The organism is uncultured Methylovirgula sp., assembly GCF_947646745.1.
GTDB lineage: Bacteria > Pseudomonadota > Alphaproteobacteria > Rhizobiales > Beijerinckiaceae > Methylovirgula.
In genome coordinates, this window is the sequence record NZ_CANSHK010000002.1 from 1 (window position 1) to 56,376 (window position 56,376).

Sequence of the window (56,376 nt, forward strand, 5' to 3'; positions counted from 1 at the left end):
GCCGCCGGCCGCGGCATCTGCGCCGCCCACTGCGGCGGTGCAAGGCAATATCGTTGCCTTTCCGCAAGCGGCCGAAAAGCCGGCGCGCCGCTTCGCTTCGCCGTTGGCACGGCGGCTCGCTAGCCAGAACAAACTCGATCTCGCGTTGATCGCCGGCAGCGGCCCGCACGGCCGCATTATTGCCGCCGATGTCAATGCGGCGCTGGTCGCCGGCACGGCGAAAGTGGCAACCGCTGCCGCCGTTGCGCCCTTGCCGAAGCCGACGCTCTCCGACGCGATCATCAAGCAATATTTCGCCCCGGACTCCTTTGACGAAGTGCCGCATGAGGCGATGCGCAAGGCGATCGCGCGGCGGCTTGTCGAGGCGAAAACGACGATCCCGCACTTTTATCTCACGATCGAATGCGAGATCGATGCGCTCTTGAAATTGCGCGGCGAACTCAACAATGCCGCGCCCAAGGCCAAGGACGGCACGCCGGCCTACAAGCTGTCGGTCAACGACATGATCGTCAAGGCGCTGGCTTTGGCGCTGGTCGACGTGCCCGATGCCAATGTCACCTTCCTCGAAAATGCCATGCTCAAGCATCGCCATGCCGATGTCGCGGTGGCTGTGGCGATCCCGGACGGACTCATTACGCCGGTTCTGAAACAGGCGGACCTCATGCCGCTTTCGGCGATCTCCAATACGATGAAAGATTACGCAGTGCGGGCGAAACAGCGGCGGCTGAAGCCGCAGGAATATGAAGGCGGTGTCAGCGCCGTTTCCAACCTCGGCATGTTCGGCATCAAGGAATTCTCAGCCATCATCAACCCGCCGCAATCCTCGATCCTGGCGGTTGGGGCGGGCGAAGCGCGGCCCATCGTGCGCGGCGGCGAGATCGTTGCGGCGACGCTGCTCGGCGCGACGCTCTCTTGCGATCATCGCGCCGTCGACGGCGCGACGGGGGCGCAATTGCTCGCCGCGTTCAAGCACCATATCGAAACCCCGCTGACGCTGCTGGGCATCTAGGATGGCCGGTGCATACGATGTCATCGTCATCGGCGGCGGCCCGGGCGGCTATGTCGCGGCGATCCGCGCGGCGCAGCTTGGCCTGAAGACCGCGGTCGTCGAGCGCGAGCATCTGGGCGGCATCTGTCTCAACTGGGGCTGTATCCCGACCAAAGCGCTGTTGCGCTCGGCCGAGATTTTTCATTATGCGCAGCACGCCAAGGATTACGGCCTCAGAATCGAGGGCAAGATCGGCTATGACATCGAGGCGGTGAAAGACCGCTCGCGCAAAATCTCGGCGCAACTCAACGCCGGCGTCGGCTTTCTGCTCAAGAAGAACAAGGTCGATGTCATTTGGGGCGAAGCGCAACTGACGAAGCCCGGCGAAGTCACTGTCGCCAAGGCGTCGAGACCCGCGCATCAGCCGCAGGCGGCCCTGCCGAAAGGTCTGCTGGGCGAGGGCACGTATCAGACCAAGCATGTCATTGTCGCGACCGGCGCGCGGCCGCGCGTGTTGCCGGGGCTTGAGCCGGACGGCAAGCTGATCTGGACCTATTTCGAAGCGATGATGCCGGATGCAATGCCGAAGAGCCTGATCGTTGTCGGCTCGGGCGCAATCGGCGTCGAATTCGCCTCATTCTATCGCGACTTCGGTACCGATGTGACGTTGATCGAAGTGCTGCCGCGCATCCTGCCGGCCGAAGATGCGGAGATTGCCGGCCTCGCGCATAAGCGCTTCGAGAAGCGCGGCATCAAAATCCTCACCGGTACCAAAATCGTGAAGGCCGAGAAGAGCGCCGACGGCGTCATCGCCACCGCGCAGGACGCGAACGGCAAGACGCAGACCTTGAAGGCCGAGCGGCTGATCTCCGCCGTCGGCGTCATAGGCAATATCGAGAACCTCGGCCTCGAAAATCTCGGCGTGAAGACCGAGCGCGGCATCATCCTCGCGGATGGCCTGGGCCGCACCAATGTGCCGGGCATTTATGCGATCGGCGATGTCGCCGGACCGCCCATGCTGGCGCATAAGGCGGAGCACGAGGGCGTCATTTGTGTCGAGGCCATTGCCGGCGGCCATCCGCATCCGCTCGACCGGGACATGATCCCCGGCTGCACCTATTGCCATCCGCAAATCGCCTCGGTCGGCCTGACCGAGGAGAAAGCCAAAGCGGCAGGCTATCAGCTCAAGATCGGCCGTTTCCCCTTCATCGGCAACGGCAAGGCAATCGCACTGGGCGAACCTGAGGGCCTGACCAAGACGATCTTCGACGCCGCGACGGGCCGGCTCCTGGGCGCCCATATGATTGGCGCCGAAGTCACGGAACTCATTCAGGGTTTCGTCGTCGCCATGAATTGCGAAACGACCGAGGCGGAGCTGGTCAACACAATCTTCCCGCATCCGACTTTGTCGGAAACCCTGCACGAAAGTGTACTCGACGCCTACGGCCGCGCCATCCATATATAAGCATCGGACCGAAAAGTGCTTTGCGGTTTTCGGATAATCCGATGCGGTGAAAAATACAGGCGATGGCCTGGAGAGTGTGATGACTTTAGTGGACGCGCCCAAAGCGCCTGCCCGCCATCCCGAAAAAGCGCATCGGCCAGATCAGCCGGGAGCGAAGAAGCCGGATTGGATCCGCGTTAAGGCGCCGGGTTCTCAGGCTTGGCGCGATACGGCCGCCGTCGTGAAGGCGCACCGGCTCGTGACCGTCTGCGAGGAGGCCGGCTGCCCGAATATCGGCGAGTGCTGGGAAAAAAAGCACGCGACCTTCATGATTCTCGGCGATACCTGCACCCGCGCCTGCGCCTTCTGCAATGTGAAGACGGGGCTGCCCGGCACCATCAATCCGCATGAGCCGGCGCAGGTGGCCGCGGCGGTTGCCAAATTGAACCTCGCGCATGTGGTTGTCACCTCGGTCGATCGCGACGATCTCGACGACGGCGGCGCCGCGCATTTTGCCGCGGTGATCGGCGCCGTTCGCGGCGCAAGTCCGGCGACGACGATCGAGGTCCTGACGCCGGATTTCCTGCGCAAGCCCGGCGCGCTCGAGATCGTGATCGAAGCTGCACCCGATGTCTTCAATCACAATCTCGAAACCGTGCCGTCGAAATATCTAAGCGTGCGGCCAGGCGCGCGTTATTTTCATTCGGTACGGCTGTTGCAGCGCGCGAAGGAGCTCGCGCCGCAGCTCTTTACCAAGTCCGGCATCATGGTCGGCCTTGGCGAAACGCGCGACGAGATTTTGCAGCTCATGGACGATCTGCGTAGCGCCGAGGTCGATTTCCTCACCATCGGCCAATATCTCCAGCCGACGCGCAAGCATCACCCGGTGATTTCGTTTCCGACGCCGGACGAATTCAAAGCTCTTGAGGCAATCGCCTATGCCAAGGGCTTTCTGATGGTCTCGGCGTCGCCGCTGACCCGCTCGTCCTATCACGCGGCGGAAGATTTCGCTAAGCTGAAGGCTGCGCGGACGAGTCGGCGGCCAGAGTGAGCCGCAGCCGCGAGACACGTGTTTTTTGATCGGAACCGATGCCCAGTTTTCGCACGAGCCGCGTTGTCCCGCATTCCGCCAAGGCGATGTTCGACCTTGTCGCGGATGTCGAAGCCTATCCGAAATTTCTGCCGCTCTGCCGCGCCTTGAGCGTGCAGCGCCGCGAAACGCTGCCGGATGGCCGCATCCGGCTCGTCGCCGATATGGAAGTCGGCTACAAAGCCATCCGCGAGCGTTTCACCAGCCGCGTGACTTGCGATCCGCAGACGCTCGAAATTTTCGTCGAATATATCGATGGGCCGTTCCGGCAGCTCGAGAACCGCTGGCATTTCGTTGCGCAGAGCGAACGCTCGTGCAAAGTCGAGTTCGATATTTCCTACGAGTTCCGGAGCCGCGCTTTGGCGATGCTGGTCGGCGGTATGTTCGAGACGGCCTTCCGCAAATTTGCCGAGGCTTTTGAAAGCCGCGCCGATCTTGTCTACGGGCGCTCTTAGATCCCGATGATTTCGGATCGTATCGATTCTCATAGTTTAGAGCGGGGTTTTTGCGAAAAACCGTGGGCACTTTTTCGCATCCCGCTCTAGCCCGAGACGCCGAGCAGCAAATCGAGTGCGGTCTCGACCGAGGCGAGGCGCACATCGCTGCGGCCGATGTCGCCGAAGCGCCTTTCGAGCGTTGCGATCGTCCCGGCGCGCCCATAGCCGAAATAGACAAGCCCGACCGGCTTTTCCGCCGAGCCGCCGTCGGGTCCGGCAATGCCGGTCACCGACAGCGCGACGCGCGCCGCTGCGTGGCGCAGCGCGCCGTCCGCCATGGCCGCCGCGACTTCGGCGCTCACCGCACCGAACCGCGCGATCAGATCGGTCGCGACGCCGAGGTTCTCCACCTTGGCCCTATTGGAATAGGTGACGTAGCCGCGTTCGAAGACGTCGGACGATCCAGGAATTTCGGTGATGAGCCCGGCGAGGAGACCACCGGTGCAGGATTCGGCGGTGACGAGCCTCAGTCCGCGCTCGCGATAGAGCGCGAGAAGCGCCGTCGCGCGCTGGCGCAAATAAGCAGAAAACATAACGTCCCGCCGTTTGGGTCGCGGCCATTTGGCACGAACGGCCGCGGCGCATCAAGGCGAAGCCGGCGGTGCCTCAGATCGAATAGCTGAAGGAATCGTAGGCGAGCTTGCTCAAGATCTGGTCCATGTTGCGCGCCGGCTCGGGACAGCCGGCGGTGCCGACGAGCTTGGCCGGAACGCCGGCGACCGTCGAATTGGCCGGCACCGGGTTCAGCACGACCGATCCGGCCGCGACGCGGGCGCAGGGTCCGACATCGATATTGCCGAGGATTTTGGCGCCGGCGCCGATCATCGTGCCGCGCTTGATCTTGGGGTGGCGGTCGCCGGTCTGCTTGCCGCTGCCGCCCAGCGTCACGTTCTGCAGGATCGAGACATTGTCCTCGATTGCGGTCGTCTCGCCGACGACAAAGCCCGTCGCGTGATCGAGGAAAATGCCGCGGCCGAAACGCGCCGCCGGATGAATATCCGTCTGGAACAATTCGGACGAACGGCTTTGCAGGTAAAGGGCGAGATCGCGCTGGTTGGTATTCCAGAGATAATGCGCCAGCCGGTGCGTCTCGATAGCGTGAAAGCCCTTGTAATAGAGCAGCGGCTCGATCAATCGCGCGGTGGCCGGGTCGCGATCGACGACGGCGGCAATATCAGCGCGGAAGGCCTTGCCGATTTCGGGATCATCGCGCAGCGCCGCGGTAAAGGCATCGATGATGAGATCGGTCGAGACCGTGCCGTTGGCGAGCCGCAACGCAATGCGGTGGATCACCGCCTGCTCGAAGGTGTCGCGGTTGATGATCGCCGTGAGGATCAGCGTTGCGAGGATCGGCTCGCGCGCGAGCGCTTCCGCCGCCTCCTGGCGCAGGCGCTCCCAAAGATTGTCGTCCGAGAAGACGTGCCGCAGCGGCGGCAGCGGGGCAGGGGATACGAGCATCACACGCGCTTTCTCGGATGCCATAGGCGAAATCCCGGTTAACGACAACTGCGAAGGCTTTGCCGGCGAAGCTCAATCATTCGGCTGCCTGCGCAAACGTCAGAGCCGCGGCAAAGCCGCGATTGAGATCGGCAATATTATCAAAATATTTAAAGTCGACCGACAAGCGGACGTAATCATCCGAGACCTCGGTTGCAACCTGCGCCGACAATTGCGAATGGGGCGTCGTTGCCGTATGGATCACCTACGGCATAATGAAGCGCATCGGGCTCGGGCAGGGCTGGTAAAGCGCCGACGTTGACGCAAGTTTGAGGTGATGGCCACAGAGCGGCCTCTTTATCACCGCATTCCGCGCCCACGGCTTGTGTCGGTTAACGGGGAGTCCTTCGATGCAATCGAAATTTCTGAATCTGGCCGCGGTTGGCTTTGGTGTGGCCGCTGCGCTTGCCTTTACGCCGGCGGCGCAGGCGCATGAATATGGTCATCATCACCATCATTATCGCGCGGCCTATAATGCGCGTCCGCTGACGGTCACGAAGCACCATCACCGTTACTATGAAGCGCCCGTCGCGGCGGCGGCGCCGGATCCTTGGCATGGCCCGGCCCCGATCATCACCGGCCCGAATTATGTTGCCGCGACCATTGTCAGCCTGCCGTTCCGGGCTGCCAATACGATCTTCCCGGCCTATGGCGATCCGGCCACTAACCCGCTCATCCTCGTCGGCGCGCCTATCCATGTCGCTGCCCAGGTCGCGGAATTTCCGTTCTATGCGGTCGGCACGGTCTTCGGCGCCCCGCCGCCCATCACGTATTGATGCGATCGGCATAAGAGGGTTGCCGCCACGCGGCGACCCTCCGTGCGGCGCCCCTCAGACAGGGATGGGCAGCGCCGTCTCGGCCTTGATGCTTTCCAGCGCGAAGCGGGACGTGACCTTCTTCAGCGGCAAAGTCTCAATCAATCTTTTGTAGAAGGCATCGAAGCTCTTCGTATCGGCGACGACGACCTTCAAAAGATAATCGACATCGCCGGCCATCCGATAAATATCGAGCACTTCATCCATCGCCGAGAGCGCCTTGGCGAAACGGTCGAGCTTTTCGTGCGCGTGTTCGCCGACTTCGACCGTGACGAAGACCGTGATTCCGAGGCCGATTTTCGCGGGATCGAGTAAAGCGATCCGGCGGCGGATGACGCCTTCAGCTTCGAGCTTCTGGATGCGCTTCCAGCAAGGCGTTTGCGAGAGCCCGACCTTGGCCGCAATGGCGGCAATCGACAAGCTTCCGTCCGTCTGGACGATTTGCAGAATTTTTCGGTCGATCGCGTCCATAATCTTCTCCACCTTCGGGCGCGCTCAAGATAATCCTGCTTGAATCTACTTACTACATGAAAATTATAGAAAGAATGATCGGCCGCTGATCGCAAAGGCTTTTCCCCGATAGCCTAGGGACTTCCCGTCAATCGCGGAGGCCGTTCCCCGTTGCGCTCGCGGCGCAAGTCTGTTGATTAAGGCGCATGACCTCGCTCCCCCCCGAATCCCCCAAAACCTTCGCCGATCTTCGCAGCCTGCTAAGAAATCTGCCACCAGCCGCCGAGACATGCGCCGCCGCGGCACGGGCGCGGCAAGCCGAATTGACCAAGCCCGCGGGATCGCTCGGCCGCCTCGAGGAGATCGCCGAATTTCTCGCCCGCTGGCAGGGCCGCGATAGGCCGGCGCTCGACCGGGCGCTGGTGCTCATCTTCGCCGGCAATCATGGAATTGTGGCGCAGGGCGTCTCGGCCTATCCGGCGTCGGTCACGCAGGCGATGGTCGATAATTTTGCCGCCGGCGGTGCGGCCATCAATCAAATCTGCAAGACCTTCGCGCTCGACCTGAAAGTGGTGCCGCTCGATCTCGCCACCGCGACCGAGGATTTTACGCAAGCGCCGGCGATGGATGAGGCGACGACGGTTGCTTATTTCGCCCGCGGCATGGCGAGCCTGCCGGCCGATGCCGATCTCGTCGCCATTGGCGAAATGGGCATCGGCAATACGACGAGCGCCGCCGCCGTCTATGCCGCGCTTTACGGTGGGGTTGCCGCCTATTGGGCGGGCCGTGGCACGGGGCTCGACGATGCAGGCCTGGCGCGCAAGATCGCTGCGATCGAGGCGGCGCTCGCCCGCCACGCCGCACATCTTTCCGAGCCTCTCGACGTGCTGCGCCGGTTCGGCGGCCGCGAGATCGCCGCCATGGCCGGCACCATGGTCGCCGCGCGGCGGGCCGGCATTCCGGTTTTGCTCGACGGCTATGTCGCCTGCGCCGCCGCGGCGGTGCTTCATGCGCAGAATCCGGAGCTGATCGCGCATTGCCTCGCCGGCCATAAATCGGTTGAGGGCGCCCATGCCGACGTTTTGGCGCGCCTCGGCAAAAAGCCATTGCTCGAACTCGGCATGCGGCTTGGCGAAGCCAGCGGCGCGGCGCTCGCGGCGGGCCTCGTCAAAGCGGCGCTCGCCTGCCACAACGGCATGGCGACCTTTGCCGAGGCGCAGGTGGCGGAAAAGAGCGGAGACGGGCGGGCGTGACCCCTTGACGGCGGCATGGCTGGCACGGTTAGGCTCACGTCGCGCCCGTCGCTTCTTTATCCCCCAGAGGCCGCATGCAGGTCGCCCTCAGAGCTGTCATGACTGCGGCGCTGCTCGCCGCCGCGGCAGCGGCGCGTGCCGATGACCTCTGTTACGGGTCGGCCTTTCTGCCTGAAGGTAACCCGATTTACGAATTCCAGCTGACGGCGCATAAATCCAAAACGCCGCAAGCCTTTGCCGCGCGGCTTTCGATTTCCGCGCGCGCGCCGGGCATCGTCTATTCCACGCGCGGCGCAGCCCTCGCGCTCCAAAGCAAGGTCGGTGAAACCGATATCGATATCTTCTTCGACGTCGCAACCGGCGGCTTGATTCCGACGCGCCTCAAGGCGGGCGTCTATTACCCGACGACGATCGCCAATCCTCCGCGCGTCGTCATCCAGGGCCCGTTCGGCCAGATCGAAGGGCAGGCCGCGCGGCCCGATCCCAATCTCCACGATGTCTACGCCGATTTCACGCTCAGCCGGGACCAATTGCGAGCGTTCACGCCGGGTGCGAGGCTCGATCTTGCGGTCAACGATGCCGGCGATGCGACATTGCTGGAAAGCGGCACCTTCGACATCGCGGATTTGGCGACGCTCCGAGCCTTGGCGAAATCGGCCGCCGAAAACCTCGACCTCCATTGCACGCCGATGCCCGACGACGGCCTGCCGTTCTAGATCACATTTATGATTTCGGATCGTTCGATCCGAAATCATAAATGTGATCGATTCTCATCTGTTTAGAGCGGGATTTTTTGCGAAAAACCGCTGACACTTTTTCGCATCCCGCTCTAACGGGGCTGCAGAAGCCAGAGGCTTTCGCGCGCCGGGCAGAGGCCTTTCAACCCGCCCTCGACGTCGCGGCTTTCGAGATTGGCGAGGCGATAGGCGTCTTCATAGAGGCGCCGTATCTCGCTTTCGTCCACCGAAAAGGGCGGTCCGTCCATGCGCGATTGATCATAGTCGAAGGTGATCACGATCTGCGGCGCGCCGCCCGTGATGGCGCGCAGATGCGCGGCGTAACGCGTGCGGGTCGCCGCGGGCAGGGCAACGAGCGCGGCGCGGTCATACACTGCATCGACGCGCCCCAGCACTTCGCGATCGAGCGTGAAAATGTCTCCCGCGAAGATCGTCAGCCCCTCCGCTTCATGTCTTTGCAGCGCTCCGGCCGGCGAAATGCGCGGCACAAGCCCGAGTTCGGCGAACAATTGTTCGACAGCAAGCGGGCTCAATTCCGCCCCCGCGACTCGAAAGCCGTTCGCGCGCAGCCAATGGATATCGCGCGTCTTGCCGCACAGCGGCAGGAAGAGGCGCGCACCTTGAGGCAAGCCAAGGGCCGGCAGATGGCGCGTGAGCAAGGAATTGGGCTCGGCCTGATGGAACCCGATCTCGCCCTGCTGCCATCTGCGGTGCCAGAAATCTGCGTCCATGGTCTATCGGCCTCGCGCCCACGTTAGGGTCGGCTTGCAGCAATGTACCTAAAGCGGCAGGCGCACCGTCGCGATGGCGAGCGCCGCCATGCCTTCTTCGCGGCCGGTGAAGCCGAGCTGTTCCGATGTCGTCGCCTTCACCGCGACGCGGTCGAGCGAGATGCCCATGATCTCGGCGAGGTTCTTGCGGATCGCCTCGCGGTGCGGGCCGATCTTCGGCCGCTCGCAGACGAGCGTCGCATCGACATGGGCGAGCATGCCGCCGCGCTTGCGCAGATGATCGACGGCGGCGGCGAGAAAGATCGACGAGGCTGCGCCGCGCCATTTGGAATCGGACGGCGGGAAGTGGCTGCCGATATCGCCGTCGCCGAGCGCACCGAAAATCGCGTCGGTGATCGCATGGCTCAGCACATCGGCGTCGGAATGGCCGACGAGCCCATGGTCGTGCGGAATCTTGACGCCACCAAGCCAGACATGATCGCCGGGGCCAAAGGCGTGAACGTCGTAACCTTGCCCCATGCGCACGTCTTCGAGGCTACGCGCGAGTTTGGCTTCGGCCAGAGCGATATCGTCCGCGGTGGTGATCTTCATATTCTCCTGCTCGCCTTCAAACACATAAACCGGGTGGCCCGCCCATTCCACGATCGCCGCATCGTCGGTCAAGCCCTGCTGCCCCGCGGCGGCGGCCTTGCGATGCGCCGCGAGGATGAGGTCGAAACGGAATGCCTGCGGCGTCTGCACCGTGCGCAGCCGCTCGCGCGGCGGGGTGGCGACGATGCGGCCTTCGCGATCGATTTGCTTGACCGTATCGGTCAGCGCAAGCCCCGGCACGGCGGCGCCATGTGCCACCGCAGCGTCATGGGCGCGGACGATCAAGGCATGGCTCGGAAACGGGCGGGCGCCGTCATGGATCAGCACGATTTCGGGCGCGGCGAGCGCTTGAAGGGCGTCGAGCCCGTTTAAGACGCTGATCTGCCGGGTCTCGCCGCCATAGGCCGGCGGCAGCAAGCGCTTCAGGAAATCCTGCGGCAATCCCGTCAAAGCTTGCCGGTAAAGCGCCATGTCGTCGGGATGGATCGCCGCGAGCACGCGGGCCGCCGGCGCCGCCTTCAGCAAGGCAAAGAGCGTATGCGCCAAAAGGGGCTTGCCCGCGAGAGGGCGATATTGTTTGGGTATTCCGCCTCCCACGCGTGTGCCGCGTCCCGCCGCCACCACCAAAATCGCGAGATTGGCCGTTTCATTCATGGTGGGGTCGGTTTCCGGAGGGGCGGGCGGGCCGATCTCCTGTCGCTTTTTGAGGCGCCCGTCAATTGCGCGCCAAAACTTAGGCTTGGCGTGCAAGTCCTTGTTGCCGCGATGCACAAACTGTTTATAGTGCGCGTTTGACTAAAGTATAAGCATGTATCAAACTGATGAAATGTTAGGCAATCCGGCGTCGGAATTTGCGGTCGGCGCCCTCAAACTGCCCGGCCGCGCCTTTCTGGCGCCAATGGCCGGTGTCACCGATCTCGGCATGCGCCGCGCGGCGCAGCGGTTTGGCGCGGCGCTGACGGTGACCGAAATGCTGGATGCCGATTTTTATCTCGGCCGCGATCCCGCCGCCGCTTTGCGCGCCGAAGGGGCGGGACTGCGGCATCATGTTATCCAGATCGCCGGCTGCCGGGCCGAGACGATGGCGGAAGGGGCGCGTCGCGCCGAGGCTGCGGGCGCCGCGATGATCGATATCAACATGGGCTGCCCGGCGAAGCGGGTGACCGGCGGCTTCGCCGGCTCGGCGCTGATGCGTGACCTCGACCTGGCGGTGAGCCTCATCCGCGCCGTTGTCGGCGCCGTCAACGTGCCGGTTTCGGTGAAGATGCGGCTCGGCTGGGACATGCATTCGCTCAATGCGCCGGAATTGGCGCGCCGCGCCGAGGCGGAGGGCGTCGCAATGCTCACGGTCCATGGCCGTAGCCGCTGCCAATTCTACCAAGGCAAAGCCGATTGGGCGGCGATCGGCCGCGTGAGACAGGCGACATCCTTGCCCGTCGTCGCCAATGGTGACTGCACCAGCCTCGCGGAGGCGGACGAAATGCTGCGGCTTTCCGGCGCCGACGCGGTCATGATCGGCCGCGCCGCGATCGGCCGGCCGTGGTTCGTCGGCGCCGTCGCGCGCCATTTGGCTGGATTGCCGCAGGCGCCGGGTCCCGATGCGGCGACCCGGCTTGCCGTCGCGCGCGGCCATTATCGCACCTTGCTCGAGCTGATGGGCACGGAGCACGGCCTGCGCCATGCGCGCAAACATCTCGCCGGCTATGCAGCGCATGCGCCGCGGCCGGATGCGGCCCTGCGCCACCGGCTTATCACCAGTGAAAATCCGGCGGACGTTGAATCCCTTCTCGAAATTCTATTTGAATCCGAAGAACCGGCGGTTGCGGCATGAGCGCTAAGAGATCGATGCAAAGCGTCCGCGGGCGGCGCGATCCGCAGAGAGCGGGCGAAGAAGCCTTTCGCGACACGACGAAATTGTTGAACGCACTCCCGCATCCCGTGCTCGCCATCGCGCCGGATGGGTTCGTCATCGAAGCGAATACGGCATCCGAATCCTTCTTTGGCATCAGCCGTTCGATCTTGCTGCAGCAGACGCTCGCCCATCTTCTGCCACGCGATTCCGTCCTGCTTGCGCTCGTCGAGCATGTGAAGGCGAAAAACTCCGCCATCACCGAATATCGCGTCGACCTCGGCATTCCGCGGCTGGCGACGGAGAAACTGGTCGATCTTTTCGTCACCCCCGTCTCGGATTTCGAAGAAGGCGTGCTGGTGATGATCCAGGAACGGGCGATGGCCGAAAAAATGGATCGCCAGCTCACCCATCGCGGCGCAGCCCGTTCCGTCTCGGGCATGGCGGCCATGCTCGGCCATGAGATCAAGAATCCGCTGTCGGGCATTCGCGGCGCAGCGCAGTTGCTGGAGATCAGCGCAACCGATTCCGATCGCGCCCTGACGCGGCTGATCTGCGCCGAAACCGACCGGATCGTGAAGCTTGTCGATCGCATGGAAGCCTTCTCCGACAGCCGGCCGCTGGAGCGCGAAAGCGTCAATATCCACACCGTCCTCGATCACGTGAAGCGCATCGCCCATGCGGGCTTTGGCCGCCACATCCGCTTCACCGAAAACTATGATCCGTCGCTGCCGCCAGTGCTCGGCAATCGGGATCAACTCGTCCAGATTTTTCTAAACCTCGTTAAGAATGCCGCCGAAGCGATCGGCGAGGCCGCCGAAGACGGCGAGATCGAGCTCTCGACCGCGTTTCGTCCCGGCGTCCGGCTGAAATTGCCGAACTCCGACCGCTCGGTGAATCTGCCGCTGCAATTTTGCGTCCGCGACAATGGGCCGGGCGTACCGGCGGAGATTCGGCAGCATTTGTTCGAACCTTTCGTCACAACCAAGACTTCGGGAAGTGGCCTCGGACTTGCACTGGTTGCCAAACTCATTGGCGATCATGGTGGAACCATCGAATGCGAGTCGCAGCCGCGCCGGACGATATTCAAAGTGTTGATGCCGATGTACGCGCCGCTGGACGGCCGCAGCGACAAAAAGATTTAGAGAAGGACTGGCTCTCCGGAGCCCTTAGGAGCAAAGCCGCAATGGGAGGCAATATCCTCGTCGCCGATGATGACGCCGCGATCAGGACGGTGTTGAGCCAGGCGTTGACGCGCGTCGGTTACGAGGTACGCACGACGGGCAATGCCGCGACTCTTTGGCGCTGGGTGCAGGCGGGCGAGGGCGATCTCGTCATCACCGATGTGGTGATGCCGGACGACAATGCCTTCGAGATCTTGCCGCGTATCAAGAAGCTGCGGCCCGAACTGCCGATCATCGTCATGAGCGCGCAGAACACGTTTATGACGGCGATCAAGGCCTCCGAGCGCGGCGCTTACGATTACCTGCCGAAACCCTTCGATCTGCGCGAACTCGTCAGTATCGTCGGGCGCGCCATGAGCGAGCCGAAGACGCGCGCGCGGCCGGAGCAACAGGTTGATCTCGAAGGCATGCCCCTCGTCGGCCGGTCGCCGGCGATGCAGGAAATCTATCGCGTTCTGGCGCGCCTGATGCAGACCGATCTGACGGTGATGATCACCGGCGAATCCGGCACCGGCAAAGAGCTGGTCGCCCGTGCGCTGCACGATTACGGCAAGCGCAAGACCGGCCCCTTCGTCGCGATCAACATGGCGGCGATCCCGCGTGATCTGATCGAAAGCGAACTCTTCGGCCATGAGAAGGGCGCCTTCACCGGCGCCAATCAGCGCTCGGCCGGACGCTTCGAACAGGCCGAAGGCGGCACGCTCTTCCTCGATGAAATCGGCGATATGCCGATGGAAGCGCAGACGCGGCTGTTACGCGTCCTGCAGCAGGGCGAATATACGACGGTCGGCGGCCGCACGCCGATCAAGACCAACGTGCGCATCATCGCCGCGACCAACAAAGATCTGCGCAATCTGATCCAGCAAGGCCTGTTCCGCGAGGATTTGTTCTTCCGGCTCAACGTCGTGCCGCTGCGGCTGCCGCCGCTGCGCGAGCGCGCCGAAGACATTCCCGACCTCGTCTATCATTTCTTCTCGCTCGCCGCGGCGGAAGGCCTGCCGCTGAAACATGTCGAGCAGCCGGCCTTGGAACGACTGAAGCGCCACCGCTGGCCGGGCAACATCCGCGAACTTGAAAACCTCGTGCGCCGGCTTGCCGCGCTTTATCCGCAGGAATCGATCAGTGAACAATTGATCGATGCCGAACTCTCGGCCGAAGCGGCGCCCTTCCTGTCCGGCTTCGGACAACGGGCCGGCGCCGACGAGAGGGTGCGAGACCCGGACCGCACCGAAGGCTTGGCTGCGGCGGTCGAGCGGCATTTGAACGAATTGTTCCGTGCCCATGGCGATGCCCTGCCGCCGCCCGGCATCTATCATCGCGTTTTGCGGGAACTCGAATATCCCTTGATCTCGGCGGTTCTCGCCGCAACCCGCGGCAATCAGATCAAAGCGGCGGAGCTTCTCGGCCTCAACCGCAATACGCTGCGCAAGAAGGTCAAGGACTTGGATATCAAGCTGATGCGCTTGCCGCGCTAGATTTGGCTGCCTTTCGCGCCAGTCGTCGCCCCGGAAATGTCGTAATTCTGCAACAGCGTCACCCAAGCGCAACGTCGGTGTCTGCGGCACTTGTGTTATTTACGCGCGGGATGAAACGGCCTGCCGGGCGCGCCCGCCTGGACCGGAGCCTTAAGCAGAGAATTGGATGAGCGAAGCAACCCATGCGCTCGAGCCGAACGCGCCGCGCAAGACGCCGCGGCGGCAGATTCTCGGCCGGGCCGCGGTCGTCCTGGCCATCGTCGCGGCGCTGACCAGCTTTCTGATCTTCGCCGGCTATGTGCCGCAGATCCCGCCGACCGACAACGTCGTCGTCACGCTCTTCGTTATCAACCTCGTCTGCATTCTCGTGCTCGTCGGCTTCGTGATGGTCGAGGCCTGGACGATCATCGCGGCACGGCGGCGGCAAGCCGCAGGGGCGCGGCTGCATTTGCGCATCGTCGGCCTCTTCTCGGCTATTGCGATCGTGCCGGCGATCCTGATGGCTTTCGTCGGCTCGGTGACTCTCGATCGTAGCTTGAATCCTGTGTTTTTACGCGACGTGCGCGGGTTCATTTTGCGGACCGGCGAGGCGGCGCGCTTCTTTCAGGAAGGGCAGTGCCGGGTTCTGCTGCGCGAGGCGCAGCTGACTGCTTCGGATCTCGACAGCGGCGAATCGATGTTCAAGTCCGACCGGCAATTGTTTCATAAGTTCTTCGCCTCGCGCGTCGAAGCGCTGGGCTTCGGCGCCGCGGCGATGATCCATCCGGATGGCAAGATCGACGACAAAGTTGTCGCGGCGGGCCGCGACGGCGCGCCGATCGTGCAGCCCAAACCTAATGATTTCAACGATGCGCGGGCAAGCGAGCCATTGTGCATGATCCTCGACGAGGGACGCACCTTCGTCGCGCTGCGCAAGCTCGACGGCTTCGGCGGGGATGCCTTTCTTTATGTCGCGCGGCCGGTCGGGCCGTTCGGCGTCGAATTCGCGCGCCAGGCGACGCGGCTCATCACCTTCTACGACATGTTCGATGCCTACCGGCACCGAATCCAGATCGCCTTTGCGACCATGTATGTGCTGATCGCTCTGGTGATGCTGCTGGCGGCAACCTGGGTCGGCCTCTCGTTTGCCAATAGTCTGGTGGCGCCGATCCGCCGCCTGATCACCGCCGCCGACGAGGTCGGCTCCGGCAATCTCGACGTCCATGTTGCGGTCAATCCGTCCGAGGGCGATCTCAGCCATCTCGGCGAAACCTTCAACAAGATGACGTCGGAAATCCGCCTGCAGCAGAACCGGTTGATTGCTGCCAGCGCGCTGATCGACGAGCGGCGCCTGTTTACCGAGGCGGTTTTGTCCGGCGTGCCGGTCGCGGTGATCGGCGTCGGCGGCAACGGTCGGATCACCGTCGTCAATCCGTCCGCCGAGAGGCTCATTCCGCACGAGGACGGCCAAGGCCCCGTGGGCCAGCCGATCGATGCGGTTCTGCCGGAAGTGATGCCGGTGCTCGAAGACGCACGCAACTCGAGCGGCCGGCTGTCGCGCGGCCAGATTTCGGTCAATCGCGGCGGCCGCGAACGCACCTTCAATCTGCTCGTGACCACCGAGCCGGGCGGCAGGACGGAAAAAAATTTCGTCGTCACGCTCGACGACATCACCGATCTCGTCACCGCGCAGCGCACGGCGGCCTGGGCCGATGTCGCCCGCCGCATTGCGCACGAGATCAAGAACCCGCTGACACCGATCCAGCTTTCGGCCGAGCGATTGAAGCGCAAATACGGCCGACTGGTCGTCGATGACCGGGATATTTTCGATCAGTGCATCGATACGATCGTCCGCCAGGTCGACGACATCAAACGCATGGTCGACGAATTCTCGGCCTTCGCTCGCATGCCGCGGGCCCGCCTCGTCCCCGACGACGTGACCGAATGTCTGCGACATGTGATTTTTCTGATGCGCGTCGGCCATCCGGACATCGAATTTGCCGACGATCTGCCGCAGGAGCCGGTGATTGCCGATTTCGACCGGCGGCTGCTGTCGCAGGCGGTCGCCAATATCACCAAGAATGCCACCGAGGGGATCGCGGCGCAGGCGGAGATCGAGCCGCCGCTAAAAGGGAGGATTTCGATTTCCTTGGATGTCACGCCCGAGGGGCTTGTCGAAATTTTCGTGGCCGATAATGGTAAGGGCTTTCCGAAGGAAAACCGGCACCGTCTGCTCGAACCTTATATGACGACGCGGGCCGAAGGCACCGGCCTTGGTTTGCCGATCGTCGCCAAAATCCTTGAGGATCATGGCGGCGGCATTGAATTGCTCGATGCGCCGGGCGGGCGTGGCGCCTGCGTCCGGCTTTATTTCCCGAAGGGTGACACTGCGCACCGCGCGGTCGAGTCATCCGAAGAAAAACGTTCGACTGCCGTCGTTGAAAGCGCCAAATGACAGGGCCAAAAGCGAGAGAGCTTGAATCTTGATGCCAAGCGACATTCTCATCGTTGATGACGAGGCTGACATCCGCGACATCGTTTCGGGCATTTTGTCCGACGAGGGTCACGGAACGCGCACCGCAAAGAACGCCGAGGAGGCGCTCGCCGCGATCGAGGCGCGGCGGCCGCATCTCGCCTTTCTCGACATTTGGCTGCAGGGCTCGCATCTCGACGGCCTGCAGCTTCTGCAATTGGTGAAAACGGCGCACCCGACCCTGCCGGTCGTCATGATCTCGGGCCACGGCAATATCGAGACGGCCGTCTCGGCGATCAAAATGGGCGCCTATGATTTCATCGAAAAACCGTTCAAGGCGGACCGGCTTGTGCTCGTCGCCGAGCGGGCGCTCGAAGCCTCGCGTCTGAAGCGCGAACTGAGTGAATTGCGTACGCGTACCGGCGCTGCCAATCGCATCGTCGGCAAGTCGAGCACCATCCATCAATTGCATCAGGTGATTAGCCGGGTCGCCCCGGCCAATTCCCGCGTGCTGATTACCGGCGCGCCGGGCTCCGGCAAGGAGCTTGCCGCGCGCAGCATTCACGATGCCTCGCCCCGCGCCAATGGTCCGTTCGTCGTCATCAACTCTGCGACCATCACGCCGGAGATGATGGAGATCGAGCTTTTCGGCGTCGAGAGCAAGGATGGGCAGCAGAGCCGCAAGGTCGGGGCGCTGGAAGAGGCGCATGGCGGCACGCTCTATCTCGACGAGATCGCCGACATGCCGAAGGAGACGCAGGGGAAGATCCTGCGGGTTTTGGTCGACCAGAATTTTCTTCGCGTCAACGGCACGACGCGCGTCAGTGTCGACGTGCGCATCCTGTCGTCGAGTTCGCGCGACCTGCCGAAGCTCATTGCCGAAGGCGCCTTGCGCGAGGATTTGTTCCATCGCCTGTCGGTCGTACCGATCAGGGTGCCGTCGCTCTCCGAGCATCGCGAGGACATTCCGGAGCTGATCGATTTCTTCATGGAGCAGATTTCGGCGACGACCGGTCTGCCGAAGCGCAAGATCGCCGATGAGGCGATGGCCGTCCTGCAATCGCACGACTGGCCGGGCAACATCCGCCAGCTCCGCAACAATGTCGAGCGGTTGATGATTCTCGCGGCGGGCGATCCGAACACGGAACTGACCTCCGACATGCTGCCCTCGGAGATCGGCGCTTTGGTGCCGTCGACGCCGAACGGCTCGGGCGGCGAAAAGTTGATGAGCCTGCCGCTGCGCGACGCGCGCGAAGTCTTCGAACGCGAATATCTGATCGCGCAGATCAACCGCTTCGGCGGCAATATTTCGCGTACCGCTGAATTCATCGGCATGGAGCGCTCGGCGCTGCATCGCAAGTTGAAGTCACTCGGGATCGATTGAGGCGGGGGCAGGGTGGGGCGCATCGCATATGTGAATGGGCGGTATGTGCCGCAGGCCCAGGCGATGGTCGCGATCGAAGATCGCGGCTATCAGCTGGGTGACGGCGTTTATGAGGTCTGCGAAATCCGCGGCGGCGCGCTGATCGACGAAGCGCGTCATCTCGCGCGGCTCGAGCGTTCCCTTGGCGAATTGCGGATGGCATCGCCGCTCGCGCCGGGCGCGCTGACGCATGTGCTGCGCGAGGTCATGACGCGTAACCGGGTGCAAGACGGCTATGTTTATATCCAGGTGACGCGCGGCGTGGCGCCGCGCGACCATGCCTTTCCAGTGCCGGCCGTGCGGCCGAGCCTGGTCGTCACCGCGAAGGCGGTCGATCCGGCCAAGGGAGCGGCTCTGGCCGCCAAAGGCATCAAGGTGATCTCGCTGCCCGACATTCGCTGGAAACGCCCTGATATCAAAACGATAGATCTGCTTCCCAATGTCCTGGCGCGGCAGGCGGCGAAAGAGCAGGGCGCTTACGAAGCCTGGCTGATCGATGCCGACGGCATGGTGACCGAAGGCGCCGCCTCGAATGCCTGGATCGTGAAGGACAAGACGATCATCACCCATCAGGTCGACCGATCGATCCTGCGCGGCGTAACGCGGACCACTCTGCTCGACCTGATCGCCGCCAAGGGCTTTCGGGTGGAGGAGCGGCGTTTCAGCCTCGAGGAGGCCAAAGCCGCGACAGAGGCTTTCATCACCGGCGCGACGACGCTGGTCATGCCGGTCATCGCCATCGACGATGTGGTGGTCGCCGACGGCAGGCCGGGCGGGCTGGCCACAAGCCTGCGTGCGCAGTTTCATAATTTTGCTAGGGCAACACCCTAGAAGGAGGCGGGAAACGGCTTAGAAACTGACCTGCGGCGCTCGGGAGAAAGTCCCTCTTGCAGCTTTGCCGCGGCCTGGGTCTAATGCAAATGATCGGCCTTTGGCTAAAGCCAAGCTGCCGGCCGGTCCACCTCGTGGCCTTTTATCTGATCGCGGGTCGCGTTTCTGTCTGCGGCCTCAAGAAAAGAACTGGAACAAAAAATGGCGGCCGAACGCACGCAAAACTTACAAGATACTTTTCTCAACTTCGTTCGGAAGAACAAAATCCCTCTCACCATTTTCCTCGTCAATGGTGTCAAGCTGCAAGGCGTCGTGACGTGGTTCGATAATTTCTGTGTCTTGCTGCGCCGTGATGGCCATTCGCAGCTCGTCTATAAGCACGCGATTTCGACCATCATGCCGGGACATCCGATCCAGATGTTCGAGCCTGGCGAAGAAACGCCGGCAGGCTCGTGACGGCGCGCGAAACGGACGCGAAGATTATTCCAGGCAAGGCGCCGGGCGGCGTTGAGACCGGCGCCGGACGTACGCGGGCCCTGGTCATCGGGCCCTATCTTCATGCGCGTCCGCCGCGCCACGCCACACCAGCGCAGGGAGGCGGCAACAGCCGTTCGCCGGAGGCGCGGATCGCGGAAGCGCGCGGCCTCGCCCAGGCGATCGACGTCGATGTCGTCGACGCGCTGATCGTCACGCTCGGCCAAATCCGCCCCGCGACCTATCTCGGCCAAGGCAAGGTCGAGGACATCGCGGCTCGGACCAAGACCGAGGACATCGACCTCGTCATCATGGATTGCGCGCTCTCGCCGGTGCAGCAGCGCAATCTCGAAAAAGCTTTTGCCGCCAAAGTCATCGACCGCACGGGACTGATTCTCGAAATTTTCGGCCGCCGCGCGCTGACTCGCGAAGGTACGCTGCAAGTTGAACTCGCCCATTTGACCTATCAAAAATCACGCCTGGTGCGGTCTTGGACCCATCTCGAACGCCAGCGCGGCGGCTTCGGTTTTTTGGGCGGCCCGGGCGAAACCCAAATCGAGACCGATCGGCGGTTGATCCAGGAGCGCATCGCCCGGATCGAGCGCGAGCTTGAAAAGGTGAAGAAGACGCGCGGCCTGCATCGCAAGAGCCGGCGCTCCGTTCCCTATCCGGTCGTCGCCCTCGTTGGCTACACGAACGCCGGCAAATCGACCTTGTTCAATCGGTTGACGCGGGCGGGCGTCGTGGCTGAAGACATGCTGTTTGCGACGCTCGACCCGACGTTGCGAGCCCTCAAACTGCCGCGCGGCAGCGAAATCATCCTGTCCGATACGGTGGGCTTCATCTCCGACCTGCCGACCATGCTGATTGCCGCCTTCAAGGCGACGCTCGAAGAAGTCCTCGAAGCCGACATTATCCTGCACGTCCGCGATATCGCGCACGAGGACAGTGAAGCGCAGCGCGCTGACGTCGACGCGGTGCTGGCCGAGCTCGGTATCGATGTCCAGAAGCCCGGCCGTCTGCTCGAAGTCTGGAACAAAATCGATGCGGTCGATTCCGAACGCGGCCTCGCGCTGCTTAATGCGGCGCGGCGCCAGCCGCCGAACAATCGGCCGGTTCTGATCTCAGCTTTGACGGGGCAGGGCGTCGACGATCTCTTGTCGCGGATCGAGACGCTGCTCGGCGCCGAGCGCGTGATCCTTGATCTTTCGCTCGATGCGGGCGACGGGCAGGGGCGCCATTGGCTTTACGAACACAGCGAAGTCTTAAGCCGCAGCGATGGCACGGAGGGGCGTCTGTTGCTGACCGTCAGCGTCCCGCCGGCTCTGGCCGAGACGGTGCGGCGGCGATTTATCGAAATCCCAAGGCGGGCGCGCGCAGCGCGGCAATGACCGGCGCCAGGCGCAGGCCGGCTTATCTCGCGCTTTATGCCTCTTGCGCTTTGGCTTCGTTCCAGAGCGCATCCATTTCGGCAAGGCTAACCGTGCCGAGTTTCCGGCCGCTCCGCCCGATCGCGCTTTCGATATAGGCGAAGCGGCGCAGAAATTTTTGGTTCGTGCCGCGGATCGCCGCTTCCGGGTCGGCGCCGACATGGCGCGCAAGATTGGCGACGGCGAACAGAAGATCGCCGATCTCATCCTGGATGGCCGCCGATTCCCTGGCTTCGAGCGCCGCTTCGATCTCCGCCGTCTCTTCGCGGATCTTATCGAGCACCAATCGCGCATCGTTCCAGTCGAACCCGACGGTTGCGGCCTTGCTTTGCAGCTTGACCGCGCGGGTCAGGCCGGGCAGGGCAACGGGCACGCCCGCGAGTAAGCGTCCCTCGCTCTCGCTTGCGCCGCGCGCCGCCTTCTCCTGCGCCTTGATTTCGGCCCAGAGACCTTTGACGTCATCAGGCGAGATATCGCGCTTGTCGCCGAAAACATGCGGATGACGGCGGATCATCTTCGCGGTGATGGCCTCAACGACATCACCGAAATCGAATGCGCCTTGTTCCTGCGCCATGCGCGCATGAAAAACGACCTGAAGGAGCAGATCGCCAAGTTCATCCTTGAGATCGACCAGATCGCCGTGTGCGATGGCGTCGGCGACCTCATAGGCTTCCTCGATCGTGTAAGGCGCGATGGTCGCAAAAGTCTGTTCGAGATCCCAGGGAGAGCCGCTCCGCGGCGTCCGCAGCGCCGCCATGATCTCAAGGAGCCGGGTGATATCGCGCGACGTCTGCATGGGCGGTCAAATAAAACGGCGCGAGGTGAACCTCGCGCCGCGGGTGATCATCAATTGAGCCTGGGCTCAGGCGAGGGCGATCGACAAGGCCTCACGGCCTTTCGGCGTATCGACGACCCGCATCGTCACCGGCTGGCCTTCGGCGAGATGATGAACCCCAGAGGGGCCGAGAATCGAGATATGCACGAATACGTCCTTGCCGCCGTCGTTCGACTGAACGAAGCCAAAGCCTTTGTTGTCGTCGAACCATTTGACTGTGCCGCTGACCTCAATCGCGGTCGACGGGTCAGGATGGCGGCGCGGCGGGCGGGCCTCGTTAAAACGCGGCGCCGGGGCGCGTTCGGCGGCGCCGGCCGTGTCGACCTCGAGCACGCGGGTGACCTGCGCGCCCTTAGCGCCCGTGCCGACATAGACTTTCAACTTGGCGCCGGGTGGAACCGTCTCATAGCCGGCGTTCTGCAGCGCGCCGATATGCAGAAAGGCGTCGCCCGTGCCGTTGCTCAATTCGACAAAGCCGAAACCCTTGTCGCCCTTGAACCACTTGACGACCGCATCGACCGGAACGCCGCCGGCTGCGGGGGGTGGCGGTGCCATGTCGGGGCCACCAAATCCGCCGCCGAAAGAAGGCCTCGAATGCCGGCTGGAACGCGGCGAATCGTAGGACATCGGGCCATCATCGTCAAAACCGCGCTTCTTAGGCCCGCGAAAATCTTTACCTTTGCTCATGAGATGCCTATTCTAAACATTCAAATCTGGACGCGCTGCTCGGCCGAACAGCGCCGCAGCAGGCCGATCGCTCCTCAGGTAATTCAGACACACTTGAAGACGAGTGCCAAAACACTCGTTCACAATGCGCGCTCTGAGCTGGTCCAGAAATGCCGACAGTCCCGCCTTTCACGTATTGATAACAGATATTCCAGTCTCTTGGCTACCGCTTTTGCGCCAAAGTATGACGCCACTGTCTATTTCCGACCAAGCTCCGTTTAAGCTGATGCCAGGGCGCCGCATAAAAAGCTATAAAATTCAGGGCCCTAAAGAGGGAGCTGCCCACTGCGCACAATTGTGTCAGAATCCTGCTAGAAAGGCGCCTTGTCAGCCTTCTTGAAATCCGTCGTCACGTTGCCGGAGAGATCGATATTTTCCGGGTTTAGCTCCATGACCGGCGCTCCGGGCGAAAGATCGAATTTATCGAGGTCCGCCCAGATGAGGTTCGGCGCCGTCGAGAGTTCGAAGAAATAGCGCCGGTCGGTGAGGTCGATCGCCGTGCGATATTCGGTGTTGTAGACTCCGAACTGATGATAGGGCGCTCCGAACGGGACTGAGGCGTTACGCGCGATCGCCAGGATGCCGGCAATCGCCTGACGCTGGTCTTTCGGCTCCGGCAACATCGCCGCGAAATAGGACGCGCGCTGGAATCGGTCGCGCGGATTGACGTTGCCGGGCAGCGGGATTTCGTCATTGGGATGCGAAAAATCGAATTTCTTGAGCAAGGCGAGCTGCTGATCGTAGCTCGGATCATTGGTCATCACCCGGTATTGGCGGCCGTGATGGATCAACGGCTTGCCGGCGACATATTCGACGATCGCGGAATCGCCGCTGGCGTCTTCGAGCGCCAGATGCACCGTCGCCTGGTGGCCGTGCGCCTGCGCCGGCCTGATCTGAATCTTATCGAGCAGGGCAAGCGCCTCGTCGACGTTGGCGGCATTGTCGACGAGATATTGCAGCCAGAGCCCGGCATGGACCGCGGGCTTGCTCGGGTCGCGCGGACCGAAATCGGTGGCTTGGAGATAGAGCATGTGTCCGGCAAGGCCACGCTCGTTGAGGCTGTCGGCGGTGCCGATCCCATAGATCGTGACGCCGATGCTTCCGTATCGGGAGGTCCAGATCGCCGGGTTGACCGTCTCGGTCTGGTGCGCACCAACATAACCGCCATTATGGGTCAGTCCGCGCGGAAACACCGTCAAGATGGGCTCGGTCGATTCCGGCCAGTCCATGGTGCGGCCCGCGACGACCGCGAGCTTATTGGTATTCCAAAGGATCCGCGTGCAGGTTTGCGCGGGCAGCCCGGCGGCAGCGAGCCCAAGCAGCGCGGCTCCCATACCGAAAGCGATCGTCTTGCGAGTCATGGCGCAATTTGACTGCGCCGATCTGGAGACGCCTTGATCTGGATCAGGGCGATTTCCGGCTTATTGAGCCGCACCCGTGATTCGCATAATCAATATTATGGAACTTCGCATTATCGTCGGGTTGTGCGGCGGAAAACCCGGCCTTGGCGCATCAAAGCGCGATTCGCATGCCGTCGTAAGCTGGCTCGACATGCGCCGGCAGTTTGTGGCGGAGCTGCTCGAAATCGAGATCGGTGTGGAGATTGGTCAGGATGGCGCGCTCTGGACGCAGGGTCTCGATCCATCCCAAAGTTTCCGGAACGGAGAAATGGCTCGGATGCGGCGTATAGCGCAAGGCATCCACGATCCAGAGCTTTAGCCCGCGCAAATGCGCTTCGCTTTCCGGCGGAATGGCGTTGAGGTCCGGCGTATAGGCAAAATCGCCGATACGGAAACCGAGCGCGTCGATCTCGCCATGGTTCAGCCGGAACGGCAGGAATGTGATGTCGCCGCCAGGACCGCCGATTGTCACGGGATGGCCGGACTTGAGGCGCTTGTCGTTCAGCAGCGGCGGGTAAAAGCTGCCGGCTGGCGTCTCGAAAATATAGCCGAAATGGCTGCGCACGACGGCCGCGGTGGCGGCATCCATATAAAGGTCGATGCGCCGCTTGTGCATGATGACGAGCGGCCGCACTTCGTCGATCCCATGCGTGTGATCGGCATGGGCATGGGTCAGCAAAATGCCATCCAGCCGATCGATGTCGAGATCGAGCAACTGCGCGCGCAAGTCCGGGCCCATGTCGATCAGGACCTGTGTCCTGGCGCCTTCGGCATTTGTTTGTTCGACGAAGAGCGCGCAGCGGCGGCGCCGGTTTTTCGAATTTTTGGGATCGCAAGCGCCCCAGCCCTGGCCGATGCGCGGCACGCCGGCGGACGAGCCGCAGCCAAGGATGGTGACGGCAAGTTTCATGCGGCCGGAGCTGCTGCCGGTGCCGGCATTTTAGAGAAGAGCCGCAGGACATTGGCGCTGGTCAGCGCGCCGAGCTCCGCCGGCGTCAGGCCCTTAATCTCGGCAATCACTTTTGCCGTCTCGGCAACAAAGGCGGGTTCGTTGCGCTTGCCGCGATAAGGGACGGGCGCGAGGAACGGCGCATCGGTTTCGACGAGCAGCCGGTCGTTCGGCACGTCGCGGGCGATGGCACGCAGCTCGCTCGAATTCTTGAAGGTCGCTATGCCGGAAAAAGAGATGGAGAGGCCGAGCGCCAGACCGGCTTCGGCCAATTTGCGCGTTGAGGTGAAGCAGTGCAGAACGGCCTTGAAAGCGCCCTTCCCCATTTCATCCTCGAGAATAGCCGCCATGTCGTCATCGGCGTCGCGCGCATGGATGACGAGCGGCAGGCCGGTTTCACGCGCCGCCGCGATATGGGTGCGAAACACCTGCGCGGCGAGATCGCGCGGCGTGTCGTCATAATGATAATCGAGGCCCGCCTCGCCGATGCCGACGCATTTCTCGTATTGTGCCAGCGCAACGAGGTCGGCGACCGAAACCTGCTCGTCCTTGGCATTCATCGGATGCGTGCCGACGGTGCAGAAGACATCGTCATAGGCCTCCGCCAGCGCGCGGATTTCGGCGAATTTCGAGACTGAAGTCGAAATCGTGATCATGCGCTTGACGTCGGCGGCGCGCGCCCGCGCAACCACCGCGTCGCGTTCGGCCGCGAAGTCGGGGAAATCGAGATGGCAGTGCGAGTCGATCAGCATGTCAATCTTTTCAAGCGCATTTCATCTGAAACGCATCGGATTTGTCCGACAACCGTTTCACACTTTTCGGTCCGGTGCCTTAAGCCGGTTCCACATAACGCGGAAAGATCGGCGCGGGTTCGGGCAAAGCGCGGCCCGGCGCGTCCGTGTCGGCCTGCTTCGCAAAGGCAAAATGGCGATGCGACGGCGCGACGGCAAGAAGGTCGAGCAGCCGCTCCGCCGCCTGCGGCGTGAAGGGCTGTGCCAGGATCGCAACGACGCGCAGCACCTGCGCCGTGACATAGAGGATCGTGCCCATCCGTTCGGGATCGGTCTTCTTCTTCGTCCACGGCTCTTCGTTGGCGAAATAGCGGTTGGCGTCGCCGACGACGCGCCAGATGTCCGCCAGGACAGCATGCAGCGCGAAGCTTTTCATCGCGTCGCGAGCCTTGCCGATGAGTGCATCCGCTGAATCGAGAATTGCCTTGTCGGCATCGGTATAAGCGCCCGGCAGCGGCAGGCGCCCGGCAAAATTCTTGGCGATCATCGAGAGCGAGCGCTGCGCCAGATTGCCGAGGTCATTGGCGAGGTCGGCATTGATGCGGTTGACGATCGCCTCGTGCGAATAATGGCCATCCTGCCCGAACGGCACTTCGCGCAGGAAGAAATAGCGCAATTGATCGACGCCATAGGTGGCGATGAGATCGGCCGGGCTGATGACATTGCCGACCGATTTCGACATTTTCTCGCCGCGGTTGAACAGGAAGCCGTGCACGACGATCTGCCTCGGCAGCGCGAACCCCGCCGACATGAGAAACGCCGGCCAATAGATGGCGTGAAAACGGGTGATGTCCTTGCCGATGACGTGGGCGTCGGCCGGCCAGAATTTTTCCCACGTCGCATCCTGTTGCCAGGGAAAGCCGGTGCCGGTGATATAATTGGTCAGCGCATCGACCCAGACATACATCACATGTTTAGGATCGCCGGGGACCGGAATGCCCCAATCGAAGGTCGAGCGGCTGATCGAAAGATCGGTGAGACCCCGCTCGACGAAGGCGACGATCTCGTTGCGATACGTCTCTGGCACGACGAAATCGGGGTTGGCGCGATAATGCGCCAGCAGTCGCTCCTGGTAGGCCGAAAGCTTGAAATAATAGCTCTCCTCCTCGACCCATTCGACTGACGCGCCGCTCGGCGCGAAATATTTGCCGCCGTCGCCTTTCGTCAACTCGGATTCGTCGAAGAAGGCTTCGTCGCGGACCGAATACCAGCCGGGATATTTCGAGAGATAAATATCGCCGTTGACCGCCATGCGGCGCCAGATCTCCTGGGCTGCGGCGCGGTGCGCGGCGCTGGTCGTGCGGACGACGACATCGGCCTCGGCGTTGAGCGCCGCGCCCATGGCCGCAAATTGCGCCGCCGTGCGGTCGGCGAGCGCGAGCGGCGTGATACCTTCGCGCGCCGCGGTCTGCTGCATCTTCTGGCCGTGCTCGTCCATGCCGGTGCAGAAGCGGACATCATAGCCGTCGAGGCGCTTGAAGCGCTGGATCGCATCGGTCGCGATCCGCTCGTAAGCGTGGCCGATGTGCGGCGCGCCATTGGCATAAGGAATTGCGGTCGTAATGAAGAAGGTCGGGGGCTCAGCCATGTTTGCTCATCGGCCGCGCCGCGACCGGGCCTCAGGCAGAAAGCGCCCGAGCCGCCGCGAGTTCGGCAAAAATCGACAGGATGACGGGCCGCTTGTCGAGATTGAGAGCCTCGGCTTCCCGCGCCGCATCGGCGGCTTTTTCCCATACCTCCGCCAGCGGCGCAAGGCGCGCCGGCCCGCGTGCCGCCTCGGCATGCAGGCGCTCGTCGATCCAATCCACAATGGCCGTCAGAACGCGATCGCAATCGTCCGTCTGGTCGCGACCGGTGATCCGGTCGGCCAGGGCATGGACGGCGCGCCAATCGAGCGCCGGCAGTGCCGCAAGCAGCCCGCGGACTTGATTGTCGAGCGCGATCCCTTCATCGGCGAGGAGGCTCAGCGCCGTCGCAACCGAGCCTTGCGCCCGTGCCGCCGCGGCGCTCCGCTCGGCCTCGCTCGTCTCGGTCCAAGGTTCTCCGAGCGTGCCGATGATCTGCAGAATGGCATCGCTGGAAAGCGGCCGCAGCAGCAGCATCCGGCAGCGCGAGCGCAGGGTGGGCAAAAGCAGCGCCGGCCGGTGCGACACGATGAGAAACAGCGAGCGCGGTGGCGGCTCCTCGATCAGCTTCAACAGCGCGTTGGCGGCGGAATTGTTGAGGTCGTCGGCGGCGTCGACGATGCAGATGCGATAACCGCCCGCCGCCGCCGCCGAGCGGAAGAGATGCGAGGCCTGTCGGACATCATCGACGCGGATTTCGGTATAATGACGTTTGGATTTTTCGTTCCATTCCCGCCGCAGCAGGACGACATCGCCATGCGACAGCGCAGCGACCTTATGCGCAATGGGATCGTCGGCGCCGACGCTGAGATCCGGCGCATTCTGCACAGGGGCTGCGGCAGGATCGGGATGCGCCAGGAGAAAGCGCGCAAGCCGCCAGGCAAGCGTGGCTTTGCCGACGCCGACAGGACCGCCGATGATGAAGGCTTGCGGCAGACGATCGGCGCGATAGGCCTCGAGCAGCTCCTGCTCCGCCTCGCGATGGCCGAAGAAGGCGCGCGTCTCGCGCGGATGCGGCGCCTCCTCGATACGATCGGCCTCCGGCGCGGCTTCGAGCGGTTTAGGCGCCATGCAGCGCCTCGCCCTGCGCGCTTGCGTCCGCATCGAGCAGCCGATGGCTGATCGCGTCCCAGATCGCCTGGGCGACTTCGGCTTCGCTGTGCGCCGCATCGACGACAACGCAGCGCTCCGGTTCCGCCGCCGCGATGGCGAGATAGGCCTTGCGCAAGGCCGCGTGGAAGGCGAGGTCCTCGCCCTCGAACCGGTCCGTAGGTGCACCGGCGCCGCGGCGCTCCGCCGCCCGCTCAAGCCCGATTTCCGGTGGCAGATCGAGGATCAAGGTCAGGTCGGGCCGCGTATCGCCAACCGTCACCCGTTCGAGGGCACGCAGAAAGCCGGGATCGAGACCGCCGAGCGTGCCCTGATAGGCGCGCGTCGAATCGGCGAACCGGTCGCAGACGACCCATTTGCCTGCCGCAAGCGCCGGCGCGATCGTATGATCGATATGGTCGATGCGCGCCGCGGCGAAGAGAATGGCTTCCGCCTTGGCGCCGAGCGCTTTGATCATTCCCGACAGCAGCAGGTCGCGGAGAATCTCGGCGCCGGGTGAGCCGCCGGGCTCGCGCGTCGAGATCGCCTCGATGCCGCGTGCCTGCAGCCGCGCCACAAGATAGCGCACTTGCGTCGATTTGCCGGCACCCTCCCCGCCCTCAAGCGTGATGAACGTGCCGCGCCTTGGCGGATTTGTAAGCGACGGATCCGAGTTCATTTCTTCAGGACATATTTGCGGAACATCTCTTCGGCATATTCAAGGCTCGCGTCCATCGCCCGGCGCTGCAACGAGCCGACGCCGATATTCGTCGTCGTCTTCAACGGCACGTCCAATATTTCGTTCGGGCCGCGGAAGATGCGCAATTGCGCCACCTCGCGTCCGGCGGAAACAGGGGCGACCAGCGGTCCCGTATAAACGATCTGGCCGTGCAGTTTGTCGTCGGAATTGCGCGGGATCAAAACCCGAACCGGCTTTTCGGACACCAGCGGCTCGTAGCCAGTGCTGCCGCCGTAAACATCGGCATAACCGACGATCTCGCCCGGCTTGAACAGCATCTTCGACTCGAACGAGCGAAATCCCCATTGGAATATCCGCACCGCTTCGGCTTCGCGCTCCTTGGCGGTCCGGGCGCCGTAAATTGCGAGGATGAGCCGCTGGCCGTTCTGCACGGCTGAAGCGACAATGCCATAGCCGCTGTTGTCGATATTGCCGGTCTTCAGACCGTCAGCGCCGATATCCATCGCGAGCAAGGGATTGCGGTTCGGCTGCTTGATCTTGTCCCAGGTGAAGTCCTTCTCGGAAAAATAGTGATAATATTGCGGGTAGGTCTTGATGATATAGGCGGCCAGGTTGGCCATGTCCCGCGCCGTGACCTTCTGGTCCGGATCGTCTTGGCCCCAGGGGTTGGTGAAGGTCGTGTGCGTGAGGCCGAGCTCGCGCGCGCGCTCTGTCATCCGGGTCGCAAAGGCGCCTTCCGAACCCGCTATGCCTTCGGCGAGTACGATCGCCGCATCGTTGCCGGAGACGACGACGAGGCCGCGGATCAAATCCTCGACCCTGATCCGGCTGTGAAGGACGGCGAACATGGTCGAGCCACGCGCCATGGCGCCGCCGGTCCGCCAGGCATTTTCGCTGACCTCAAACATATCGTCGAGTTTCAGGCGGCCCTGCGCCAAGGCGCGAAAGACGAGTTCCGCCGTCATGATTTTGGCGGTCGAGGCCGGCGTCTCCGGCGCGTCGGCATTCTTCTCGAAAAGGACGGTCTGCGAATCGGCGTCGATCAAGATGGCCGAGGGAACGCTGGTCTGAAACGCCTGCTCCGCCTGGGCCGGCCCGGACGCTATCAACGCGACGAAAATCAGCGCGGCTATTTTTCCAAGACTGCGGCTCATCGCCCGATTCACGTCCGTCCTCATCCGCTCCGGACTCCGCGCCGCCGCAGCGGCGATTGAGAATCGATCACGTCCGAAAGTTTGGACGTACGCGCGGAACTCTCGAATCGGCCTGCCCGGCTCGAACTTCAAACGTCCAATGCGCGCCAGCCAGAACTGGGGCGACCGAAATCGCCGCGATCAAGCGTCTGCAACATGCGTCCACGGCCGCGAGAAATCAACGCACCTCGCAGATCGACGCACCGGTTTGCACGATCGATCCGCGCGGCGAACCGAAATCAGGCGCATTGCGATTTATTGGGCGGCGGTCTCGCCGATCGGCACGCCGGCGCCGGGGATCGTTTCGAGATCGAAGGGGCGTACCGGGGGCATCGGCACCTTGCCTACGAAAATATGGCCGGGCGGCAAAGCATCGGCGGATTCGCTGCCGTCTCCCGGCTGGGCCGCAGCAGGCTGTTGCTGCGCCACGGCCGGCGCCGTTTGCGGCACATCGTTCGGATCGGCCGAGGCGGTCTGCACCGGCTCGTCGGCAGCATCGGCGTTGGCCAGCATGCTCGGCGCGCCGGATGGTGTCGACCCGTCGTTGCGCAAGGTGGACGCCAATTTCTCGTCGTCGGACCCTTCGAGGCTCGCGCGGCCGAGATATTCGATCTTCACCTTCGTCGTGCCGGTGCGGCGGAAATCGAGCAGGTCGGCGACGCGGCGCGACACGTCCATGATACGGCCCGGCGCGAAGGGGCCGCGGTCGTTGACCCGCACGACCATCGAGTAATGATTGCGCAGATTGGTGACGCGCGCATAGCTCGGCAGCGGCATGGTCGGATGCGCGGCCGAGATCGAATTGCGGTCGAAAATTTCGCCGTTCGCGGTGCGGCGGCCGTGGAACGCATCGCCGTACCAAGAGGCATAGCCGACGGCGACATAATGCTTGCGCTCGCTCGGATAATACATGTGCCCGGCGACCATATAGGGATGGCCGACGAGATATTTGCCGCCGCCGTGCGGAACCGCTTCGCCGTCGGCAACGACGCGCGGACTTGCCGCGCCATAGATCGATTGCGGGAAATATTCGGAGGAATGGACTCCGACCGGTTGTTGCGCACAACCGCCAAGCCCAAGCGCGGCGACAGCCGCAACGGCGAGCGGCGCAAAGAAGAAGGCCGATACGCGAGCCGACTTCGTCGGAGTGCCGGAGCGCCCGATATAAGCCAAGCGCGGCCAGAACTTTAAGCTATCCAACCCGAATCCCCCGTCTTCCGCATGCCGCATCGTGACCCCGCTTCGCGGATGAAGCTGCGCGCGCGGCCTTGCTAAAACTTTAAATGTTCAGCACTGGCGGCCGCGCGATTGCGGCATGCAAGACTTGGGAGTGGGCCCAGGAATTCAGACGAAATTGCGGCAAGTGCATCGGTGTTGCATTTTGGTATCCGCCTAAGACCATGCAATCTCTTCGCATTTCCGCGTCCAAAAGCGGTACGCAAACGTACGGGATCAAAGGGAAAAATCACATCGGCGAATTTGCGTTAACGACAAATCAAATTTTTCCAATCGTGTGGCCGACTGCAACGCTTAAGAGCTGAAATCTCCCTGCCGTTGCCTTGGGGTGACAGGTTTTGGTTGGAGTCTGCCTTAATCTGACAATGGTGGCGCGCTTGCAGATTCGCAGGCCGTGGGTTCGAGCATTGCGGAGGGGCTGTGAAGACATTTCATGGGACGGTCGGCTTGGTTATGGCGCTGATCGCCGGCCCTGCCCTCGCTGCGGACCTGCCTTCCACCAAAGCGCCTCCGGTCTATGCGCCGCCGCCGCCGGTTTTGAGCTGGACCGGGTTCTATCTCGACGCCTCGGGCGGTTACGGCGAATGGGACGGCAACACCACGACGGCCATCGCCGGGACCAACGAAGTCCAAGGCGGCCGCGGCTTCCTCGGCCGCGTCGGCGCAGGCTTTGACTATCAATTCGCCGATCATTTCGTCGCCGGCGTCTTTGGCGACGGCACCTATGGCCGCATGACCGGCATCATCCAGGATGCGGGCGCGGGATTGAGCGGCAACACCAATCAGAACTGGTCATGGGCGGCCGGCGGCCGCTTGGGCTGGCTGATGACGCCGGACCTTCTCATCTATGGCAATGCCGGCTTCACCCAAGCGCATTTCACCGGCTCGACCCTATACGGGTCCTTCACCGGCGCCTTCAGCGGCAATTCGATTCCCGGTTTCACGGCGAACGGCTGGTTTGCCGGCGTCGGCTTCGAGACCCTGTTTGCCCCTGGCTGGTTCTGGCGGACGGAATATCGCTTCGCCGATTATAGCGCGCGCAATTTGGCCGATACCGGCGCGCTGGGGCCGCTCAACAGCATCCACTTCCATCCCTACGCTCAGACGATCACCTCGGGCGTCGTCTACAAATTCGGCTGGCCGGATTTCAATGCGCCCGGCATTCCGTCGTTCACCCAGATCACCGATGGCTTCGGCCCGGCTCCGGCGGTAACGAACTGGACCGGTGTCTATGCCGACGCCGGGATCGGCTACGGCCTCTGGACCGCCAATACCAGCGTCTATAATCCGGCAACCGGCGGCTGCCTCGTTTGCGTCACGCAGCGCCAGGGTGGCCGCGGCGTCTATGGCAGCGTCGGCGCGGGCTATGATTACCAGCTGACGAGCAAGATCGTCGCCGGCGTTCTCGGCGAATACAATCCCTCCGATATGCGTGGCACGCTCGTCGATCAGGCGAACGGCCTCGTCGGATCGGTCAGCCAGAATTGGGCTTGGGCGGCGGGCGCACGGCTCGGCTGGCTGGTCTCGCCGGCGGTCTTGACTTATGCCAAGGCCGGATTCACCCAGGCGCGCTTCGGCGGCGCCAATCTGCAAGGCGCGTTCGGCGGCGGCGCGACCGGGATCGGCACGCCCGGCTTTACGACGGACGGCTGGTTCGTCGGCGGCGGTGTCGAGGCGGAATTCGCGCCCGGCTGGTTCTGGCGGGCGGATTATCGCTATGCCGAATACGGCTCGCACGAACTTCCCGAGCTCGGCGCCGGCGCACCGACGACGATCCATTTCCGTCCGGAGGAACAGGCCGCGACCTTGGGTCTTGTCTACAAGTTCAATTGGGCGCCGCCGGCGCCGGCTCCGGTCGTGGCGAAATACTGAGCGGCAAGGACGGGCGCGGAGCCTATTCGCGGCCCGAATTCGGGGCCGCGATCCGGTAATGCTCGGCGAGATGAAAGCCGATGAGTTCGGCGAAGAGCTTGAACATGCCGACGGCGGCCGGCGTCTTCACGCGCGCCGGCTTGGTATCGACCGCGCATAAGGTGCCGAAGAAGCTTCCGTCCGGCAGCAGCAGTGGCACCGAAATGTAGCTCTGGAAGCCGTAGAGTTTGGGCGTCGGATGCTGGCAATAGACCTCGTCTGTCGCGACTTCGTCGATGGCGACCGGCCGCCCGCTCTGTCTTATGTCGCGGCAGATGGTCGTTTCGATCACGAGTTCGTCCCCGGGCTCGATGCCGAAATTGATCGTGTCGCGCACGTCGCAGGCGACCCAACGGTCTTCCGTGACGCGCGCGACGACGGCAAAACCCATGCCCGTGGTTTCACAGACGACGTCGAGGATCGTGCGCACGACCGGGATGCGCTGGACAAGGCTGATATCGAAACCGATCGGATCGGGTACTTGCATTGCAAATATCCCCTATCGTTGTCCGACCCATTATAGCGGCAGCGTCGACACAAATGAAGGCGAAGGTCCGGCAACGCGGCCGCAGCCGGCGATGCGTCCGGTGCGCGGTCGCGCCGACGGTGTCGTTTGATGGCGCCGGACCGGCGCCCGGCTAGGTGAGATTATTGGCGACGGCGTTGAACTTGGCCGAGAGGCTGGTGCCGACGGTGGAGATGGCGGCAATGATCACAACGGCGATGAGCCCGGCGATGAGGCCATATTCGATAGCCGTGGCACCGGATTCGTTCTTAAGAAACGCGCGAAAGATCTTCATCTGATTTCCTTATTACGCGGACCGCATAGCATGCCGGAACGGCGAGCCCATGCTTACAGGCCGGCCGCTGCAAACTGCTTAATGAATCGTAAGCAGATGGACGCGTGCGTGGTTGGGATTTGTTTACCTTGGCCGCAGCAATATTTCGTTCAGCGTAAATTTTCGCGCGACGTCGGAGTTTGCCGATCTCGTCCCGCCAATCGGATTTCGCCGGGATCGACGACCTGGCCGCTTTGCTCGCCGGCAACCGCGATTATTTTTCTGGGGACGCGGCTCCCGCGCGACAGCCGCCGAGCTTGAATCCCGGCGCCGGTAGGATGCAATCGGGTGCGGCGATGAGCCGGGCGGGAGGAGCCCTCGAATGCCAGAACCATCCGACCTTGGCGGCGACGAGGAATGGTCGGAAATCGATCTCCGTGAGTTACGCCTGGCGATGGAGAACGGCCACTCCATCGAAAAAGCTGCGCGCTTCCTCTGCCGTGTGACGGCCATGGATGAAGTGGCTCATAAGGTCTTTGAGCTGGGGCTTAAGCAGAGGCCGAAACCCCGCCGTAAAGCAAATCGGCATTGATCAATTGACTCTGCCGAGCAGCGGTCCAGATTCGGGCTCCTTGTTTTGCGTAAGGAGGATGTCTTGGCTGCTCGTCCTTATTGGAGGGGATACCTCAAGCTGTCCCTGGTCTCCTGCCCGATCGCGCTTTACCCCGCGACCTCGAGTTCGGAGCGTATCGCCTTCCGCCAGATCAACAAGAAAACCGGCAATCGGCTGCGCCAACAGCTCGTCGACGAGGTGACGCGCGAGCCGGTCGAAAGCGAGGACAAGGGCAAGGGCTACGAATATGCCAAGGACAGCTATGTCATGATCGACGATAACGAGCTCGAGGCCGTCCAAATCGAGAGCAGCAAGACGATCGATATCGACGCTTTCGTGCCCAGGGCGCAGATCGACGAGCGTTATTTCAATTCGAGCTATTATATCGTTCCCGACGGTAAGGTCGGCCAAGAGGCGTTTGCGGTCATCCGCGAGGCGATGCGCGACAAGAAGATGGCGGCGCTTGCCCGGGTCGTTCTCAGCAAACGCGAGCACGTCATCATGCTTCAGCCCTGGGACAAAGGCATGATGGGAACGACGCTGCGTTACCCTTATGAGGTCCGCAAATCAGACGATCTCTTCAGCGAGATCGAGGACTTCAAAATCCAACCCGATATGCTGAAACTCGCGGACCATATCGTCGAAAGCAAAACGGCCGATTTCGACCCGGCGCAGTTTCACGATCGTTATGAAGACGCCGTGGTCGAATTGATCCGGTCGAAGCGCGCCGGCCTGCCGTCGGCGCCGCAGCGCCTGTCCGAGACGGCGCCGAATGTCGTGAGCCTTATGGACGCGTTGAAACGCAGCCTAGCCGACGGTAAGCGCACCCCGGCGGCCGATGCCCCCGCCCCGGCTCCAAAGGCGAAGCCCAAGAAACCTGCCAAGCGCGCGCAGGGCCAAGCTGAAATGCTTCTGCCGATTGAGGGAAAGGGCAAGAAGTCCGAGCCCGCTGCAAAGCCCGCCGGTCGCTCGGCGCCGCGCAAGCGTGCGGGCTGAAGGGCACGGCCAGCGAACGCATTGCGCCGCTGCGGCCAGGAAGACCGAGGGTCTCAGCGGCGATAGCGCAGCAGGCCAATTAAAATGACGGGGATGAGGAGGAGCAGAACGGCAGCAATGATGCCCTCCGCCACGTGAATGGCGCCTCGATCGGTGACGCCAATCAGAAAGCACCACCAACCAACCAGTCGATCAAGCATCGCGAATCCCCCCGGAAAAGCCGACAGATAGCGCACCGCCGAGGCATCGCAAGGCCAAAGCTAAGTCACTGAGATTATGGCGACCCCGGCAGGGCTCGAACCTGCGACCTGCCGCTTAGAAGGCGGCTGCTCTATCCAGCTGAGCTACGGGGCCTTGCCCGGTCTGTTCGTTTCAATGCGTCCACTGGCCTAAACGCGTCGATTTAAAATTGTCGGAATAGGACAGGATTTTGCGGCTCGTGGGCTTCGGCTCTTCGAGCAGGAAAGGAATGCCGTTCTTTTCGGCATAGGCCATCGCCTCCGCCTGCGTGCCGAACCAGAGCCGAACCTGGCGGCGCGTGTCGCGCGTGCCGGTCCAGCCCATGAGCGGATCGATCTGCGGCGCGAATTCCGGCGGAAATTCAAGCACCCAGTTCTTGCTTCTCGCCTGGCCCGATTGCGTCGCCGTCCGGCTCGGCCGATAGATGCGTGCGTTCATTCCTGAAATCCGATCTTCGACAATCGACAAGTTGGTCGGGGCAGCAGGATTCGAACCTGCGACCTGAAGTACCCAAAACTTCCGCGCTACCAGGCTGCGCTATACCCCGAAGAGCGATAAGCCGCCCTGCCCGTTCGGCGTCCCAGCTAGCATGCCCCCGAAGACCGGACAAGGCGCCGCCCTCATGGGGTGAAGATGGCGTCGCGGACCCGGTCGCCCACCTTGAGGCCGATCCGGGCGGCTGTCCCGCCACGGACTTCGAGCACCGCGTCGGTCGGCACGCCGACGCTCAAAATCTTCTCCGACATGGGCTCGGCATTGGCGATAATGCCGACGACCTTGCCGGTCTTGTCCATGAAGATCATGTCGAGCGGAATGAAGGTGTTCTTCATCCACATCATGATGTTTTGCTCGCGCTGGAAATCGAACAGCATGCCGTAATCGGCCGGGATCGATTTGCGGAACATCAGGCCCTTTTCGAGATCGGGCTGAGAGCGCATCACATCGACATTGAACGGATGGCTGCCGCTCGACGTCTCAATCGCCAGGACGTTGCGATCGGATTGCGCAAGTCCGGCAAGCGGCGCGACGGCAAGCAGGGCGAGAAACGCGCCGAAAACGCGCCAGTGACGAACGAAATGAGAAGGCGCCATAGCATGATCCGGTTGCGCAGCCCCGCGGCCGCGCTTCTCATGCCGGATCAGTGCGAGGAAGGCAAGGCCGCTTCGAGCGGCCGTACCTCGGCCGCCATCAGGCCTTTCGGGCCGTCGCCGAAACGCACCAGCAGGCTGTCGCCGGGTTTCAGCTCGGCAATGCCATAGCGGCGCAAGGTTTCCATGTGGACGAAAATGTCCTCGGTGCCGTCGCCGCGCGAAACGAAGCCGAAGCCACGCACACGGTTGAACCATTTGACGACGCAGATCTCATAGCCGCTGGTCGGCGTGACCTGGACATGCGTGCGCGATTGCAATTGCGCCGGATGGATGGCGGTCGATTCGTCCATCGATACGACACGCAAGACTTGCAAGCCCTTGCTGCGGGCCGCCGCCTCGCAGACGATACGGGTGCCCTCGTGGGCGGTCTGGAAACCGTCGCGCCGCAGCGTCGTTACATGCAGAAGAACGTCCGGCAGGCCATTGTCGGGTACGATAAAACCGTAGCCTTTGGCGACGTCGAACCATTTGATGCGCCCGGCGATCTCGACCAGGCCCAGACTTGAAGCGCCAATCTCTTCGGCGCTCTGTTCAAGCTCAGTGCTTACGCCCGCATGCGCCGATTGAAAATCGCTGCTGCTCAACGGACCAGCTCCCCACGCCCCGCTCGCGGCTTAGCCACGATGCGCAATCACATCGAATCAATCTCATCTCGATAATGAGGATAGCATTCGGCGGTTGCGGCAAAAGCGGGAAATTCGGCGAAGCTGTGGATGACTCCAACAATGGCGTGCGCTGGCGCACGCGAGATCGAGAGCGGGATGATTTCGCAACAATTTTCCGCGCCGGCCGCTTGGCTGCGCAAAAATTGGCGGAGGCGGGAGTGAAAAACTGGCTCCCTGAGCAGGACTCGAACCTGCGACCGATCGATTAACAGTCGATTGCTCTACCAGCTGAGCTATCAGGGAACGGAAGCGCGCATATAGCAAGCTGTGGGCCGCTTTGCAAAGCTGGAAATAAGCCGGAATGAACCTTCCCGGCGGCTTTTGTGCCGCGCGAGTTGCCGTCGGCGGTGCGCCTTGCTATAGCGGCGACCGCTGGCGGGGCCGCCCCTGCCGCGACGGCCTCGTGGCGGAGTGGTTACGCAGAGGACTGCAAATCCTTCTATCCCGGTTCGATTCCGGGCGAGGCCTCCATTCGGGCACCCGGCCGGACCGCGTGCCCTGCGCGCGCTAGGGCTGCTCAGAGCGCTGCTTGCCTAAGGCTTTTTGGCGCGGTTCACCGCATAATCCATGAGTTTGAACTTGGCGGCATAGGGCAGCGCGCGGATAAATTTCGACAGCGCCGTCAATTGCCAGGGAAAGGCGATCTCGAATCCGCCGCGTTCGAATCCGTCGCAGATGATTTTCGCCGCCGCCTCCGGCTCGATTTTATAAGGCTGGGCGAAATCCTTTTCCTGGTCGGTCATCGCCGTGCGGACGAAGCCGTGATTGATGACCTGGAGCGTGACTCCGGCCTCGCGATACATCTGCGACAGCGCTTCGGCCATATAGATGAGCGCCGCCTTGGAGGAGCCGTAAATCGCCGAAGACGGCAGGCCGTTATAGCCGGCAAGCGAGGCGTTTATGGCGATCTGGCCGCGGTGGCGCTGCGCCATCGCCGCCAGCAGCGGGTCGAGGCAGTTGGCAGTGCCTTGAACGTTGACCGCGTAAGTTTGCGCGACCAAGGCGGCGTCGAAGCCTTCGCGCTCGACATGAAGCGACAGGCCGGCGTTGAGAAAAGCCAGCGCAATCGGTCCCTGATCCTTCTCAATCTGCGCGATCAGCGTTCGATTGCCGGCCGTGTCCCGCACGTCGCCGGGATAGGCGAAGATCTGCGCCGGGCGGGTTGCGGCGAGCTCCCTCAAGTCATCGGCGCGGCGCGCCATGGCCGCGACGCTATAGCCGCGCTCGGCCAACTCGATGACGACGGCACGGCCGATGCCGGAACTGGCGCCGCTGACGAAAGCGATGCCGTCGCTCGGCTTGGCCCGGTAGCTTTTCTTGCTCATGCGCCCGCACCACCCCGATCCATGACGGCAAAGCGCCTCACCGGCGCGGCTCGACAGGTCGCGCTGCGAGCTTTTATATAGCCCATGATTTTGGTCAGGAATGCCAATATGCCGGTCCGGGAAAACGTTGTCGACGCCATCGGGCACACGCCGCTCATCAAATTGCAGCATGCCTCGAAGGCGACCGGCTGCGAGATTTACGGCAAAGCCGAATTTGTCAATCCGGGCGGCTCGATCAAGGACCGCGCCGCGCTCGCCATCGTCCGCGATGCCGAGGCGCGCGGCACGTTGAAGCCGGGCGGCGTCATCGTCGAGGGAACGGCGGGCAATACCGGCATCGGCCTCGCGCTCGTCGCCAATGCGCTGGGCTATCGCACGGTGATCGTCATCCCGGAGACGCAGAGCCAAGAAAAGAAGGACATGCTGCGCCTTCAAGGCGCCGAATTGATCGAAGTTCCGGCCGTTCCCTATTCCGATCCCAACAATTACGTGAAGCTCTCCGGCCGGCTCGCCGAGAAGCTTGCGCATGAGCACATCCAGGGCGCAATCTGGGCCAATCAATTCGACAATGTCGCCAACCGGCAGGGCCATATCGAAACGACAGGGCCGGAAATCTGGGCCGACACGGACGGCAAGATCGACGGCTTCGTCTGCTCGGTCGGCACCGGCGGCACGCTCGCGGGCGTTGCCCTGGCGCTCAAGGCAAAGAACCCGAAAATCAAGATCGCGCTGGCCGATCCGCTCGGCGCCGCACTTTATGAATATTACACCAACGGCGTTCTGAAATCGGAAGGCACTTCGATCACCGAAGGCATCGGCCAAGGCCGGATCACCGCCAATCTTGCGGACGCGCCGGTCGATATCGCCTATCAGATCACCGACGAAGAGGCCCTGCCCGTTCTCTTCGATCTTGCCGCGCACGAAGGTCTGCTGCTCGGCGGCTCGTCCGGGATCAATGTCATCGGCGCGTTACGCCTCGCCAAAGAGCTTGGCCCGGGTCATACGATCGTCACCATCCTGGCGGATTCCGGGGCGCGCTATCTTTCGAAGCTCTACAATCCGGATTTCCTGCGCTCGAAACATCTTCCCGTGCCGCCCTGGCTCGAGCGTCCGGTCTCCATCAAACCCCCTTACGTGTGAGGACATCGCCGATGAGCGGCTCTTTGTTTGTTTCGACCGAATGGCTCGCGGCCCATCTCGGCGAGCCGGATCTCGTCATCATCGATGGCACCTTCCTGCTGCCGAGCGAAGGCCGCAATGCGTACGAGGAATATCGCGCAAGCCACATTCCCGGCGCGGTCTTTTTCGACATTGACGAGATCGCCGATCACAGCACCAATCTGCCGCATATGCTGCCGACGCCCGAGGCATTCGCCAAGGCCGTCGGCGCGCTCGGCATCAGCGATACATCGCGGATCGTCGTCTACGACACGAGCAATTTCCAGGGCGGCGCGCGGGTCTGGTGGACGCTGCGGCTTTACGGCGCCAAGGATGTGAAGCTTCTTGCTGGCGGCTTCGCGCGCTGGAAGGCCGAAGGCCGTCCGCTCGAACAGGGTCAGGTCAGGCGCCCGCCGCAGACCTTCACCGCTCACTTCGACGAAGCGGGCGTCGCCTCGCTCGACGACGTGCGTGCGATCATGCGGGACGGCTCGCGTCAGATCGTCGATGCGCGGCCGGCGGCGCGCTTTCGGGGTGAAGCGGAGGAGCCGCGCCCTGGCGTTCGCTCGGGCCATATTCCCGGCAGCTTCAACCTGCCGTCGCGCGACCTTGTCAAAGACGGAGAGATCAAGCCGCCGCAAGAGATCGCGGCCGCTTTCGGGCAAGCCGGAGTCGATATTTCGAAGCCGGTGCTGACAACCTGCGGGTCCGGCGTCACGGCCGCCATCCTGCTGCTCGGATTGGCGACGCTCGGCCAGGATGATGTGCGCCTTTATGACGGCTCGTGGAGCGAATGGGGCGCACGCTCGGATACGCCGATCGAAAAGAGCTGACCTCGAAATCGGCATGGAAAATCGGCATGGAAAATCGGCATGGAAGGGCGGCTTTGAGCTAGGCTTGGCCGCGAGCTTTGCATGCCTCGCCTAGGAGATTTCATAGCCGGGCGACTTGCGCAGGGAACGCTTTGCAGCGCCGCTGGTTTTCGACAGCCGACAGCGCGCAAATTCGTGAAGTGAGTGGCAAAGCGCTTGACGTGTTTCGCAGCCGCGCTACGATAGAAGAGCTGCGGCGATTCATTTGAAACCATTGATGGTTTTGGGTGTTTGCCGGTGGGAGCGTTCGACGGTCGTCGGGCGTGGTTTGGGTCCTTCAAGCGGTGCAAGGCCGCGTGATCTCCTGAGGAGCCAGACCGGGTTTTCCCGTCCCCTATCCTCCCCGCGTGGGGAGTCGTGATCGCACAATCCAACGAATTTCTCGCCGTCAATGCGGCCGGCTTCGCTTGGAAAGATCAACCTTCGAGAGCTCAGGAGTGACAGCCATGTGTGATTATTCGCTTGAAATGTATGCCTCTCGGCCCGCCCGCGAAGGCGAGAGATATGTCACGACGCGTTTCCCGTCAGGCAGCGTCGGGCTTTCTGCGCCGGGCGATTGCACGACGGCGGTCTGCGTTCAATACGACACGCATCTGCGGCTCGAGAATATATCGGGCGATCTGCAGACCCGTCTTGGCGTCAAGGCTGAGGAAGACGTTGTCTTCGCGCGCCTCGAGCACGGCGCCTATCGCGATGGCATACGTTTCGCGAACGGTAAGGAAATCTCGCTGCAATTGCTCGGCTCGGGCGTCGGCGCGACATTGACCGCCATCGCAAAGCCGATCCCGGCGGCAGCGGCTGTCCGTGCGGATATTCTGGAACATATCGACTGACCGACGCGTCGCGTCGTTCCATGAACCGGCAGTGGCCTCGCCCCTGCCGGTTTTTTATTGTGCCGTGCCGGCGGCCGGGCCGACGCCCTGCCCGATTCCGGTCGTTTTTTTGCATGGCGGCTCCGCGCCGGGGGTGCTAATGAGGCCGGCGGTACGCCTAAAACGCGTGAGTTTAGGCCATTTGCAGGCACAAAGACCTCAATGAAGAAGATCGAAGCGATCATCAAACCGTTCAAACTTGATGATGTGAAGGAGGCCCTGCACGAGGCTGGCGTCTCCGGCATCACCGTGACGGAAGCCAAGGGGTTCGGCCGCCAGAAGGGCCATACCGAGCTTTACCGCGGCGCCGAATATTTCGTCGATTTCCTGCCGAAGGTGAAAATCGAAGTGGTGCTGCCCGACCCGATCGTCGATCAGGCGGTCGAAGCGATCCGCAAGGCGGCGCTCACCGGCCGCATCGGCGACGGCAAGATTTTCGTCTCCAACATCGAAAGCGCGGTTCGGATTCGCACGGGCGAAAAGGGGCTTGATGCGATTTGATCGCATCGTCTGGGGACATTCTGTTTATCTGAGCATCTATGAGGGCGTGATATGACGACGACTGCCAATGACGTGCTGAAACTGATCAAGGACAGAGACATCAAATATGTGGATTTCCGGTTCACCGATCCGCGCGGCAAGTGGCAACATGTGACCTTCGACGTGTCGTTGATCGATGCGGAGACCTTCACCGAGGGGCAGATGTTCGACGGATCGTCGATTGCCGGATGGAAGGCGATCAACGAGTCGGACATGAACCTGAAGCCCGATCCGAAGACGGCGACGATCGATCCCTTCTTCGCGGCGCCGACCTTGTCGATCGTCTGCGACGTGTTGGAGCCGACGACGGGCGAGCCCTATAACCGCGATCCGCGCGGCATTGCCAAGAAGGCCGAGGCCTATCTCGCCGCGAGCGGCGTCGGCGATACGGTCTATTTTGGCCCCGAGGCCGAATTCTTCGTCTTCGACGACGTGCGCTTCTCGGCCGAGCCCTACAACACCGGCTTCGAACTCGATTCGATCGAATTTCCGTCGAACTCGGACACGACCTATGAGGGGGGCAACCTCGGCCACCGGGTGCGCACCAAGGGCGGCTATTTCCCCGTGCCGCCGCAGGATTCGGCGCAGGACATGCGCAGCGAAATGCTCGCCGCCATGGCGGCGATGGGCGCCAAGGTCGAGAAGCACCACCATGAGGTGGCGTCAGCTCAGCACGAGCTTGGCCTCAAGTTCGGCCCGCTGACGACGATGGCCGACCATCTGCAGATCTATAAGTACTGTATCCATCAGGTCGCGCAGAGCTATGGCAAGACGGCGACCTTCATGCCGAAGCCGGTCTACGGCGACAACGGCTCGGGCATGCACGTGCATCAGTCGATCTGGAGGGGCGGCAAGCCGCTCTTTGCCGGCAACAAATATTCCGACCTGTCGGACGATTGCCTCTATTACATCGGCGGCATCATCCGCCATGCGCGCAGCTTGAACGCCTTCACCAATCCGTCGACGAATTCCTACAAGCGGCTGGTGCCGGGCTTCGAAGCGCCGGTCCTGCTCGCCTATTCGGCGCGCAACCGCTCGGCCTCGTGCCGCATCCCCTATACGTCGAACCCGAAGGCGAAGCGCGTCGAGGTGCGTTTCCCCGATCCGACGGCGAACCCCTATCTCGCCTTCGCGGCGCTGCTGATGGCGGGCCTCGACGGCATTGCCAACAAGATCGATCCGGGCGCGGCGATGGACAAGGACCTCTACGACCTGCCGCCGAAGGAATTGAAGAAGATCCCGACGGTCTGCGGCAGCCTGCGCGAGGCGCTCGCGAACCTCGACAAGGACCGCGCCTTCCTGAAGGCCGGCGGCGTCTTCGACGACGATTTCATCGATTCTTACATCGAGCTGAAGATGACCGAAGTGCAGCGCTTCGAAATGACCCCGCACCCGGTCGAATTCGAAATGTATTATTCGCTGTAATAAGACCCGCAGAGAAAACAAAAGGCGCTTCGAAAGAAGCGCCTTTTTTGTTGGTTCAGCGTAACAAGCGCGATTATTTCCGCACAATCACATAAGCGAAACTTGAAACGGCGCGCCAATCACGCTCTTGCGCAAACCGGGTGAAAGCCGCGTCGATCTGCTTCAGGATCGGGAATTTCACGAAATAGCTGTAGCCCCAGAACGGCAAAACCGTGACGTCAGAGAAGCCCGCGCTTTGCAGCATGGGAACGATCTTATCTTCCTCGCTGAAGCAATAATGATAGTGGGCCGGAAATTTTGGATTGTCGCCGTCCGGCTTGCGATCCGGGAAGACCAATTCGAGCAAAGACCGAGACAGGTTTTCCGGGATGATGCGGTTGAGCACGAAGGGCGGCGCGTAGAGAGTCGGAAAAAAGCTGAGCGCCATACCGCCCGGCGTGAGCGCCGCGTGGATATTGCGCCACATTTTCGCGACGTCGGGCACGTGCTCCATCACCATACGGCAATAGGCAAGGTCGTAGCGCCCTTCCCCCAGGGTCGCCGGCGTATCGTCTGCGGCGATGTCGCAGACGACCTTGCGATAATTCGAGGGTGCAAGCGCGAGTTCGTGCGCGGAAATGTCATTCAGCGTCACCTCGAAACCAAGCTCATTGATTTCGTCCGGCATGAAAAGCGGGTCGCGGCCACCGCCGATTTCGAGGTGACGGTTCAGGCCATATTCGCGAGCGATCTCGATGATTGTCGGCTTGTAATTCTCCCAAGCCCAATTCCAGTCGGTCGGATAACCGAGATCCGCGACAACCTGCGCGATATCGCGCGGCGTGCCCTTCGTTTGTGCAGGCGCGTGATCTTGCATGAACGGCTCCTTCGATCGCGGACGCGATCGGCGTGTTCTCTCAACGTCTAAATATCGGAATATTCCCAAGATTTTGAATCAACGGCCAAGTAAGGTTAAGACTTGGCGCGCATCGGTGCGATTTACCGATTTAATGGAAATCTCAGTGCATGGTCGGATTTCGGCCCAACCGGCGCTCCTGCCATGGCGAAAACAAAGCTGAAGAAATTCCGCGCCGCGATCGTGCGCGATTTCCCTGCCCTGGCGTCGGCCGAATTCACGCTGATCGGCGACGGCTGGGATTCAATTGCCGTCGATGTCGACGGCAAGCTGATCTTCAAATTTCCCCGCAACAAGGTCGCCGGCGCCGCGCTCCGGCGCGAATCCGCGATCCTTGGCGCAGTGCGCGCAGCCATTTCGCTCGCGGTGCCGGACCTGCGCCTGCATGAAGGCCCGCCGCTCTTCTCAAGTCATTTGAAGTTGAAGGGCCGCCAGATCGAGACGGAAGATTACGACGCCTTGCCGGAAGAGGCGCGCCAAAAGCTGGGCGAAGACTTGGCGCGCTTCTATGCCGAGCTGCATGGCCTCGACCCTGCCAGGATGAAGGCCGCCGGCGCGCAGCCCGTCTCCGGCTGGCATACGGCTGCTGCGATCCGCAAGAAGGCGCTGCCGCTCCTGTCGCGCAAGCTGCGCCGCTATGCCCGCCACATTGTCGAGGCGCACAAGGCGCTGTCGCCCGATCCTGGCGGCACTGTCTTCGGCTTCTTCGACGGCCATGGCTGGAACATGGCTTTCAACCGGAAGAAGCAGCGCCTGGTCGGGATCTACGATTTCGCCGATTCGGGCTTCGGCCCCCGGCACGAGGATTTCACCTATTCGAACGCCATTTCGCCGGACCTCACGGCGCGGATCGTGTCGGCCTATGAAGGGCTGACCGAGCGTGAGCTCGACCGGCGCCGTATCGACATTCTGACCGGTTATCACCATCTCTCGGAACTGGCGGATTTTGCCGGCAATCCCGGCAGGGCCAAGCAAATGCGTCGCAACTTCAAGGTGTGGGCGCAACAACAGCCTGATTTTCCAGGCGAAAAATCTCGCAAGGATTAGCCGCGGCACTCCTTGAGAATGCCCCAAACTTGGCCTTCAGCTCATTGCGAAAGCCCCGCCCTGGCCCGCTTTGCGGTAAACTTGCGGGCGAATCATGTGTTCACGAGAGAAGGCACCGAGCGTCTTCATGGCCCATAATGGCGATTTGTTCGGCGGCGCGCCGCGCAAGCAGACCCCGAAGGCGGCAGCGAACCGCAACAGCACCGGCACGCCCAGCGAAGCCGGCTATACCGCCGCCTCGATCGAAGTTCTGGAGGGGCTCGAGCCGGTGCGCCGGCGCCCCGGCATGTATATCGGCGGCACCGATGAAGCGGCGCTCCATCACCTCTTCTCCGAAGTGCTGGATAATGCGATGGACGAAGCCGTCGCCGGCCATGCGACCTTCATCGACGTGACGGTCGAGGCCGACGGTTTTCTCAGCGTGTCGGACAATGGCCGCGGCATTCCGATCGATCCGCATCCGAAATTCCCGAAGAAATCGGCGCTCGAAGTCATCATGACGACGCTGCATGCGGGCGGCAAATTCGACTCCGGCGCCTATCAGACCTCGGGCGGCCTGCATGGCGTCGGCGTCTCGGTGGTCAATGCCCTGTCCGAGCGGCTGGAGGTCGAGGTCGCACGCGGCCAGATCCTCTATCGGCAGATTTTCGAGCGCGGCCATCCCAAGGGCAAGCTTGAACAGGTCGGCAAGGTTGCCAACCGGCGCGGCACCAAAGTGCGCTTCAAGCATGACGAGCAGATTTTCGGCAAAGGCTCCAAGTTCAAGCCGGTGCGGCTTTTCCGCATGGCCCGCGCCAAGGCCTATCTTTTTGGCGGCGTCGAAATCCGCTGGCATTGCGCGCCGCAATTGCTCGATGCCGCCAGCGAAATTCCGGCCGAGGCGGTATTCCATTTTCCCGGCGGCCTGAAGGACTACCTTGCCCAGGACATCAAAGATAAGGAGACCGTCGCCGACCAGAGCTTCACCGGCAAGGTCGAAAAGCCCGGCGGACACGGCTCGCTCGAATGGGCGGTCACCTGGCTCGCCGAGGATGACGGTTTCGTCCATTCCTATTGCAACACCATCCCGACCCCCGACGGCGGCACGCATGAGACGGGCCTGCGCTCCGCCCTGCTGCGCGGCCTGAAGGACCATGCCGAGCGCATCGGCCAGGCCAAGCGCGCCGCGGTCCTGACCGGCGATGACGTGATGGCGTCCTGCGCGGCGCTGATCTCGGTGTTTCTGCGCGAGCCGGAATTCCAGGGCCAGAACAAGGGCCGGCTGATGACCGCGGAAGCGACCCGCATCGTCGAGACGACCATGCGCGACGCCTTCGATCATTGGCTTGCCGCCTCGCCGTCGGTGGCGACGAAGCTGCTCGATTTCACCATCGAGCGGGCGGAAGAGCGGCTGCGCCGCCGCGCCGAGAAGGACGTTGCCCGCAAAAGCGCTGGCCGCAAGCTGCGGCTGCCGGGAAAGCTCGCGGATTGCTCGAACAACGCCGCGCAAGGCTCTGAACTTTTTATCGTCGAAGGCGATTCGGCCGGCGGCTCCGCAAAGCAGGCGCGGGATCGCATCAATCAGGCCGTGCTGCCTTTGCGCGGCAAGATCTTGAACGTCGCCAATGCGACCAAGGACAAGCTGACCGCCAACCAACAATTGGCCGATCTCATCCAGGCGCTCGGCTGCGGGACCGGCGCGCATTACAAGGACGATGATCTTCGCTACGAGAAGATCATCGTCATGACCGACGCGGACGTCGACGGCGCCCATATCGCCTCGCTGCTCATCACCTTTTTCTACCGGCAAATGCCAAGGCTCATCGAGCACGGCCATTTGTTCTTGAGCGTGCCGCCGCTCTACCGGCTGACGCAGGGCTCGACCCATGTCTATGCCCGCGACGATGCGCATCGTGACGAACTCATGAAGACCGTGCTGACCGGCAAAGCCAAGGTGGAAATCAGCCGCTTCAAAGGCCTCGGCGAAATGCCGGCGGCGCAATTGAAGGAAACGACGATGGACCCCAAGAGCCGGACGCTGCTGCGCGTCACCGTCGTGCCCGACGATCAGGAGGACACGGCCGATTCCGTCGAGCGGCTGATGGGCAACAAGCCGGAGGCGCGCTTCGCCTTCATCCAAGAGCGCGCCGCCTTCGCCAGCGATCTCGTGGTGGTCTAGAGCATCGGACCGAAAAGTGCGTAGCGGTTTTCGGATAAGTCCGATGCGGTCTTAGAATGGACAGGCATCGGACCGAAAAGTGCGTAGCGGTTTTCGGCTAAATCCGATGCGGTCAAGATTGCCGCGCCGTTAAGCGCAAACCACGCTTTTTCCGCAATTCGTCAACTTTCCCTTAACTCTGCCGCCGCATCTTCGAAGTGCGGCGGACACGAGGTTATGAGGCCATGAGGTTGCGGGGGTTCCTGCGCGACGAGCGCGCGAGTAGTTTCGAAGGCATGGCTTTGGCCTTGTCGGTGATAGCGGTGCTATTCGTCGCCGCCGCCGATTTCCTGCATTACGCCGCCCGCAAAGATGGCGAGATCGCGCAGATCCTGCATGCCGGCCATAACGAAATCGTCAGCCTTTTCGGCAAGGACGAGCCTTTGCGCGGCGACATCGACTATACGGCGACGGGCAGCGTTGGGGCGCTGCGCAATCCGCCGGCGCTCAACCCCTGCTCCGACCAGCAGAAATAGACGATGCGCCGTTCGGTTCTGCTCGATCATTAACGGGCTCACGCGCGGTCGTCGCAGCGCGCGAACGCCCTATTCCGCCGGCACCGAGACAGTCGCCTTGCGGTCGAGCTTGCCCCAGCCGACGAGCGGCCCGAGCAGCGCAGTGATGACCGATTTCACCACGACATAATAGAGAATCTGCCGGTAGCCGACGCGCTGCAATCCGAGCCAGAGCATCAGCCGCCAATTCTCGTTGCGCTCGATGATGAAGGCGATCGCTACGGCCAGAAAGTCGGTCAGCATGAACACGCCGAAATAGACGAGCGTGATGAGCAAATTGTCCGGATTGAACTGATTGCGGTGCTGCAAATAGTCGAGCCCGGTGTGCAGGATCTGCCAGAGCAGCATGAAATCGACGAGCGGCGCCATCACCGTCAGCACGACCTGGAACAGCCAGACCTGCGGCATGGCAATGAGACCCAGCGTGCCGAAACGCGGCCGAAAGGTCACGTCGCGATGCTTCCATAGGCATTGCAGCGTGCCATAAGCCCAGCGGAAACGCTGGCGGATCAGGCCTTCGAACGTGTCGGGCGCCTCGGTCCAGGCGACGGCCTCGCTGTCGAAGACGACGCGGTAGCCGGCCTTTTGCACTGCGATCGTCAGGTCCTGATCTTCGGCCAGCGTATTGGTTGGGAAGCGGCCGAGCTTTTCGAGGGCTTCGCGCCGCCAGGCGCCGACGGCGCCCGGGACGACGGTGATGCAGCCAAGCGTGACGAGCGCGCGGCGCTCGAGGTTCTGCGCGCTGATATATTCGAGCGCCTGCCATTTGGTGATCGTATTGATGCGATTTCCGACCTTGGCGTTGCCTGCGACGGCGCCGACCGTCGGATCGACAAACCAGCGCGTCAGATTGGCGATCGTGTCTTTCTCGAACAAAGTGTCGGCGTCGAGCGCCACGACAATGCTGCCCCTGACCTGCGCCAGACCTTGGTTGATGGCATTGGCCTTGCCGCCGTTGGGGATGGTGATCAGCTTGACGGCCGGATTGGCGCCGAAAGCGCGCTCGACGACATCGGAGGTCGCATCGGTCGAGCCGTCATCGACGACGATGACTTCGAGATCGGGATAATTGCTGCCGAGGATGCGCTCGACCGATTGAACGATGACGGCCGCCTCGTTATGCGCCGGAATGATGACGCTGACCTCCGGCAGGACGCCGGACATGACGGGCTTTTTCTCCCGCGCCTCGCGGATACGATGCACGAGGCCGAGACCGGCAAGGAATAAGAGGCGCGCAAAGCCGAGCCAAATCGCGCCGATGAACATGGCCTGCAGCAGATGCTGCGACCAGCCGAGCGTATAGAACACGGAGCGGTTGATGAATGGCTCGAACATGCCGGGCGGGAGCGTCGGCATGGCCTGCTCGCGAGTCAGGCCGGCGAGTTGCGAGGCCGTTTCGAATTCATAGCCGCGCGCCCGCAGTGCATCGATCAATTGCGGCAGCGCCTTGACGGTCTCGGCGCGGTCGCCGCCGGCGTCATGCAGCAGAATGACGTTGCCGGTGTTGTCGGGATCGGGATCGGAGACTTGTTTCAGGATGCGATCGATGATCGTCTGTGCCGACGGGCGCAGCCAATCGTCCGGGTCGATGCGCAAACCCACCGTGACGAAGCCCATGCTCTGCGCCAGTGCGACGGGCTCGAGCTCGTCCATGGTCGTGGGATCGGAATCGCCCATGAACGGCGGCCGGATGAGGCGCATCGAATGGCCGGTGATCGCCTCGAACAGGCGGCGCGTCGCATTGATTTCGAGCTTCGCCATGCCTTGCGGCAGTTCGACGACGTTGGGATGCGTGAATGTGTGATTGCCGACGTCGTGGCCTTCTTCATATTCGCGCTGCACGATGTCCGGATAGGCACCGGCGTTCTCACCGATGATGAAGAACGTGGCGTGGACGTGCTTTTGCTTCAGAATGTCGAGGATTTGCGGTGTCCACGTCGGGTCCGGTCCGTCGTCGAAGGTGAGAACCAGTTTTTTTTGCTGTGCACCGAATCGCTGGATGATGAACGACGTCGGCAGGACTTCGTAATTCTCGTCGACGACGTCGCCGGTCTGCGGATCGAGTTCGAAGACGCGCTGGCCGGTCGAGGGCTGGGCGGCGACATGCAGGATTTCGCCCTGGTTCTCGAAATAGACTTCCTGCGTGGCGGGAATGGTCTTGAGGCCGTCGGGGGCGGCTGAATCGTAGGGGCGTCCGACGACCGACCAGATCGAGGGATCCTCGGCGCCGAGGCGCCACACCGCATAACCGGCCGGCCGGTAGATGTCGGCGGCATGGACTTCGTTGAAAGCCGAGACGCCATCGAGGAACCAGGCATTGTGCGCCTGGCCGCTCGCGTCCTTATAAGTGAAATGCGGATTTTCGGCGTCGGCATCGAAATCGATGTCGCTCGCCTGCATGCGGGCGATCCGCGCAACGTCCTGGAAAGTCAGGTCTTCGGCCGGCTTGCCGGGTTTCGTCCAGTCATAGCCGTAATTGCCGAGCGCGATGATCGTGTGATCGGGATCGAGATCCTTCATCCGCGCGTCGAGCAGACGCTCGAACCAGCCCTGGCTCGCAACCGGCCCCGGCGCGCTCGTCTCCCAGTGCTCGTCGTAGGCCATGAGGATCATGTAATCGACGAGCTTGGAATAGGCGACGTAATCCCAGGAATCGTCGTCGAAGGGCACGGCGAGCAGGATTTTCCAGCCATGCGGCTGGAAGGCAGCGGCCATTTCCTTGAGGAAGGCTTTCAGATCGGCCTGGGCGCTGTCGGGCACTTCTTCGAAGTCGACGGTCAGCCCCTGGCACTGGTTGAAATCGAGGAAATCGACGATCTCCTTGAGCCGCTCGGCGCGCTTGGCCGGGTCGGCCAGCCATTTGGCGACGCCGGCGCCGTCCCATTTGCCTTCGACGGAATTCTGCAGCAGCGGGAAGATCGGCTTCGTCGGGTCCTGGTCGCGGATGGCCTGCAGAGCCCGATGGTCGAGATCGTTGCGGATGCCGATCTGATCGCCCTGCACGCTGAGCCAGGTCGGGATAACCCAATCGAGATGCGGCAAATCCTTCTTCAGGGCCGAGAAGCTGGTCTGGTCCCAATTGGCGTAGAAGCCGATCGACAGGCTGCGGCCCGGCATGGGCCCCGAGGCCTCGGTCGGGTGAGCTTGAGCTTGGGCTTTGAGATAAGCCATCCGCGAGAGATCGCGCTCCTTGCCGCGCAATTCGGAGGCGACGCGGCGGGTCGATTTCTGCAGCGAATGCTTGGTGACGGTGGCCGGCACCGGCGGCCGGAACAAGGTTTCAGCCGAGCCCTCCAAATTGGTGCTCAGGGGCGCATTATTGCCGAGCAGCAGAGCCACAAAGGCAATGATGACCACGGCGACCGCCGTGGCGGCAATCCGCACAGTCCAGGAAAGCCGCGCCGCACGCTTGCCGGTGGGATCGAAGAAGACAGGTTTGGACCGCATTGCCGCTATTTCAGAACCAATTTCGCCACTCTAGGCGTGGGTGAATTTCAATGAACGCAGGCTGAACGCCAGTGCGGGCCACGAAAAAGACCTGCGGCCTGCGCGCAAGTGTGATCGCAAGGGCACAATTTCCGGCTTGGCATGCGCTTCCTGCTTTGCCAAAGTCACAATTGAAAGCCCTGCCGGCTTGCGCGATAACCGCGCCGACATGTCTCCGACCGTCTTCGGGCCCGAATCGCCGGGAAGACGGAATTTTCGAGACGAATTCAACAAGGAGTAATGAAGATGGCCGGAGTTCGCGCCTGGGGAAGACGCCTGGCGATTGCCGTGGCGGCCGCCGCCTGTCTCAGCGCCCCCGCTGTCGCCGGCGACATTTCGGACGCGCAGACGAGCGAAATCGAATCGATCGTCAAAGCCTATATCTTGAAGCATCCTGAAATCGTCCAGCAGGCGATCCAGGAATTGACCGACCGCGAGAAGGTCGCCGACGCCGCGGCGCGGGCCAAAAGCCTCGATGATCTGAGGGGGCCGCTTTATAGCTCGCCGAACGAAGCCATCGTCGGCAATCCGAACGGCAAGATCACGCTGGTCGAATTCTTCGACTACAATTGCGGCTATTGCAAAAAGATGCTGCCCGACCTTGCCCGGCTGATGAAGGCCAATCCCGATTTGAAGGTGGTGCTGCGCGACTTCCCGATCCTGTCGGATGCCTCGATCGACGCGGCGACAATCGCCGCCGGCGTCCGCGATCAGTTCAAGGGCGAGAAATTCTGGGAATATCACCAGCGGCTTCTCGGCATGCACGGGCTCGTCGGCAAGGAACAGGCGGTTGCGCTCGCCGAGGAAATGGGCGCCGATATGCCGAAGCTCGCGCATGACGCGCAGGCGCCGCAGGCCAAGGCGGGGCTCGAGGAATCCTTCAAGCTCGGCCGGGTCCTGCAGATTCAGGGCACGCCGTCCTATATCGTCGGCGATGCCGTCGTCGATGGCGCCGTCGGCTATGATGACCTGCAAGGCAAGGTCAACAATCTGCGCAAATGCGGCAAGACCGTCTGTTCTTAACCTGTTCGCGGATCGCTGTTTGCACGGGATGAGCACGGGCGGAGCGCCATTCGGGCTTTCTTTGCCGCAGGAAGCCGGTTAAGGAAGCCAGACGCGAGTCCCCTAGCCCAAGCCCGAATGATCAAGGCTATTCACGTCCTTAACGGACCCAATCTCAATTTGCTCGGAACCCGCGAGCCGGAGGTCTACGGACACGAGACGCTGGCCGATATCGAGGCGCGGCTGAAGGCTGCCGCCGGCAAATTCAACGTGGCGCTGACCTTCCGCCAGTCGAACCATGAGGGCGATCTCGTCACCTGGATTCAACAGGCCGGCCGCGCCGGCGAGCCGGTCATCCTCAATGCCGGTGCTTACACCCATACATCGATCGCCATTCTCGATGCCATCAAGGGTTCAAACGCCGATGTCATCGAGGTGCATCTGACGAACGTTCATGCGCGCGAACATTTCCGCCATCATTCGCGCCTATCGGCGGCGGTGCGCGGCGTGATAGCGGGATTTGGCTCCCGCTCTTATGACCTTGCGCTGCAAGCCTTTTTGTTTGCGTCCGCGACCGGCGAGAGTTGAACCTAATGACCGAGAAGAAACCGGGCACACCGGCCCAGCCCTCCCCCATCGACCCACATCTCGTCGAAACGCTCGGCGAAATCGCCAACCGTCTCGACCTCAGCGAGATCGAGGTCGCGCAAGGCGAATTGAAGATCAAGGTCAAGCGCCAGAGCGCCAATGCGGCCGCGGCGCCGGTGGCCGTTGCGGTGCCCGCCTTGCCGATTCAGCAGCAGGCGGTTGCGGCCACGTCCAACGAAGCGCTTCAGCATGCGATCGTCGCTGCTGGCGCGGTCAAATCACCCATGGTCGGTACGGCTTATCTGCGGCCCTCGCCTGAATCGCCGCCCTTCATCACCATAGGCGCGCAAGTCAAAGCCGGCGATAAACTGCTTTTGATCGAGGCGATGAAGACTTTCAACGAGATCGTCGCCCCGCAGGGCGGAACAGTGACCTCGATTCTGGTCGAGGATGGTCAACCCGTTGAATTCGGCCAGCCGCTCGTCGTGGTCGAGTGAGGCGGCCTATGAGCGCGCATGTTTGACAAGATCCTGATTGCCAATCGCGGCGAAATCGCGCTGCGCATTCTGCGTGCCGCGAAAGAACTCGGCATCGCCACCGTCGCCGTTCATTCGACCGCCGATTCCGAAGCGATGCACGTCAAGCTCGCCGACGAATCTGTCTGCATTGGGCCACCCCCGGCGCGCGAATCCTATCTGAATATCCCCGCCCTGCTCTCGGCTTGCGAGATCACCGGCGCCGAGGCCGTGCATCCGGGTTATGGCTTTCTTGCCGAGAATGCGCGCTTCGCCGAAATACTCGCCGAGCATCAGATCGATTTCATCGGTCCGAACGCCGAGCACATCAGGCTGATGGGCGATAAGATCGAGGCGAAGCGCACCGCCAAGCGGCTCGGCATTCCTTGCGTGCCGGGATCGGACGGTGCCGTCGATGCCGACGAGGCGTTACATGTCGCCAAGGAGATTGGTTATCCCGTCATCGTCAAGGCGTCTGCCGGCGGCGGCGGCCGCGGCATGAAGGTCGCGCGGTCCGCCAAGGAGCTCGCGGCCGCGCTCGCCACCGCGCGCACCGAAGCGAAGGCCGCCTTCGGCGACGACGCGGTCTATCTCGAAAAATTTCTCGACAACCCGCGCCACATCGAAGTGCAAGTGCTGGGCGATGGCCAGGGCCATGCGATCCATCTCGGCGAGCGGGATTGCTCCTTGCAGCGCCGGCACCAGAAGCTTTTCGAGGAAAGCCCCTCCCCGGCGCTCAATCTCTCGCAGCGGCTCGAGATCGGCGAGATCTGCGCCGCCGCGATGCGCGAGATGAACTATAAGAGCGCCGGCACGATCGAATTCCTCTACGACGACGGCAAATTCTATTTCATCGAAATGAACACGCGCATCCAGGTCGAGCATCCGGTGACCGAAATGGTGACCGGGGTTGACCTGGTGAACGAGCAGATCAAGATCGCTGCCGGTTCGCCGCTCAGCATTTTGCAGAGCGACGTCACCATGTCCGGCCATGCCATCGAATGTCGGATCAACGCCGAGGACGCGAAGACATTCCGCCCGTCGCCCGGCAAGATCGCCTATTACCATCCGCCGGGCGGCCTCGGCGTGCGCGTCGACAGCGCCGCCTATGCCGGCTATTCGATTCCGCCTTATTACGACTCGTTGATCGGCAAGCTCATCGTCCACGGGCGCACCCGCGACGAGGCGCTGTTGCGGCTGCGCCGGGCGCTCGATGAATTCATCGTCGACGGGATCGAGACGACGATTCCCTTATTCCGGACCTTGGTTCGCAATAACGACATTCAGAACGGCGCCTACGACATCCATTGGCTCGAGCATTTTCTCCAGAATGGCGGCATGGACGGCTAGCGCCGAGAAGGGCGCCGTCTCGGATACAGTTCTTCTGCAATGAATCGACGCCTATTCCGCCGGCACCGGCTGTTTCGCCGGCGGCGAGGCATCGGCGAGCTCATCCGCCGTCGGGGCTATGAAGCGGCCGAAGCGCAGCGACAGTGGCGGCAGGATGAACAGGTTCAGCGCCGTCGAGGTGAACAGCCCACCGAGAATGACGAGTGCCATCGGGCCTTCGATTTCACGGCCCGGCGTGTTCATGCCGATCGCGAGAGGTAAGAGTCCCAACCCCGTCACGAGCGATGTCATCAGCACGGCGGCGAGCCGGTCGCCGGCGCCGCGCACCGCGGTCTCCTTGTTCCAGGTCTGCGCATCGACCGAGACGAGATGCTCGTAATGCGAGATCATCATCATCGAATTGCGCAAGGTGATGCCGAACAGCGTGACGAAGCCGACCAGCGAGCCGAGCGAGAGGACCGCACCGGAGAAGAATACCG

The 56,376-nt window shown here is 62.4% G+C and carries 56 protein-coding genes and 4 tRNA genes (1 of these 60 only partly in view); 31 read left to right on the forward strand and 29 right to left on the reverse strand.

What is annotated here, in order from left to right:
- From Q0025_RS00755 to Q0025_RS00770, 4 genes are all read left to right on the forward strand, one after another.
- On the forward strand, positions 1-1,009 hold a 1,009-nt coding region (locus Q0025_RS00755), incomplete at its 5' end, for a 2-oxo acid dehydrogenase subunit E2 (RefSeq protein WP_297295085.1).
- Position 1,010: 1 nt separating this feature from the next.
- Positions 1,011-2,453, forward strand: a complete 1,443-nt coding sequence (gene lpdA, locus Q0025_RS00760; protein ID WP_297295086.1) for a dihydrolipoyl dehydrogenase — start codon at positions 1,011-1,013, stop codon at positions 2,451-2,453.
- Between the two features lie 67 nt (positions 2,454-2,520).
- Entirely contained in the window at positions 2,521-3,483 is a 963-nt protein-coding gene (gene lipA / locus Q0025_RS00765; RefSeq protein ID WP_297295200.1) for a lipoyl synthase, read from the forward strand.
- A gap of 38 nt (positions 3,484-3,521) precedes the next feature.
- Entirely contained in the window at positions 3,522-3,977 is a 456-nt protein-coding gene (locus Q0025_RS00770; RefSeq protein WP_297295087.1) for a type II toxin-antitoxin system RatA family toxin, read from the forward strand.
- Between the two features lie 86 nt (positions 3,978-4,063).
- Here Q0025_RS00770 and Q0025_RS00775 read toward each other — a convergent pair whose 3' ends face one another.
- The 3 genes from Q0025_RS00775 to Q0025_RS00785 form a co-directional block, all read right to left on the reverse strand.
- Positions 4,064-4,552, reverse strand: coding sequence for a CinA family protein (locus Q0025_RS00775; protein ID WP_297295088.1), 489 nt, complete (start codon positions 4,550-4,552; stop codon positions 4,064-4,066).
- 73 nt (positions 4,553-4,625) lie between these two features.
- The gene (cysE, locus tag Q0025_RS00780; RefSeq protein WP_297295089.1) at positions 4,626-5,477 is read right to left on the reverse strand and encodes a serine O-acetyltransferase; all 852 of its coding nucleotides are present in this window, start codon (positions 5,475-5,477) and stop codon (positions 4,626-4,628) included.
- A 76-nt stretch (positions 5,478-5,553) separates the two neighbouring features.
- Positions 5,554-5,721, reverse strand: a complete 168-nt coding sequence (locus Q0025_RS00785; protein WP_297295090.1) for a hypothetical protein — start codon at positions 5,719-5,721, stop codon at positions 5,554-5,556.
- 145 nt (positions 5,722-5,866) lie between these two features.
- Between Q0025_RS00785 and Q0025_RS00790 the strand changes: the two genes are divergently transcribed.
- Positions 5,867-6,292, forward strand: a complete 426-nt coding sequence (locus tag Q0025_RS00790; protein WP_297295091.1) for a hypothetical protein — start codon at positions 5,867-5,869, stop codon at positions 6,290-6,292.
- A 54-nt stretch (positions 6,293-6,346) separates the two neighbouring features.
- On the opposite strand, the gene Q0025_RS00795 is transcribed toward Q0025_RS00790, so the two are convergent.
- A complete protein-coding gene (locus Q0025_RS00795; RefSeq protein ID WP_297295092.1) occupies positions 6,347-6,802 on the reverse strand; it encodes an Lrp/AsnC family transcriptional regulator in 456 nt (151 codons plus the stop codon).
- 185 nt (positions 6,803-6,987) lie between these two features.
- Between Q0025_RS00795 and cobT the strand changes: the two genes are divergently transcribed.
- Together cobT and Q0025_RS00805 are read left to right on the forward strand one after the other, a co-directional pair.
- On the forward strand, positions 6,988-8,034 hold the full coding sequence (gene cobT / locus Q0025_RS00800) for a nicotinate-nucleotide--dimethylbenzimidazole phosphoribosyltransferase (protein ID WP_297295093.1): 1,047 nt from the start codon (positions 6,988-6,990) through the stop codon (positions 8,032-8,034).
- A 98-nt stretch (positions 8,035-8,132) separates the two neighbouring features.
- The gene (locus Q0025_RS00805) at positions 8,133-8,750 is read left to right on the forward strand and encodes a hypothetical protein (RefSeq protein ID WP_297295094.1); all 618 of its coding nucleotides are present in this window, start codon (positions 8,133-8,135) and stop codon (positions 8,748-8,750) included.
- A gap of 113 nt (positions 8,751-8,863) precedes the next feature.
- Here the strand turns inward: Q0025_RS00805 and tmpT are convergent, their stop codons facing one another.
- On the reverse strand, positions 8,864-9,502 hold the full coding sequence (gene tmpT / locus Q0025_RS00810) for a thiopurine S-methyltransferase (protein WP_297295095.1): 639 nt from the start codon (positions 9,500-9,502) through the stop codon (positions 8,864-8,866).
- A gap of 48 nt (positions 9,503-9,550) precedes the next feature.
- On the reverse strand, positions 9,551-10,747 hold the full coding sequence (locus Q0025_RS00815) for a bifunctional 2-C-methyl-D-erythritol 4-phosphate cytidylyltransferase/2-C-methyl-D-erythritol 2,4-cyclodiphosphate synthase (protein WP_297295096.1): 1,197 nt from the start codon (positions 10,745-10,747) through the stop codon (positions 9,551-9,553).
- A 154-nt stretch (positions 10,748-10,901) separates the two neighbouring features.
- Between Q0025_RS00815 and dusB the strand changes: the two genes are divergently transcribed.
- The 8 genes from dusB to hflX all read left to right on the forward strand — a co-directional run bounded on the left by dusB (position 10,902) and on the right by hflX (position 21,172).
- On the forward strand, positions 10,902-11,924 hold the full coding sequence (gene dusB, locus Q0025_RS00820; RefSeq protein ID WP_297295097.1) for a tRNA dihydrouridine synthase DusB: 1,023 nt from the start codon (positions 10,902-10,904) through the stop codon (positions 11,922-11,924).
- Between the two features lie 14 nt (positions 11,925-11,938).
- The gene (locus Q0025_RS00825; protein ID WP_297295098.1) at positions 11,939-13,087 is read left to right on the forward strand and encodes an ATP-binding protein; all 1,149 of its coding nucleotides are present in this window, start codon (positions 11,939-11,941) and stop codon (positions 13,085-13,087) included.
- Positions 13,088-13,128: 41 nt separating this feature from the next.
- Entirely contained in the window at positions 13,129-14,601 is a 1,473-nt protein-coding gene (gene ntrC / locus Q0025_RS00830; protein WP_297295099.1) for a nitrogen regulation protein NR(I), read from the forward strand.
- Positions 14,602-14,767: 166 nt separating this feature from the next.
- Positions 14,768-17,035, forward strand: a complete 2,268-nt coding sequence (locus Q0025_RS00835) for a PAS domain-containing sensor histidine kinase (RefSeq protein WP_297295100.1) — start codon at positions 14,768-14,770, stop codon at positions 17,033-17,035.
- Positions 17,036-17,066: 31 nt separating this feature from the next.
- Positions 17,067-18,437, forward strand: coding sequence for a sigma-54 dependent transcriptional regulator (locus Q0025_RS00840; RefSeq protein WP_297295101.1), 1,371 nt, complete (start codon positions 17,067-17,069; stop codon positions 18,435-18,437).
- A gap of 12 nt (positions 18,438-18,449) precedes the next feature.
- Positions 18,450-19,307 carry a D-amino-acid transaminase gene (locus Q0025_RS00845; RefSeq protein ID WP_297295102.1) on the forward strand — a complete coding sequence of 286 codons (858 nt, stop codon included), beginning with the start codon at positions 18,450-18,452 and terminating at the stop codon, positions 19,305-19,307.
- Between the two features lie 201 nt (positions 19,308-19,508).
- A complete protein-coding gene (hfq, locus tag Q0025_RS00850; RefSeq protein ID WP_297295103.1) occupies positions 19,509-19,763 on the forward strand; it encodes an RNA chaperone Hfq in 255 nt (84 codons plus the stop codon).
- Between the two features lie 26 nt (positions 19,764-19,789).
- Entirely contained in the window at positions 19,790-21,172 is a 1,383-nt protein-coding gene (gene hflX / locus Q0025_RS00855) for a GTPase HflX (protein WP_297295202.1), read from the forward strand.
- Between the two features lie 34 nt (positions 21,173-21,206).
- Here hflX and mazG read toward each other — a convergent pair whose 3' ends face one another.
- From mazG to Q0025_RS00905, 10 genes are all read right to left on the reverse strand, one after another.
- Complete coding sequence (mazG, locus tag Q0025_RS00860) at positions 21,207-22,007, reverse strand: nucleoside triphosphate pyrophosphohydrolase (RefSeq protein WP_297295104.1); 801 nt, start codon at positions 22,005-22,007, stop codon at positions 21,207-21,209.
- 66 nt (positions 22,008-22,073) lie between these two features.
- Positions 22,074-22,733 carry a cold-shock protein gene (locus tag Q0025_RS00865; RefSeq protein WP_297295105.1) on the reverse strand — a complete coding sequence of 220 codons (660 nt, stop codon included), beginning with the start codon at positions 22,731-22,733 and terminating at the stop codon, positions 22,074-22,076.
- A 350-nt stretch (positions 22,734-23,083) separates the two neighbouring features.
- Positions 23,084-24,133 (reverse strand): linear amide C-N hydrolase, encoded by a 1,050-nt coding sequence (locus tag Q0025_RS00870; RefSeq protein WP_297295106.1) that lies wholly within the window; start codon positions 24,131-24,133, stop codon positions 23,084-23,086.
- A 151-nt stretch (positions 24,134-24,284) separates the two neighbouring features.
- On the reverse strand, positions 24,285-25,082 hold the full coding sequence (locus Q0025_RS00875; RefSeq protein ID WP_297295107.1) for an MBL fold metallo-hydrolase: 798 nt from the start codon (positions 25,080-25,082) through the stop codon (positions 24,285-24,287).
- A complete protein-coding gene (locus Q0025_RS00880) occupies positions 25,079-25,873 on the reverse strand; it encodes a TatD family hydrolase (RefSeq protein WP_297295108.1) in 795 nt (264 codons plus the stop codon). Before Q0025_RS00880 ends, Q0025_RS00875 begins: the two co-directional genes overlap by 4 nt.
- Positions 25,874-25,952: 79 nt before the next feature.
- Complete coding sequence (metG, locus tag Q0025_RS00885; protein WP_297295109.1) at positions 25,953-27,500, reverse strand: methionine--tRNA ligase; 1,548 nt, start codon at positions 27,498-27,500, stop codon at positions 25,953-25,955.
- A 31-nt stretch (positions 27,501-27,531) separates the two neighbouring features.
- Complete coding sequence (locus tag Q0025_RS00890; RefSeq protein WP_297295110.1) at positions 27,532-28,608, reverse strand: DNA polymerase III subunit delta'; 1,077 nt, start codon at positions 28,606-28,608, stop codon at positions 27,532-27,534.
- Positions 28,598-29,305, reverse strand: a complete 708-nt coding sequence (tmk, locus tag Q0025_RS00895; RefSeq protein WP_297295111.1) for a dTMP kinase — start codon at positions 29,303-29,305, stop codon at positions 28,598-28,600. The genes Q0025_RS00890 and tmk overlap by 11 nt, the downstream gene beginning before the upstream one ends.
- Entirely contained in the window at positions 29,302-30,480 is a 1,179-nt protein-coding gene (locus tag Q0025_RS00900; protein ID WP_297295112.1) for a D-alanyl-D-alanine carboxypeptidase family protein, read from the reverse strand. The genes tmk and Q0025_RS00900 overlap by 4 nt, the downstream gene beginning before the upstream one ends.
- A 294-nt stretch (positions 30,481-30,774) precedes the next feature.
- The gene (locus tag Q0025_RS00905; protein WP_297295113.1) at positions 30,775-31,719 is read right to left on the reverse strand and encodes a septal ring lytic transglycosylase RlpA family protein; all 945 of its coding nucleotides are present in this window, start codon (positions 31,717-31,719) and stop codon (positions 30,775-30,777) included.
- Positions 31,720-32,175: 456 nt separating this feature from the next.
- Between Q0025_RS00905 and Q0025_RS00910 the strand changes: the two genes are divergently transcribed.
- Positions 32,176-33,627, forward strand: coding sequence for an outer membrane beta-barrel protein (locus tag Q0025_RS00910; RefSeq protein ID WP_297295114.1), 1,452 nt, complete (start codon positions 32,176-32,178; stop codon positions 33,625-33,627).
- Between the two features lie 22 nt (positions 33,628-33,649).
- Here the strand turns inward: Q0025_RS00910 and Q0025_RS00915 are convergent, their stop codons facing one another.
- Both Q0025_RS00915 and Q0025_RS00920 read right to left on the reverse strand, forming a co-directional pair.
- Positions 33,650-34,153 carry a GAF domain-containing protein gene (locus tag Q0025_RS00915; RefSeq protein WP_297295115.1) on the reverse strand — a complete coding sequence of 168 codons (504 nt, stop codon included), beginning with the start codon at positions 34,151-34,153 and terminating at the stop codon, positions 33,650-33,652.
- A gap of 151 nt (positions 34,154-34,304) precedes the next feature.
- The gene (locus Q0025_RS00920; protein WP_297295116.1) at positions 34,305-34,466 is read right to left on the reverse strand and encodes a Flp family type IVb pilin; all 162 of its coding nucleotides are present in this window, start codon (positions 34,464-34,466) and stop codon (positions 34,305-34,307) included.
- Positions 34,467-34,827: 361 nt separating this feature from the next.
- On the opposite strand from Q0025_RS00920, the gene Q0025_RS00925 reads away from it, so the two are divergent.
- Together Q0025_RS00925 and Q0025_RS00930 are read left to right on the forward strand one after the other, a co-directional pair.
- Positions 34,828-35,037 (forward strand): hypothetical protein, encoded by a 210-nt coding sequence (locus Q0025_RS00925; protein WP_297295117.1) that lies wholly within the window; start codon positions 34,828-34,830, stop codon positions 35,035-35,037.
- A 63-nt stretch (positions 35,038-35,100) separates the two neighbouring features.
- Positions 35,101-36,054: a Ku protein gene (locus Q0025_RS00930; protein WP_297295118.1), complete on the forward strand. Its 954-nt coding sequence runs from the start codon at positions 35,101-35,103 to the stop codon at positions 36,052-36,054.
- 53 nt (positions 36,055-36,107) lie between these two features.
- On the opposite strand, the gene Q0025_RS00935 is transcribed toward Q0025_RS00930, so the two are convergent.
- The 7 genes from Q0025_RS00935 to Q0025_RS00965 all read right to left on the reverse strand — a co-directional run bounded on the left by Q0025_RS00935 (position 36,108) and on the right by Q0025_RS00965 (position 38,353).
- Positions 36,108-36,290, reverse strand: a complete 183-nt coding sequence (locus Q0025_RS00935; protein WP_297295119.1) for a hypothetical protein — start codon at positions 36,288-36,290, stop codon at positions 36,108-36,110.
- Between the two features lie 41 nt (positions 36,291-36,331).
- Positions 36,332-36,408, reverse strand: a tRNA-Arg gene (locus tag Q0025_RS00940).
- An 18-nt stretch (positions 36,409-36,426) separates the two neighbouring features.
- Positions 36,427-36,732: an ETC complex I subunit gene (locus Q0025_RS00945; protein ID WP_297295120.1), complete on the reverse strand. Its 306-nt coding sequence runs from the start codon at positions 36,730-36,732 to the stop codon at positions 36,427-36,429.
- A gap of 32 nt (positions 36,733-36,764) precedes the next feature.
- A tRNA-Pro gene (locus Q0025_RS00950) sits at positions 36,765-36,841 on the reverse strand.
- Positions 36,842-36,914: 73 nt separating this feature from the next.
- Positions 36,915-37,385, reverse strand: coding sequence for a DUF192 domain-containing protein (locus tag Q0025_RS00955; protein ID WP_297295121.1), 471 nt, complete (start codon positions 37,383-37,385; stop codon positions 36,915-36,917).
- A gap of 47 nt (positions 37,386-37,432) precedes the next feature.
- A complete protein-coding gene (locus tag Q0025_RS00960; RefSeq protein ID WP_297295204.1) occupies positions 37,433-37,960 on the reverse strand; it encodes a cold-shock protein in 528 nt (175 codons plus the stop codon).
- A gap of 317 nt (positions 37,961-38,277) precedes the next feature.
- A tRNA-Asn gene (locus tag Q0025_RS00965) sits at positions 38,278-38,353 on the reverse strand.
- Between the two features lie 154 nt (positions 38,354-38,507).
- Here Q0025_RS00965 and Q0025_RS00970 point away from each other — a divergent pair.
- Positions 38,508-38,581: transfer RNA gene (locus Q0025_RS00970), tRNA-Cys, on the forward strand.
- 62 nt (positions 38,582-38,643) lie between these two features.
- Here Q0025_RS00970 and Q0025_RS00975 read toward each other — a convergent pair.
- On the reverse strand, positions 38,644-39,435 hold the full coding sequence (locus Q0025_RS00975; RefSeq protein ID WP_297295122.1) for an SDR family NAD(P)-dependent oxidoreductase: 792 nt from the start codon (positions 39,433-39,435) through the stop codon (positions 38,644-38,646).
- A 108-nt stretch (positions 39,436-39,543) separates the two neighbouring features.
- Between Q0025_RS00975 and Q0025_RS00980 the strand changes: the two genes are divergently transcribed.
- The 5 genes from Q0025_RS00980 to glnA all read left to right on the forward strand — a co-directional run bounded on the left by Q0025_RS00980 (position 39,544) and on the right by glnA (position 44,302).
- The gene (locus tag Q0025_RS00980; RefSeq protein ID WP_297295123.1) at positions 39,544-40,575 is read left to right on the forward strand and encodes a cysteine synthase A; all 1,032 of its coding nucleotides are present in this window, start codon (positions 39,544-39,546) and stop codon (positions 40,573-40,575) included.
- An 11-nt stretch (positions 40,576-40,586) separates the two neighbouring features.
- Positions 40,587-41,426 carry a 3-mercaptopyruvate sulfurtransferase gene (gene sseA, locus Q0025_RS00985; RefSeq protein WP_297295124.1) on the forward strand — a complete coding sequence of 280 codons (840 nt, stop codon included), beginning with the start codon at positions 40,587-40,589 and terminating at the stop codon, positions 41,424-41,426.
- Between the two features lie 485 nt (positions 41,427-41,911).
- Positions 41,912-42,298, forward strand: coding sequence for a hypothetical protein (locus tag Q0025_RS00990; RefSeq protein ID WP_297295125.1), 387 nt, complete (start codon positions 41,912-41,914; stop codon positions 42,296-42,298).
- Between the two features lie 201 nt (positions 42,299-42,499).
- Complete coding sequence (locus Q0025_RS00995; RefSeq protein WP_297295126.1) at positions 42,500-42,838, forward strand: P-II family nitrogen regulator; 339 nt, start codon at positions 42,500-42,502, stop codon at positions 42,836-42,838.
- A gap of 51 nt (positions 42,839-42,889) precedes the next feature.
- The gene (glnA, locus tag Q0025_RS01000; protein WP_297295127.1) at positions 42,890-44,302 is read left to right on the forward strand and encodes a type I glutamate--ammonia ligase; all 1,413 of its coding nucleotides are present in this window, start codon (positions 42,890-42,892) and stop codon (positions 44,300-44,302) included.
- Positions 44,303-44,375: 73 nt separating this feature from the next.
- Here the strand turns inward: glnA and Q0025_RS01005 are convergent, their stop codons facing one another.
- Positions 44,376-45,158: a class I SAM-dependent methyltransferase gene (locus tag Q0025_RS01005; protein WP_297295128.1), complete on the reverse strand. Its 783-nt coding sequence runs from the start codon at positions 45,156-45,158 to the stop codon at positions 44,376-44,378.
- Between the two features lie 183 nt (positions 45,159-45,341).
- Here Q0025_RS01005 and Q0025_RS01010 point away from each other — a divergent pair, with 183 nt between their 5' ends.
- The 3 genes from Q0025_RS01010 to Q0025_RS01020 all read left to right on the forward strand — a co-directional run bounded on the left by Q0025_RS01010 (position 45,342) and on the right by Q0025_RS01020 (position 48,917).
- Positions 45,342-46,244, forward strand: a complete 903-nt coding sequence (locus tag Q0025_RS01010) for an aminoglycoside phosphotransferase family protein (RefSeq protein WP_297295129.1) — start codon at positions 45,342-45,344, stop codon at positions 46,242-46,244.
- Positions 46,245-46,371: 127 nt separating this feature from the next.
- Complete coding sequence (gene parE / locus Q0025_RS01015; RefSeq protein ID WP_297295130.1) at positions 46,372-48,402, forward strand: DNA topoisomerase IV subunit B; 2,031 nt, start codon at positions 46,372-46,374, stop codon at positions 48,400-48,402.
- A 224-nt stretch (positions 48,403-48,626) separates the two neighbouring features.
- Positions 48,627-48,917, forward strand: coding sequence for a hypothetical protein (locus Q0025_RS01020; RefSeq protein WP_297295131.1), 291 nt, complete (start codon positions 48,627-48,629; stop codon positions 48,915-48,917).
- 69 nt (positions 48,918-48,986) lie between these two features.
- Here the strand turns inward: Q0025_RS01020 and Q0025_RS01025 are convergent, their stop codons facing one another.
- Positions 48,987-52,403 (reverse strand): glycosyltransferase, encoded by a 3,417-nt coding sequence (locus tag Q0025_RS01025; protein ID WP_297295132.1) that lies wholly within the window; start codon positions 52,401-52,403, stop codon positions 48,987-48,989.
- 285 nt (positions 52,404-52,688) lie between these two features.
- On the opposite strand from Q0025_RS01025, the gene Q0025_RS01030 reads away from it, so the two are divergent.
- The 4 genes from Q0025_RS01030 to accC all read left to right on the forward strand — a co-directional run bounded on the left by Q0025_RS01030 (position 52,689) and on the right by accC (position 55,897).
- Positions 52,689-53,465 carry a DsbA family protein gene (locus Q0025_RS01030; RefSeq protein WP_297295133.1) on the forward strand — a complete coding sequence of 259 codons (777 nt, stop codon included), beginning with the start codon at positions 52,689-52,691 and terminating at the stop codon, positions 53,463-53,465.
- A gap of 120 nt (positions 53,466-53,585) precedes the next feature.
- The gene (gene aroQ / locus Q0025_RS01035) at positions 53,586-54,032 is read left to right on the forward strand and encodes a type II 3-dehydroquinate dehydratase (protein WP_297295205.1); all 447 of its coding nucleotides are present in this window, start codon (positions 53,586-53,588) and stop codon (positions 54,030-54,032) included.
- Between the two features lie 5 nt (positions 54,033-54,037).
- On the forward strand, positions 54,038-54,529 hold the full coding sequence (accB, locus tag Q0025_RS01040; RefSeq protein ID WP_297295134.1) for an acetyl-CoA carboxylase biotin carboxyl carrier protein: 492 nt from the start codon (positions 54,038-54,040) through the stop codon (positions 54,527-54,529).
- Positions 54,530-54,547: 18 nt separating this feature from the next.
- Positions 54,548-55,897 carry an acetyl-CoA carboxylase biotin carboxylase subunit gene (gene accC / locus Q0025_RS01045; protein WP_297295135.1) on the forward strand — a complete coding sequence of 450 codons (1,350 nt, stop codon included), beginning with the start codon at positions 54,548-54,550 and terminating at the stop codon, positions 55,895-55,897.
- 51 nt (positions 55,898-55,948) lie between these two features.
- Here accC and Q0025_RS01050 read toward each other — a convergent pair whose 3' ends face one another.
- On the reverse strand, positions 55,949-56,376 hold the 3' portion of the coding sequence (locus Q0025_RS01050; protein WP_297295136.1) for an efflux RND transporter permease subunit. It continues 2,731 nt past the right edge of the window; only the last 428 of its 3,159 coding nucleotides appear in the window; its start codon lies off the right edge, out of view; it ends in the stop codon at positions 55,949-55,951.

Coding starts and splice junctions, on each gene's coding strand:
- ntrC (WP_297295099.1), top strand. CDS start 13,129: ATGGGAGGCAATATCCTCGTCGCCGATGATGACGCCGCGATCAGGACG.
- Q0025_RS00975 (WP_297295122.1), bottom strand. CDS start 39,435: ATGAGCAAGAAAAGCTACCGGGCCAAGCCGAGCGACGGCATCGCTTTC.
- accB (WP_297295134.1), top strand. CDS start 54,038: ATGACCGAGAAGAAACCGGGCACACCGGCCCAGCCCTCCCCCATCGAC.
- Q0025_RS00995 (WP_297295126.1), top strand. CDS start 42,500: ATGAAGAAGATCGAAGCGATCATCAAACCGTTCAAACTTGATGATGTG.
- metG (WP_297295109.1), bottom strand. CDS start 27,500: ATGGCTGAGCCCCCGACCTTCTTCATTACGACCGCAATTCCTTATGCC.
- Q0025_RS00815 (WP_297295096.1), bottom strand. CDS start 10,747: ATGAATGAAACGGCCAATCTCGCGATTTTGGTGGTGGCGGCGGGACGC.
- Q0025_RS01020 (WP_297295131.1), top strand. CDS start 48,627: ATGAGGTTGCGGGGGTTCCTGCGCGACGAGCGCGCGAGTAGTTTCGAA.
- Q0025_RS00775 (WP_297295088.1), bottom strand. CDS start 4,552: ATGTTTTCTGCTTATTTGCGCCAGCGCGCGACGGCGCTTCTCGCGCTC.
- Q0025_RS01030 (WP_297295133.1), top strand. CDS start 52,689: ATGGCCGGAGTTCGCGCCTGGGGAAGACGCCTGGCGATTGCCGTGGCG.
- Q0025_RS00920 (WP_297295116.1), bottom strand. CDS start 34,466: ATGAAGATCTTTCGCGCGTTTCTTAAGAACGAATCCGGTGCCACGGCT.
- Q0025_RS00805 (WP_297295094.1), top strand. CDS start 8,133: ATGACTGCGGCGCTGCTCGCCGCCGCGGCAGCGGCGCGTGCCGATGAC.
- mazG (WP_297295104.1), bottom strand. CDS start 22,007: ATGCAGACGTCGCGCGATATCACCCGGCTCCTTGAGATCATGGCGGCG.
- parE (WP_297295130.1), top strand. CDS start 46,372: ATGGCCCATAATGGCGATTTGTTCGGCGGCGCGCCGCGCAAGCAGACC.
- Q0025_RS00865 (WP_297295105.1), bottom strand. CDS start 22,733: ATGAGCAAAGGTAAAGATTTTCGCGGGCCTAAGAAGCGCGGTTTTGAC.
- Q0025_RS00980 (WP_297295123.1), top strand. CDS start 39,544: ATGCCGGTCCGGGAAAACGTTGTCGACGCCATCGGGCACACGCCGCTC.
- Q0025_RS00770 (WP_297295087.1), top strand. CDS start 3,522: ATGCCCAGTTTTCGCACGAGCCGCGTTGTCCCGCATTCCGCCAAGGCG.
- Q0025_RS00990 (WP_297295125.1), top strand. CDS start 41,912: ATGTGTGATTATTCGCTTGAAATGTATGCCTCTCGGCCCGCCCGCGAA.
- Q0025_RS00955 (WP_297295121.1), bottom strand. CDS start 37,385: ATGGCGCCTTCTCATTTCGTTCGTCACTGGCGCGTTTTCGGCGCGTTT.
- Q0025_RS00835 (WP_297295100.1), top strand. CDS start 14,768: ATGAGCGAAGCAACCCATGCGCTCGAGCCGAACGCGCCGCGCAAGACG.
- accC (WP_297295135.1), top strand. CDS start 54,548: ATGTTTGACAAGATCCTGATTGCCAATCGCGGCGAAATCGCGCTGCGC.
- Q0025_RS00915 (WP_297295115.1), bottom strand. CDS start 34,153: ATGCAAGTACCCGATCCGATCGGTTTCGATATCAGCCTTGTCCAGCGC.
- Q0025_RS01025 (WP_297295132.1), bottom strand. CDS start 52,403: ATGCGGTCCAAACCTGTCTTCTTCGATCCCACCGGCAAGCGTGCGGCG.
- cysE (WP_297295089.1), bottom strand. CDS start 5,477: ATGCTCGTATCCCCTGCCCCGCTGCCGCCGCTGCGGCACGTCTTCTCG.
- lpdA (WP_297295086.1), top strand. CDS start 1,011: ATGGCCGGTGCATACGATGTCATCGTCATCGGCGGCGGCCCGGGCGGC.
- tmpT (WP_297295095.1), bottom strand. CDS start 9,502: ATGGACGCAGATTTCTGGCACCGCAGATGGCAGCAGGGCGAGATCGGG.
- cobT (WP_297295093.1), top strand. CDS start 6,988: ATGACCTCGCTCCCCCCCGAATCCCCCAAAACCTTCGCCGATCTTCGC.
- Q0025_RS01010 (WP_297295129.1), top strand. CDS start 45,342: ATGGCGAAAACAAAGCTGAAGAAATTCCGCGCCGCGATCGTGCGCGAT.
- Q0025_RS00790 (WP_297295091.1), top strand. CDS start 5,867: ATGCAATCGAAATTTCTGAATCTGGCCGCGGTTGGCTTTGGTGTGGCC.
- tmk (WP_297295111.1), bottom strand. CDS start 29,305: ATGAACTCGGATCCGTCGCTTACAAATCCGCCAAGGCGCGGCACGTTC.
- hfq (WP_297295103.1), top strand. CDS start 19,509: ATGGCGGCCGAACGCACGCAAAACTTACAAGATACTTTTCTCAACTTC.
- Q0025_RS00875 (WP_297295107.1), bottom strand. CDS start 25,082: ATGAAACTTGCCGTCACCATCCTTGGCTGCGGCTCGTCCGCCGGCGTG.
- Q0025_RS00890 (WP_297295110.1), bottom strand. CDS start 28,608: ATGGCGCCTAAACCGCTCGAAGCCGCGCCGGAGGCCGATCGTATCGAG.
- Q0025_RS00945 (WP_297295120.1), bottom strand. CDS start 36,732: ATGAACGCACGCATCTATCGGCCGAGCCGGACGGCGACGCAATCGGGC.
- Q0025_RS00870 (WP_297295106.1), bottom strand. CDS start 24,133: ATGACTCGCAAGACGATCGCTTTCGGTATGGGAGCCGCGCTGCTTGGG.
- Q0025_RS00925 (WP_297295117.1), top strand. CDS start 34,828: ATGCCAGAACCATCCGACCTTGGCGGCGACGAGGAATGGTCGGAAATC.
- Q0025_RS00795 (WP_297295092.1), bottom strand. CDS start 6,802: ATGGACGCGATCGACCGAAAAATTCTGCAAATCGTCCAGACGGACGGA.
- Q0025_RS00900 (WP_297295112.1), bottom strand. CDS start 30,480: ATGAGCCGCAGTCTTGGAAAAATAGCCGCGCTGATTTTCGTCGCGTTG.
- Q0025_RS00880 (WP_297295108.1), bottom strand. CDS start 25,873: ATGCTGATCGACTCGCACTGCCATCTCGATTTCCCCGACTTCGCGGCC.
- Q0025_RS00840 (WP_297295101.1), top strand. CDS start 17,067: ATGCCAAGCGACATTCTCATCGTTGATGACGAGGCTGACATCCGCGAC.
- Q0025_RS00825 (WP_297295098.1), top strand. CDS start 11,939: ATGCAAAGCGTCCGCGGGCGGCGCGATCCGCAGAGAGCGGGCGAAGAA.
- sseA (WP_297295124.1), top strand. CDS start 40,587: ATGAGCGGCTCTTTGTTTGTTTCGACCGAATGGCTCGCGGCCCATCTC.
- dusB (WP_297295097.1), top strand. CDS start 10,902: ATGTATCAAACTGATGAAATGTTAGGCAATCCGGCGTCGGAATTTGCG.
- Q0025_RS01005 (WP_297295128.1), bottom strand. CDS start 45,158: ATGCAAGATCACGCGCCTGCACAAACGAAGGGCACGCCGCGCGATATC.
- glnA (WP_297295127.1), top strand. CDS start 42,890: ATGACGACGACTGCCAATGACGTGCTGAAACTGATCAAGGACAGAGAC.